Source organism: Pontibacter cellulosilyticus (assembly GCF_014306105.1).
Lineage (GTDB): Bacteria > Bacteroidota > Bacteroidia > Cytophagales > Hymenobacteraceae > Pontibacter > Pontibacter cellulosilyticus.
Genome location: NZ_JACRVF010000001.1, coordinates 1678825 through 1736495 on the forward strand (window position 1 = coordinate 1678825; position 57671 = coordinate 1736495).

Sequence of the window (57671 nt, forward strand, 5' to 3'; positions counted from 1 at the left end):
AAGTATAGCCAGGCCTGCTGGTATCTCATACGACACAATCTGCGCCACCGAACGCATAGCACCCAGCATGGCATACTTGTTATTCGAGCCCCATCCTGCCATCAGCAAGCCAATCACATCCAGCGAAATGATAGCTAACAGGTAAAACACACCAATGCCAATACCTGCTGGCACCGTAGCGGGAGTGAAAGGAATAACTGCAAAACCTGCGAAAACAGCAGCGAAGATAAGTATAGGCGCCAGCTTAAAAAGGGCTTTATCAGCAGCAGCAGGCACAATGTCTTCCTTCTGCAGGAGCTTTAACACATCGAGGGCTGGTTGCAAACTACCATAGGGCCCGGCTTCTGTTGGGCCCAGACGGTCCTGCATAAAGGCTGCCACCTTACGCTCTGCATACGCCAGCACAATTACTACCAGCAGTAACAGCACAAGTGTGAGCACAAAAGCAAGCATAGGCGGTTAAGGTTTGTTAACAGGCAAAGGTAGGGTTTAATGCGCTAAAATGTTACTCAGAGCCTGCTTAAAATAATAGCATACGTATATTTTATTATATAAAATTTGATTAATATTATTACTCTAACCCATACGAAAGCCCAATGTACAACAAACTTCTCCCGGCCTCTGCTCTGCTATTGCTCTGTTGTGTGCCAGCTGTGAAAGCGCAACAAACTATTTCGAAGTTAGTGATCAAGGAGAAGGAAGTATATCAAGTTGGACCTGACAACGTTTTGCTGGCAGACACGCTGGTCATGCACCGCAAAGCCTCTATCCAGTTTAATCCTGAGCTTCCAGCTTTTATCGGCGTAAATACAGCCTTTATTGGCAAAGACTGTAGGATAGTAGCAAAGGGTTTAGATGGCTCTCTCAGAAGAACCGGAGTCAGTGGATCTGATGGCCAGAATGGAAGTAACATAGAAGCAAACATGCATTTTGAGACCTTAGGCAGCCTCACAATTGATGCCAGAGGAGGCAATGGAGATACAGGAGAAGATGGTGTAACGGAACTAGTCTCAACTACGAAAACAGACGGCGACGGCACTTACAAAAGTGCGGCCCCAGTGCGTGCCGCAAAGATAGGCAGAGCCGGCGGACGTGGCGGTAACGGCGGCAATGTTAAATTTACATACAGCACGTCAGGTCTTATTCTGAGGTTTAACCAGTACCGTAAGCAAAACGCAATTATTATTTTGCAAAAAGGCGGCACCGGCGGGAAACCCGGCAGGTATGGCAAAATTACCGGACAAGACGGAAAGGACGGTGAGGTTAAGTTGGTAAACATGAATTTACCAGGCAACAAAACAGAATAGGTTTTACAAACTTATACTTTATCAAACAGCTTCCTCCAGACGTTTTGCTGAAGGAGGCTGTTTTTTTCAGACTACTCTACCAAGTGAGGCACGAACTGTGAAAGGTTTGTGATAATTCCCTTTTCCCTCCTGAAACCGATGGCACATCCCTCTCCTGCCCAAAATACACCGGCCTGATATTGGTAGCCATTGCTGTCTTCGGGTAGGTCACACCAGCGTTGGTATACCTGCTGCTGCTTATCGTACTCGCCTTCTACTTTTGTTATACGCACTTTGTCTACTACTTCCACACTCTGGCCTTCGCGCCCAAAGTATGGCTTGCGGATATACTTGCAGTTGAGCGGCTCTAAGTCGGTTTCTAAGAGCAGGGGGTGGTATGGGTAAGCTTTCCAGAGCCAGGCTAGCATGCCTTTGCTTTGGAAAAGCAATGTATAAGCCGGATTGGCTATAATTACGTTGCGCATACTGGCCAGGTAAGTCAGGCTTTTTAGTAGTTCCGGTTCCTCCCACGCAATCTGCTCCCAGGGCAGCAGCTTAAACAAAAACGGGAACTGCCGCCACTGCTCTGCTCCTACCTGGGCCCAAACTCCTTTTTCTGCTCCTTCAGTAGAAATGCTTACATCTTCTATAGGACACAAGTGCGCATCAAAACCAGCCTCTGAGGCAGCCTGGGCAATAACGGCACAGTTTGCCTGATCTTCGGCACTTGCACCAAGGTATGTTACCAGCAGCGCCGGAGCCAGATCATCATTTAGCATACGCCATGATTTTAGTTGCTCCACCAATGCCTCATACAAACCGGAGTATTGGTTAGCGTCGTTTTTACCTGCAGCTGCCAGGCTAGCCCACTGCACCACAGCTGTTTCGGGTATAGAGGTGGCTGTATCTGCATTAAACTCGAGTAGTTTGGGTCCATCTGGTGTCTGAGCAAGGTCGAAGCGACCGTACAGGTGCCAGTGCCTGTCGTCGTTCCACGACTGGCGAAGCAACTCCCACAGGTTTTCAGGTATACCTAAAATTTTCAGAAACTCATCGGGCAGGTTTTCCGGTACAGCCTGTACCATCATGCCGTACAATGTGTCTGCGGCCTCTAATAAAGCTTCAGCCTCTTTTTCTGTTAGCACCACAGCCTCACCGGGCACGTAGTTGGCACAGCCATCTTCCACGCACCACTCCCAGCCAAGACCGCGCACCGCTGTTTCCACGTCACCGGTGTGGCTGGTTAAGCGTACTTGAGATTTCCCTTTATCAAGCATGAATTTCACCTTAGGATAAGTATAATTTGGCAGCGCTGCAGCTGAACAAAAATCTTGGAGTATAGTAGCACACACTGTGCTGTCATACGCACAAACTAATAGCTAAGAAAAGATACCTTATGCACCGGCTCCGCTGCTACGTCCACGGAAGAATCCGCTTCTGCCTGAGCGAGGAGCAGTTGCCTGCTGGCGATACGTTTGCACATTCTGGCGCCAGGCGGTGGTATTGTTTACCAGTCCGGGGTTAGCATAATAAGCCGGATTGGGCGCAGACATGCGTCCGGCCATAAACCCCATTCCACTCCACCACAGCACACTGCCCAATCCAAAGCCGCCATGTCTGTACGTTTCCTGGTTGTTCGCCAACTCCTGCATTCTGTTCTCCAGCGCAAGGCCTTGTAAAGTATCTATTCTGCCGTCATTGTACTTTAAAATAGCCATACTATTACCAGGAGTTGTAGTGCGCTCATCGGTAATCTTCCATTGGTCAGGAGCCTCTTCGGTTAGCTCAGTAACGATTCCGTCTGGCACGGCCACCTCATCGCCTGTCCTCCACTCGTCCTGCTGGTTTCTGTTATCGCAACTGGTAAGTCCCATACAGGCGGCTGCCGCAACTATAAAAGCGTTGCGCTTAAAGTCGCCAATGGTCAGGTATCGCTTTTTCATCAGAATTTATGCTTGGATGGTTTACAGATAAATATTTTACGCAGAATTACCTGCATACGGACAGATTTATACTTCAGTGAGCCAATCCTCGGAAACAAAGAGTGATACTGCGTCTGTATTTATAAATCAGATACTACACTAATCAATTAATAACTGCCGTCGCGCGCAATTTACTCCCACAGCGGGTAATGCTCCAGGTGCACCTGCCGCTTAAAGAAGATGCGGGTACTTTCCTCAAAGGACCGGGTAAAATCAGACACATAAAAATGGTGCTCGCCAACCAGTTTATCGGATGCCAGGTTGTTAGCCTCCAGATAGTCTTTTACTTGTTGTGCAACAATCTGGCTTGCATCTAGCACATCCACTTTCCCTTTGTAGTAGTTCTCTATCTGCTTTTTAATAAGCGGATAATGTGTACAGCCAAGTATAAGTGCCTCAATATTATCCAGGTCAGGATCTGAGAGGTAAGCATGTATAACGCTCTCAGAGATGGAGTCGTTAAAGAAGCCTTCCTCTATCATGGCAGCCAACAAAGGAGTGGCATGCGATTTCAGCTCAATGTTATGTCCTAATTCGTCTACTTTTTTGCGGTATATATTGGAATTTACCGTCTGCTTAGTACCAATCAACCCAATCGTCTTATCCGGGTAAGTCCGACCAATGTAGGATACGATGGGATCTATTACATTTAGTACTTTGGCTTTGCTACCAACATATTCCTTCACTAGATCGTATGCTGCCGCTGAGGCCGAGTTACAGGCTATAAGTATAACTTTACAGTTTTGCTTTATCAGCAGATCGCAGATTTTAACAGCATAGGCTTGTATAGCTGCTGTAGATTTATCGCCGTAAGGCAGGTGGGCTGTATCGCCGAAGTAAACTATCCGTTCGTTGGGCAACACATTGGTAATAGCCTGCGCAACAGTAAGTCCGCCAATACCGCTATCGAATATGCCAATGGGCCTGTATTTCTTTTCTAACGTCATCTGAAGCGAAGTTATGGTAAAAAGAAACCAAAACGAACGTTCACATTTAAATTATATACTTTTACATAATAATGATGTTAAAGTGAATGTTTTTGGTGTTACTTAAGTTCTACATGCGAAGGATATAATACTATAGCATTTTTCTATATATAATTTTTGTCAAATAATTTGTTGGTTTAAAACAAATTCATAATTTCACAATCACAACGCCACACCTGGCCGATAAAGCCAGCCTGCCACAGGTGATCACATGCTTCCAGAATACTCCAAACTTACATTTTAACCATCAGGAGCCCTTATGCAATCTGCACTTACCATACCTAACCCTACCGTAAAACGGACATCATTGTATGGCAGCTTATCCAACAGATTGGTTTCATTTTTAGTCGATACTTCGCTCCTGGTATTTTGGTATACGATTATCCTGTATTCCACTGCCGGTGAAACACAGCAGCTCTATACCTGGAAAGACCTGCTGAACGATGGCGGATTTAGCCTTGGCGAAGTATGGGCAGTGTTTAAAATGCTGTTCTTCAACATTTACCTGCCAGTGCTCCATTGGCTATACTATACGCTGCTCGAATCATCGCCTAAGCAGGCAACTATCGGTAAATTTACTTTAGGATTAAAAGTGACAGACTTGCGAGGCAAGCGCATCAGTTTTGCGCAGGCAAACCTTCGTTACTTCTCCAAAATTGTATCAGCTGTGCCTCTTTTGCTGGGCTTTTTACTTATACTTACTACCAGGCGCCGCCAAATGCTGCACGATTACCTGGCGCGCACCGTTGTGGTAACAGACTAAGCCTTTACTAAAAAATTGTACTTTTAACGCACCCCTTTCTTATATGCTCGTATAACATAAGTGTATAACAAGTAAGAAAGGAGGATTGTGATGAGATTTATTCCAACCCGCTTTCATGGCATTTTGGACTATGTGGTGGGATTATTATTTATAGTTGCACCTTGGCTATTTGATTTTTCAGACGTTACGTATGCTACCTGGATTATGGTAGCCGCAGGTGTACTTGTACTGCTTCAGACTGTTTTTACAGATTTTGAAGTTGGTTTAGTGCGAAAGATACCGATGCAGTCACATTTAATGGTTGATTTTGGCCTTGGTGTAATCTTGGCCCTGTCGCCCTGGATGCTTAATTTTGACGAGCAGGTATTTATGCCGCACTTAATTGGTGGTTTATTTGCCATACTTGCCTCGCTTACTACACACCGTGTACCAAGCAGGGCTTACAACACCCAACATGCGCACGAAGATACCATGCGCTAGTTAATTTAGAAGTTTACATGTAAAACAACAGGCTGGCCTTTGGTCGGCCTGTTTTATTTTGCCTTCGCCTCTGGATATTAATCCCTAAATTTGCCTTATGAATTTCTTATCAGCAGAAAATATTGCGAAAAGCTTTGGCGAACGCTGGCTTTTCAAGAATCTGAACTTTGGCATTAGCCAGGGCCAGCGCGTAGCCCTTGTAGGGGTAAACGGTTCTGGCAAAACCACATTGCTTAACGTACTGGCAGGCAAACTACCACCCGATGAGGGCAGCGTGAGCGTGCGCAAAGAAGTTAGCATAGGTTATTTGGGCCAAAATCCGGAGTTTGAGGAGGAGCTAACTGTGCAGCAGAACATTTTCTCGATGCAGAACGAAACGCTGGAGCTGATAAGCCAATATGAGGCCGCCATTGCCAATCCAAATACAAGCGCAGAGAAAATGCAGCAACTGATGGAGCGCATGGACGAACTGCAGGCCTGGGATTTTGAGGTAAAAGTAAAGCAGATCCTCTCTAAGCTGGGCATTAACAACCTGAATGCGAAAATAAAGCACCTTTCGGGAGGGCAGCGCAAACGAGTGGCTATGGCGCGCGTGCTGATAGAAGAGCCGGATATGCTTATCCTGGATGAGCCTACCAACCACCTTGATTTGGACACTATCGAGTGGCTGGAGGGTATACTGAGCACCCAAAACTCTACCTTGCTAATGGTAACGCACGACCGTTACTTTTTAGATAAAGTTGCCAACGAAGTAGCTGAACTCGACAACGGCCAGATTTATACTTACAAAGGCAACTACAGCTATTTTGTTGAGAAAAAAGCGGAACGGGAAGAAAGCGCAGCCGCCGAAACCGAAAAGGCCCGCAACCTGATGCGCAAAGAGCTGGACTGGATTCGCCGCCAGCCAAAAGCCCGGGGCACTAAAGCCAAGTATAGAGTAGATGCTTTTGAAGAGTTAAAGGAAAAAGCAGCCAAGAAAACTACCGGCCCTCAACTGGAGCTATCGGTAAAGACAACGCGACAGGGTGGCAAGATCATCGAAGTGGAGCATATCTCTAAGTCTTTTGGCGAAAAGAAGATTGTGGACGACTTCAGCTATGTGTTTAAGAAAAAGGATCGCATAGGCATTGTGGGACCAAACGGTGCAGGCAAGTCTACGTTCCTGAACATGCTGGTAGGTAACTTAACCCCTGATGCTGGTGTGATAGATGCAGGCCAGACCACGGTATTCGGATATTATACCCAGGATGAGTTGGAGTATAAAGACGACCAGCGCGTAATTGACATTGTAAAGGATATTGCCGAAGTAGTGGAGATGGCCAACGGCGAGGTGATCACAGCCAGCCAGTTTTTGCAGCACTTCCAGTTTGCGCCACCGCAGCAGTATACATTTGTGAGCAAGCTGAGTGGTGGTGAAAAACGCCGCCTGCAATTGCTTCGTGTGCTCATTAAAAACCCGAACTTCCTGATTCTCGATGAGCCAACCAACGACCTTGACATCATTACGCTCAACATCTTAGAGGATTTCCTGCTCAACTTCGGAGGGTGTTTGCTTATCGTAAGCCACGACCGCTATTTTATGGACAGGCTGGTGGAGCATCTGTTTGTTTTTGAGGGTGAAGGAAAAATCCGCAACTTCCCGGGCAACTACACCGATTACCGTGAGTGGCAGAAGGAGCAAGAGAAGCTGGAGCAGGAAACAAAACCTGCAGCCGCACCGGCACCCGAGAAAAAGCAGGAGCAGCCAAATAACAAGCGCAAGGCCACTTATAACGAGAAAAAGGAGTATGAGCGCTTAGAGCAGGAAATAGAGCAAATGGAATCTCGTAAAAACGAGATCATCGAAACGATGAACAGTGGCAGTGTTACAGACCATGAAACTATAAAATCGTTGGCCACTGAGCTTAAAAGTATAGACGAGCAGCTGGAAGAGAAAGAATTCAGGTGGCTTGAGTTGGCAGAGCTGATGTAATTATTAAACTCATTATCAAGTATAAAAAGAAGGCTGGCAATTCATATTGTCAGTCTTCTCTTTTTGGTGCTAATCCAGCCCTTTTACCACCACGTTCATACGCTCATTTTGCTGTCCTGCCTTTACAATGTGCCGCTCAAAGTCTTTGGGCTTGTTTATTATTTCATAGAAGTCGTCCAGGTACTTCAGCGTCTGCTTTTTATACTTCTCGTCGAGTAGCGACGTAGCATATACCTGGTAAAAGGCCTCTTTGCGGTTATTAAAAAACGGTACGAGCTCCTCCAGCACCTCCTCCGGAAAACTGTAGCCCCTGAAGATCCGCTGCCTTACACTGGTAATGCCAATTTCGGGTGGAGGCTTGGCGTAGGGTGGCATCACGATGCCCGTATAGTCAAAGTCGTAGGGCACAGGAACAGGTTTGCCATAGGCTGTAACGTATAGCAGCAAGATGTTATGGCGATACGGCACAGACCAGTCGGTGTTGCCTATCATAAACTGGAAAAGAGCCAGCTTTGCCATGGTACGGTCATCGGTGGCATCCATCCTGATCAGCAGCTCTTTTGCCATAATAGTACCTTTGCTTCTGTCTGCCAGCGACTCCGTTTCTTCTATTAGAAAAGCATAGCTGCTGGTAGTTTTTTTGCTGCCCTGCACATCCTCATAATCTATCAGGCAAAGGCGTACTTTATAGCTGTGGTGGGTAACAATATTGTATAGTTTGTACACAAGATACTCTCGCATCACATATTTCTCACCGATGCAATGCGTAACCAGCTTTAATTTATCAACACCTGCAAAAGCCGTTAGCTCCACCTTTTTTTTAGGAAAATTCAGCAGCAAGGGTGGGAATTTACACACACTTGGGTCGCGGCGGTGGTTACCTCTCACACGCACTTTCAGGTTTACCGAGGTAATTTTACCGTTTTGCTCCTGGTACTGGATCGTAGCCGGATGATAGCTTCTCTCATCGCCACGGTCTTTTAAAAGTGCTTTGTAATCAATTAGCAGCTTAAAGCGAAGCACATCCTCGCTGGCAAAAAGATCAGTTTGAGAAATAGGAGCAATGTGTGCTGCCTGCAGTGGAGTCGATAAAGTATAAAGTGGGTCTGGCTGGGCAAAAGCGGTAGAGGCTAATAAAAACAACTTTAAATAGGCAAGGCAGCAAACCTTTAAATAACCCGCTTTACGCATCCACCTCATACTTTCATGCTCTACTTTCCAACACCATGCATCGTCCCTTCTTTTAGTTAAGCAGTTACCTAAGTTATTCGTAAACTACTGCACTACTGGCACTGCAGCATTCAGCCGCTTTTGTGCTTTTCTAGTGAACATATCCCTTATCACCTCCCCTTCTGCTTTTACCATCTTTACCCCAATTAGGGGCGCAATAGTGGCGGGTATATCTTCCAAAGTATACTTTTCGCTAATGGTATACCCCTTTTTGAAATCTGGCCCCACTGCAAGCAAGCTAATACGTTGGCAGCCAGCGCAGTTGTCGCCGTGCTCCATCCAGCCTCCGTCGATTCCATCCAGGTGCCGGCCGTGGTCGTTTGTAATAATGAGGGCTGTGTTCTTTTTGTAGTTTCGGTCTTTCCTCAGGTAATCCCAGAGCTGCTTTACATACCTGTCTGAGCGGGCTATGCCTCTTAAATAAAATGCCGAATTGCCTGCATGGGCATAGCCATCCGGCTCCATCAGGTTTATCAGCATCAGGTTAGGCTTGTGCTGAGAAAGTATGCGTTTGGCCTCTACTATGGTCAGTGAGTCCATCCTATAGCCTGTACCGGGGCCGTTTTTCCCTGCATTTACAGATGGCATATATCGCCCCTGCCACACCGAATCCTTGGTATTGGCAAGTATGTGGAGTTTGTCTTTGCTCATTACAAGCCAGGCTGCAGTAGCCGGCTTACCAGTGGCTTTTAACCAATACTGGAAGTAAGATGGGTTGGCTGGCAATTCGTCGCCATAGTTGTCAATTTCCTGATTTACGCCTGTAGTGATAGCTACATGCCCGGAGTTGGTGTAAGTATAGCCTTCATTCTGGAAATCCTCGAAAAACGTACCTCTGCTCTTGAGCGAACCCGACATAAATGGTATTAGCCCCGGCGTGTTACCCCAGTTCTCGGAGTGCCTGGGACCGTCTATTACCACCACTATCACATTTTGCGTTTTAAACGGCTTTGCAGATTTAGTAACCGATGTACTCGTTCCAGCACATGACCAGAAAAGTAATAAGGCAAGAATCAACAGCAGGACGTAAAGAACGCGTTTTAAAGCTATTCCTTTTCTTACACCACCAGATGACACAACTTCTGCCATATCTTGCCCACAAACAATTAACACACTAATAACTAGTATGTTATACATCTTATCATGATGTAACGTTGTATATAAAGGAGTATAATTAAGACAAAATATCTGTATCGATTGAATTATAAGCTTGACTTTGGAGTTAATAGCTTGAACTAAATAGTTAGAGCTTTTAGGAGCAGAAATAAAAAACTTCTTGTAAACTATTGCGTTTATGCCTTTAATCTCTATTATTGCAGTACCAAATACAAACATGCATCAACCGACAGCCATAGCAACTACACTTACACTGCCAAATTCCCTTGGTCAGTTGCTGCTGTCTGCTGCCTATTCTTATTGCCTGAGCGTGTATAGCTATTGGAGCTATTATTATCGCTATTACCGCAACTGCTAAGGCAATCACCACCAACAACTAATTTAGTTACCAGGAAGCGACAAAAAGCTATCCGCCCACAGGTGAACCTGCCGAAGCAGTGGCTCAAGCCTCTGCTTTTTTCATTTTAAATCATCTATAAAATCATAAACAAAACGAATATGAGCCTGACACAAGACTACAACAGCTACACAGAAGAGAACCACAACGTATGGGCTATACTTTTCCAGCGCCAGATAGAAAACTTACCAGACAAAGCTATACCAGAGTTCTTTGAAGGACTGAAGCTGGTTAATTTTAAACCTGATCGCATACCGAATTTTGATGAGGTAAACCAGCGGCTGAAGCCCCTTACCGGTTTTGAAGTGGTTCCTGCCCCAGGTATTGTAGACGATGCCGTGTTCTTTGGCCTTATCGCTAACAAGCAATTTCCGGCTACGGTTTGGATCAGAAGGATGGAGCAGCTCGATTACCTGGAGGAGCCGGATATGTTCCATGATGTGTTTGGACATGTACCTTTGCTTACCATTCCGGTTTACTGTGATTTCCTGGCGCAGCTTTCGGCTATGGCTCTAGAGCATGTAGATAGGCCTGATATCATAGATAAACTGACACGCATCTACTGGTACACCATCGAGTTTGGCTTGTTCCGTAAAAATGGCGAAAAGGCAAGAATCTATGGCGCGGGTATACTTTCTTCTGTTGGTGAGAGCAAGTTGTCCGTGTCTGACGAAAGTATAAAGCATGGCTTTGACGTAGACCACATTCTGAACACTGCCTATATAAAAGAGACTTTCCAGAGCCAGTACTTTTGCATCGAGAGCTTTGAGGAACTGCTGGAAAGCTTACCTAAAATAAGCGAAGCAATTGCAGCCATGCGCAAGCAACTTGAAGAAGTATAAAAGCAAAAAAGGCAGCTCCCGATGAGCTGCCTTTTTTGTTTAATGGGTTAATTCGGGACTGATTTGAAAACCGAGTTTTCGAGGCTTAGTTAGGTGTGTGTTTTCTAGTTTTTGCTTTAGGGTAATACGTTCAATGTCGCTGATGTCCTGTCCCATCAGGTCGTTGTTCACGGCGGCCACCATTGCACTTTCTACCACTACCCGCAGAATCCTGTCACTGAGCTTGTTCTTGGCAATGTTGGTGATCTCGTCGTAAGGCAGATCGAGCTGCTTTACACCTTCAATGCAGAAGTGGTTCTCTATGTTAACCAGCATTCGCCCTACCAGGTAACCCGGATCGTCCAGTCGGTTATACTTTATCGTATCGGCCATAAAGTTGTAGGCCATGATATGCCCAAAGAACCTGCGTCTGAAATCTTCTTCGATATAATCGTTGCGCATGATTTCGTAGTCGTCCGGGAAAGTGATGATGTTGGAGTGCATAACGAACACCAACAGGTCGCCTGAAAACTTGATATGAAACTCGTGCTCGTTTACGTTGCGATACTCGATTATCACATTAGCGTCCTGTTTTGTTATCCTGTCTGTCAGGTCATCCACTAAATCCTGTGATATTTCCTTCAGTTTATTAAAGGTGCCCAGGGTGTTTCGGTAAATTGCCTGTTTTGTAACCGATTTCTGGTGCAGGCCATTTATAATGTCGTTTAATCTATCTTCCATAGTTGGTGTTGATATCAGAAATATGCCAGATGTAGTTTGTACCGAAGTTTAACCCAGTTTGTTTAAAATATGAGCTTATAAATCCCTATAAGGCATGGTTTGGTCTTCATTACTGTGAGTCATACCTTATCTGAACTGGAGTAAGCCGGCGGAGGCTGCAACGGCAACAACTCCTGCCCCTGCAGTTGGAATGCAACCTGCCTTATACCCGGCTTTGCATTTTGACACTGCAGCAGCATTGCCTGTGCTTGTGGCATCTCGAAAACTTCAGGTATTGTGTTTACCGCACCGGCAGGCACATACTGACGATGCAGCTCTTGCAGCAGTTCGTCGCGCTGATGTAAAGCAACTAGCCCGCTAAGTATAACATGGAGTTCTTCGCGGTGCTGCACACGACTGTAATTGTTTTTATACTTTGCATCAGTAGCCAAATCAGGGTTGCTAAGTATAGCGCACAACTTTGTAAACTGCCTGTCGTCGCCGATAGCCAGAACCAGTTGCTTCTGGTCTTTGGTAGTGTACACGCTGCCGTAGGGCACAATAGTAGGATGTTCAGAGCCCATGCGCACCGGCTCCTGCCCTGCCACCAGGTAAGCTGTTCCCTGGTTGGCCAAAGCCGAGATAGCAGCATCCAGCAGCGAAACCTGCACCAGTTGTCCTTCATTTGTTCTTTCACGCTGTAATAAGGCTACCAGTAGGCCTTCTTTTAGCTGATGCGCGGTCAGGATATCCATAAGGGCAACAGGCATTTTAGTAGGTGCACCGTCTGCCTCACCGTTCAGGTACATAAAGCCGCTTTCAGCCTGTACCACGGCATCGTACCCTGCCCTGCTGTTGTGGGGGCCGTAACCGGTAATATGGCCGTAAACCAGGCGCGGGTTTATACATTGCAGGGTTTCGTAATCTACTTTCAGTTTCTTTGCATCGCCGGGTTTATAGCTGGCAATTACCATATCTGCCTTCTTTACCAGTTGGTAAAGCTGTTGCAGGTCATGCTCCTCAGTCAGGTTTAAGGCCAGCGAAGTTTTACCCCAGTTGGCAGCGCAAAAGTATGCTGGAGTGTCCGTATCGGCTGCCTCGGATTTAAGTTTCCAGGTGCGGGTAACGTCGCCTTTGGTAGCGGCATTCTCAACCTTAATGACGTTTGCTCCTAGCTCGGCAAAAAACTGCCCCACGCTTGGCCCTGCCAGCACACTTGCCAGTTCCAGCACCAGCATGTCTTTAAATATCGAATCTGCTTTTATCATGTGTATTATTCCAGTTCAGCCATCACCTGCTCCGTCAGTTCCAGATTATGGTATACTTTCTGAATATCATCATCGTCTTCCAAGGCATCGATCAGCTTCAGAATTTTTCGCACCGCATCCGGATCATCAATAGCCACAGTGGTTTTGGGCAGGCGCTGCAACTCCGCCGTCTCTGCTTCCAGTTGCAGCTCCTCCACTTTCTTCTGCATGGCACCAAAATCCTCCATCGCGCAGTAAATGGTTATATACTCCTCATCCAGTTCTACATCCTCTGCCCCGCCATCGGCCAGTTCCAGCAACAACTCATCATCAGTTAGCTGTAGCTCAAGGTTTCTTTTCACCACAAAAACGCCTTTCCTGTCAAACAGAAACTCAACTGATCCATTTGTACCCAGGCTGCCGTTGCCCTTGTTAAACATGGTGCGCAGGTTCTGCACCGTACGGTTGATGTTATCGGTAAGGCATTTGATAAACACAGCCACTCCGTTGGAAGCATAGCCTTCGTAGGTTACTTCGGTGTAGTTACCTTCGGTACCTTCGCTTTTCTTTATGGCACGCTCTATGTTTTCTTTTGGCATGTTTACCGCTTTGCTGGTTTGTATAGCCAGCCGCAGGCGCGGGTTAGCATCAGGATCGGGGCCACCCTCTTTTGCCGCTACGGTAATCTCTTTGATAAGCTTTGTGAATATTTTTGATCTCTTGGCATCCAGAGCGCCTTTCTTACGCTTGATCTGTGACCATTTGTTATGTCCTGCCATAGGTTACTATAAACTGTTCTTTTCTTTTCAGTCCTGAATCCTCAGTTTGAACAAAAGAACTAAAAATATGGAAGTATCCCTAAAAAAAGAGCAGCCTGACACCAAGCCAGGCTGCTCTAAATAAGTTGTTCTCTTATGTATATATACTGCAGCGATTATAGCAGCATAAAGATGGCGTTGATAATGTTAAGACCTAACAAAAGAAAAAAGTTAGGTGAGTCTTGTATAGCTCTTTTCATGGCAATATAGTTAATTTATTATATTTTACTTAGAAAGCGCCGTAACTAACGCTTACTCAATTTTACGCCACGATAAAGCAAATGTTACAAGCAAATATAATTTTTTATATAATAATATATTTATTTTTATATACCAAAATCACAATATAACACACCAAACAATTCAAAAACCTCTATATACACATAAAAATGTACTATATTAGTCCATTCATATATTTTGCACTATATATAAAATAATTCAATTAAATACCACCAATAGTCAAATTATGTAAAATATAACCTTAGCTGCACCTGCACCAGCCAAACTTGTCACTTCACACATAAATCCTTTATTTATCGTATCTTTACCTAGCTAAATAGTGCCCGCTTTAAAAGCAGGCCCGATATCTTTAATTTAACGAACTACTATACATTGGATTTCCATTCGTTCAACCTACACGATAACGTACTCACCGGCATCGACTCGATGGGCTACACAAAGCCTACGCCTGTACAGGAACAAGCCATACCACTGATTCTGGAGCACAAAGACATGATTGCCTGTGCACAGACCGGTACTGGTAAAACAGCAGCCTACCTGCTACCCCTGATAGACCGTATTTCGCATGAAGGCTATGAACACACCAGCACACTTATACTTGTGCCAACCCGCGAACTTGCCAAGCAGATAGACGAGCAGGTAGAAGGCTTTGGCTATTTCGCCTCCGTTAGCTCTATTGCCATTTATGGCGGCAGCAAAGGTGGCGACTGGGACCAGCAGAAACGTGCTTTAACTACTGGCGCCGACATTATAATTGCCACACCAGGCCGACTGATGGCACACATGGCGATGGGCTATGTAAAGCTGGATAAACTAAACCACCTGGTGCTGGATGAGGCTGATAAAATGCTGGACATGGGCTTTATGGACGACCTGCTGAAGATCATCCAGCAGTTGCCTAAAGAGCGCCAGACATTGCTCTTCTCGGCTACTATGCCTAAAAAGATACGCGACCTTGCACAGCAGATCCTGCAAGCACCTGCCGAAGTAAACCTGGCTATCTCTAAACCTGCAGCCGGTATAGACCAGCGCCTGTACCTGGCCTATGATAATCAGAAGTTACCTTTGCTGGAGCATTTGCTACAAGAGCAGGATGTACAGAACATGATCGTGTTCACATCACGTAAATCTAATGTGAACCAGATCGTGCGCTCGCTTCGCAAAATGGGCTTTGGGGCAGAAGGCATTCAGTCTGACATGACCCAGGAGGAACGTGAGCGTGCACTGCAGGGATTTAAGAATAAGCAGTACCAGATTCTGGTTGCCACAGACATTCTTTCCAGAGGTATTGACATCGACAGCCTGAGCCATGTGGTAAACTTTGATATGCCAATGGATGCAGAGGATTACGTGCACCGCGTAGGACGTACTGCACGAGCTGCCTCTACGGGTGTAGCCATAACCTTTGTGAATGAAAAGGACATGTTCAGGGTACAGAAAGTGGAGCGCCTGATAGAGCGTGAACTGCCTAAGTTGTCTTTACCTGAAGACTTTGGACCAGGCCCAGCTTACGACCCAACCAAGCGCCACGATAGCAGAGGCGGCGGCAAGCACAAGTCTGGCAACAGACCAGGGGCAGGCGCCAAGAAACACGACCACCGCAGCAAGCACCACAGAAAGCCCGACAACAAACCTGCTGAGGCCGGAGCAGCTCCACAGGCACAAGGAGAGGCAGTTGCTACAGAGGGCGGCGCTAAAAAACCGAACCGGAATCGCAACAGGAATAGAAACCGAAACAGGAACAAGCCGGCAGGAGGCGACACGCCGCAGGCCTAGGCTAATGCAGTTATAAGTCGTTCTATAGAACCAGAATAATTTGATTTACTTATTACATAAAACAGAAAAGGAGGCTTTGAAGCCTCCTTTTCTGTTTTTGCAGATATGTGATTAATATCTGTCTTTATCTTTGCCTAGTTGTTTTACCAGTTTGTTGTAAACACCAAGCAACAAGAATGATGGAGCCCATTGTCCTACAAAAAGAGCTTCTTCATCTTTTCTCATCACTTTAAGGGTAGCCGAAATTGCCATAGAACCAAGGGCAGCCCATAGGTACATATCTGACGGGATTCGGGCAGTATACTCTTCAATAGCCGCAGCAACAGGTCCTTCTTTCTTTTCAGGGTTATAGCTGTCAGCTTTTCTTTTTAACTCATTTGCATCCATAGTTATTTATTTAGAGGTTTAAAAACGTTTAATTAGAAACGGAGCAAACACGCTGATTGTTTGCATTTTCTCTAAAATTCAGTGATTGTTAACACAGAGTCGGCTTTTTTGAGCAACTGTATACACGTTACTACCGGCGCAACAGACCTGCTTCCTGCAGCTTCAAAACGGCAAACACAGTATAAACCACGTACCTATAACAGCAGCAACAGCTACCAGCATGAACCGGCAACAAATGATCCAGCAACTTGAGAGCACCGCCATGTGGGACGTGCTGGTAATTGGTGGCGGGGCAACAGGTTTAGGCATTGCTGTGGATGCGGCCACACGCGGATACAAGACACTGTTGCTGGAGCAGGCAGATTTTGCCAAAGGCACCTCCAGCAGGAGCACCAAACTAATACACGGTGGTGTGCGCTACCTGGCATTGGGGCAAATTAAATTAGTACTGGAGGCCCTTAAAGAGCGTGCCCTGCTGCTTCAAAATGCTGCACACCTGGTAAAAAAGCAGGTCTTTGTGGTTCCTGTTTATACCTGGAAAGATGCCTTTGTTTACTTCTGCGGACTTAAGCTTTACGACCTATTAGCAGGCACACGTGGCTTGGGAGCATCTACTTTCCTCAGCAAAAAGGAAACAGCACTGGCACTGCCCACCATAAAAAAAGAAGGCTTAAAAGGAGGCATACGTTACCTTGATTGCCAGTTCGACGATAGCCGGCTTGCTGTAAACCTGGCCCAGACTGCAGCCGAAAACGACGCTTGTATACTTAACTATGCACAAGTAACGGCGCTGCAGCAGAACAGCGAAGGCAAAATATACGGCGTTGTAGCCCAGGACCTGGAAACAGGCAAAACATACGCGCCAAAGGCAAAGGCAGTGATTAACGCAACTGGAGTTTTCGTTGATACCATACTTAGAATGGAGCAGCCGGAAGCAAAGCCACTTGTCAGGCCAAGCCAGGGAGTGCACCTGGTGCTGGACCATACTTTTCTGCCTGGCACCGATGCGCTCATGATTCCGAATACCTCTGATGGGCGCGTGCTTTTTGCAGTTCCCTGGCAGGGCAAACTATTGGTAGGCACAACAGATACACTCCGCAACAACCCCGAGCTTGAACCAAGGGCACTGGACAAAGAAGTAGCGTTTATACTTGAGACAGCCGGAAGTTATCTAGTTAAAAAGCCAACACACAAAGATGTTCTAGCTGTTTTTGCCGGCCTCAGGCCTTTGGCTGCGCATAAAGGCAACCCAAAGGAGAGCAAAGACATTTCGCGTAATTACAAGGTTATACTTTCGGAGAGCAGCCTCACTACAGTAACCGGTGGTAAATGGACTATTTACAGGGAGATGGCAGAGGCCACACTTGATACTTTAATAAGAGCAAGGCATTTAACTCCAAAGCCCTGCGTTACCTCTCATTTTTCTATCCATGGCCATACCACTGCAGCAGGTATAGACAAGCACATGGCAGGTTACGGCTCCGATGCTCACGCCATCCAGCAAATGGCCGCACAACATCCAGAACTTAATACACTGCTGCACCCCAATTACTGCTATACTTTAGCAGAAGTTGTGTGGGCTATACGTCACGAAATGGCCCGGACGGTAGAAGACGTTTTGGCGCGTAGACTACGATTGCTTTTCCTGGATGCGGCAGCGGCTGCACAGGCAGCTCCGGCAGTAGCAGCCATACTTGCCGCTGAAATGCAACGTCCACAAATCTGGGCCGATGAGCAGGTACAGCAGTTCAGAATTCTGGCGGCTGGCTATAGGCTAAAACCAGAAAAGGTAACGCAGCAAATTTAACAAATCCAATACCACACATGAATCAATGTATAATTTGATGTTTAAACACAGTATTTTTTGATTTACTAAATTTATTTGTTTATACTTAGTAAGCTGTGGGTAAACCATCCGATACAGAAATTACGTATGCATTGCATTATAATTAATGTTTAAACATGTGCATGGCACCCACTACTTTAAATATTTTCTAACCCAATCCTAAAAAAGAAACCGAACATGGTACTACTAAAGAAAGGGACTATCGCAGCCGCATTTGTAGTGGCCTCTATGTTTGCCGGACAGGCTGCATTTGCGCAAGATACAGAAGCCCCTATTACAAAGGAACAACTCGAAGCAGTAGAGTTTTCTGATGATGAGCTAAGTAAGTTTATTAAGGCCAATACCGCGGCCGTAGAGCTTGAGAAGCAAGGACGCGAAGCCGTTGTGACAACCATAGAGGGAACCGGCCTTACCGTGGACCGTTTTAACGAACTGGCTCAGGCCAACCGTGACAAAAAACTGGACGAAGTAGCCAAAGACGACGAGAAGAAAGCATTCGGTGACGCAGTTCGCGGTGTATTAAAGCTCCGCCCAGAGAACAAGCAAAAAGTGGAAAAGGCTATTACCGACCAGGGCCTGACGCTTGAACAGTACAACAAAATACATGCTGCTTTCCAAAAGGATAAAGCAGTACAGGCCAAAGTACAGTTGCTGCTGCAAGAGAAATAGTCTCTAAAGACAGTATACATAAAAAAGCGCTGATGTAGATCCATCAGCGCTTTTTTTATTTATGGTATTTCCATACTCAAGCAATAGGTTACTTTTATCAGATAAATATTTTACTTTACTTATATTGCTTTAGCAATTTAAGGGTGTAATTACTTGAAGGCTTTATACTTTGATTTAGATCTGACCGCCTGCAAAAGTAGCTATGACTATAGTGCGGATAAGCGTATGTTTACGCATAGCCGCTAGTTGTAGGTAAGCAATGAAATTAAAATGACTGCTAAAGAAAAACAAAAAGAGATTATTAAAAGCTATCTCAAACCAAAGCTTAAGGAAGAAGGGTTTAATACTTCAGGAATGAATTGGTGGAAGAGCAAAGGTGACTTCTTTTTGTTCATCAACTTGCAGAGTTCCTCTTGGAACAGTAGTGATAATGTGAGCTTCTGTTTTAACATAGGTGTTGCATTGACTGCTCGCCTTTCAGATCCAGCTAAAAGAAAGGCAACATATGACGACATTAGTGCAGAAGTGCGTGAAGAAGACTTGCTGCCTGAAGACAGAAAAAAGCATAGGTACAGAAAGGATAATTGGCTCGGTTACTTAATCACGAATGATACTGACATTATTGATTTTACGAAAGAATTAAGAACCGATTTAGAAGAAATAATCCTGCCGAAACTGCAAAGTTTGAATTCTCTATCAGACTGCATAAACTTTTTCGAGCCCTTTGGCTACTGGGGGTACAATCTTAAAATGAAAGTTGAAGAGTTAAAGCTAGATAATAAACAGAATGCCTAACCTACAACAAAGTTTAGCAGTACGGCTTGCTGACGCTTTGCCATTCTGCTACACGAGTAACGTTGGCTCCTCCTAACACGTCTCCTGCCCTAGTCGGTGAATATTTAATATCTTGCATCATTACCACCAATCAACCATACCTATTAAACTATGAACCACATCTTGCAAACCGAAAGGCTAAACCTAAGGCCCTTCACACACACGGACACGAAATTTATTATTGAACTAGTAAATAGCCCTGGATGGCTGCAATTTATTGGCGACAGAAACATAAAAACAGAGCAGCAGGCAAAGACATACCTCGAGAATGGCCCATTGAAGAGCTATAAAGACAACGGCTACGGTTTATGGCTGGTGGAGCGGAAACAGGACAATACACCTATAGGTATGTGCGGCATCATTAACCGCGATTACTTGCATGCGCCCGACATTGGATTTGCTTTCCTGCCTGATTGTTGTGGCCAGGGTTATGCGCATGAGATTGCAAGTGCAACTATTACTTTTGCCCATCATAATTTAAACCTGCCTAAGCTATTGGCTATTACCCTCCCAAACAACACAAAGTCTATTCGATTGCTAGAGAAGCTAGGTATGCAGTACACAGAAACTATTAGTCTGCCCAACAGTCTCGAAAAGCTCCAATTATTCAGTAATTAACCCCCTGCAGCAAATTTTTAACACCTTACATTTTACAGCATACTTTCTTGCAGCACAAGCAATACAGATTGTTGCGAATTTTCTGCAGCTGCCTTACTATCTTTAGGCTTTAATTAATATACTATGCCTTTAGAAGTAATTTGCAAAGCGTTCGAGGAGCTAACGCCCCAGCAAATGTATGAGATGCTACGCCTGCGCAGTGAGGTGTTTGTAGTAGAGCAAAACTGCGTTTTCCTGGACCTAGACAACAAAGACCAGGACTGTTTCCACCTGCTGCTTTACAAAGACGGTAACTTAGAGGCCTGCGCCAGGTTAGTACCACCAGGCGTTGCCTATCCGCAAGTGTCGATTGGCAGAATTGTAACCAGTCCTACCACTCGTGGCACCGGGCTAGGTAAAAAACTGGTAGAGATCGCTATTGCCGAGTGCTACCGTTTGTTTGGCGATGGCCCCATCCAAATTGGAGCACAGCTTTATGCTAAAGGCTTTTACGAGTACTTTGGGTTTGAGCAGATAGGTGAAGTATACGACGAGGACGGAATAGATCACATTCACATGATCAAGCCTTAGCCAGCAACAGGCCATACTTTGAAATATTAATCAATGACTACTGAACAACCTAACTCAGATATGCTGCTGTCGCTGGTGCGCATGAAAATGCCCTTTGGCAGGTACAAAGACACCCTACTGTGTAATCTGCCGGTATCGTACCTGGAGTGGTTCTCAAGGGAAGGTTTTCCGGATGGTAAGTTGGGGATGCAGCTCGCTACTATCTACGAGATAAAAGTCAATGGACTGGAATACCTGCTCGAGCCTTTGAAGCGGCAGGCTCGAAGCAAGTAAGACTAACTTACCTAATTCAGCGGCATTTTTCCAACCACCTTTGGCCCCACTGCCGTCAACTTAGGAAGAAGCTGTCATTTCGAACCGGCAGGGGTAGGGCCCCTCTTTAAGGGAGAAATCTATCTGGAATTAGTACAGATAGAATTTTATAAAGATCTCTCCTGTCGTTGAGATGACAAAAAGAGCCAGAGATGGTTGGCCTTGACTCCGTTGATATGTCCCTTACCTGCACCTTACATTATGGATCTTCTCTAATCTTACCTCCTATTTTGCCGTATGTTATACTTCTGACAACACAAATACAGCAGCTATGGCAACGAATATTGAGCACGAAAAAGAAGACCAGCAGTTTACAATAAAGCTTGGCGAGGATGATGCAGAATTGGCTTATACTTTGCCATCGGAGGGTGTAATCTGCTTTACCCATACCTACGTACCCGAAGATAACCGGGGTAACGGACTGGCAGTTAAAATGATCGAAAAAGGGTTGAACTATGCCCGAGAGCATAACTACAAAGTTAAAGCCACCTGCCCGGCAGTAAACAAGTACCTGAAGATGCACCCCGAGTACAACGACATCACCATCTAGCAAAGTATGATGCAGGAGCAAGTATGGTTATACTTGTAGTTTACTAAACTTCAGAGGCTACTCCCCTGCTTTCTCCACTTTATGTCCTCCGAACTCATTACGAAGGGCTGCTACCACTTTGCCTGAAAAAGTATCTGATTCGTAGGAGCGGTAACGCATGAGCAACGACATGGCAATAATCGGAGTGGCCACCTGCATGTCCAGGGCAGTTTCTACGGTCCATTTACCTTCTCCGGACGAGTGCATGATTCCTTTGATGCCAGAGAGTTCGGGGTCTTTGCTAAAGGCGTTTTCTACCAGTTCCATCAGCCAGCTGCGCACCACCGAGCCATGGTTCCACACCCGGGCCACTTCCTTATAGTCCATATCAAAGTCGCTTTTGTGCAGCACCTCAAAGCCTTCGGCAATGGCCTGCATCATGCCGTACTCCACGCCGTTATGGATCATTTTAACAAAATGCCCGCTACCTGGCTTACCCACGTGCAGGTACCCCTTATCCACCGATACATCCCGGAAAATCTGCTCGCAGTAGGTAAAAGCGTCCTGCTCCCCTCCTATCATGGTACAGGCGCCGTTGCGTGCGCCGGTAAGGCCGCCGCTTGTGCCGCAGTCCAGCAAGAAGATACCAGAAGCTTTCAGCATTTCGGCACGCCTGATGGAGTCTTTGTAGTTGGAATTACCGCCGTCTATAATGATATCATTTGGTTGCAGATGTGGCACGAGCTGCTCAATAACGGCATCTACAGGGTCACCGGCAGGCACCATAATCCAGACTGCTTTTCTGCCTATTAACTTTTGGGCTACCTCAGGTATGGTATAAGCCGGCGTTATACCTTCTTTGGCGATGACATCTATTGTTTCCCTGGCAATATCGTAAGCCACCACGTCGTGTTGGTGGTCTCTTAGATTTAGCGCCAGATTATACCCCATTTTTCCGAGTCCGATCAGTCCTATTTGCATGGTTTGTTTTCTTTAAGCTACAACATCAGCAGCGTTGCTGCATTTATACTTGTGATTGTTTATGATTTAAGTGCACTGCCTGGCTAAAGCTGCTCTCGAGTTTAGGGTAAAGGTCCTCGAACAGCGCGTAGTTACGCATGTATATCCTATTTGCCTCTACATTGGGTGTGAATGTTTTCTGCACTTTCAGCAGTTTCCCGGCATCTTCCAGATTTTTGATCATACCCAGTGTATGCATGCCCAGTAAGGCCGCTCCTAAAGCCGAACCTTCGGCTGTATCTGTTAGGCGCACCTCCACGTTAAAAACATCTGCCAGCATTTGCACCCACAGGTCGGAATGGGTAAAGCCTCCGTTAGCATAGATCCGTTTTACCGGCCCCATTGTCTGCTCCAGGGCCATGCCCACACTGTATAACCCAAAGATGATTCCTTCCATCAATGCCCTTAAAAAATGAGCACGACCGTGGGTATAGTGTACTCCAAAGAAGCATGCCCTGGCAGCGGCATTCCAATGTGGGGAACGTTCGCCGAGCAGGTAAGGCAGAAACAATAGCCCATCAGATCCGGGTGCAACAGACGCTGCTTCTGCATTAAGCATGGTAAAGATATCTTCCTCGTTTACCTTAGCAACTTCGGCTTCCGCACCATAAAAGTTATCCCGAAACCACTGCAGCACGATGCCTCCGTTATTTACAGCGCCACCCAAAATATACTTTTCCGGGGTTAGCACATAACTGAAAATGCGCTCTTTTAGGTCGGTGGCAGGTTTGTCGGCTGTAACCCGAATTGCCCCGCTGGTACCAATCGTAACTACAGCATCACCCTCACAAACGGCATCGGCTCCTAAGTTTGCAAGGCATCCGTCGCTTGCTCCGATCACAAAAGGCAGATCAGCGTTAATACCGAGCTTGTCAGCGTAAGCCCTTTTCATGCCACTGAAAGTATAGCTGGCAGGCACTGGTTCCGACAATTGGGATGTACTGATCCCTGCCATCTCCAGGGCATCGGAGTGCCAGTTCAGATCAAAAATATTGAACAGGCCTGTGGCAGAGGCAATGGAATAATCTATTTTATACTCTCCATAAAGCTTGTAGAACACATACTCTTTAATGCCGATGAATTTTGCTGCTTCACGGAACAGGCTAGGATTTGACTCACGCAGCCAGCATATCTTTGGCAACGGCGACATAGGGTGCAGCGGAGTACCTGTGTGCAAGTAAATGCTATGCCCGATAACGCTGTTTTTGAGATTGGCTGCCTGCGCCATACTTCGGGCATCGGCCCAAATAATACAATTGGTTAAAAGATTTCCCTTCTTATCCAAAGCAATAAGGCTGTGCATAGCACTGCTGAAACATACTCCTTTCAGTTCGTAATTGCAGTCGCACAGCAACTGCACAACCGCTTTCAGGCAGCTTAGCACGGCATCAAAAACAAGCTCCGGATCCTGCTCCGCAAAATTGGGTTTGGTGTTGATGATGGGATACGCTACAGCATAATGAAACACAGGCTTTGCCTCTGCATCGAACGCCACTGCCTTGGTGCTGGTTGTTCCTATGTCTATACCTATTACTGCTTGTTTTGTCATACCGCTTCAGCTAAGCTTTACCTACGAGAATCAACCTATACTGAGTTGTATAGTTAAGCAGGTCGGCTTTACGCTGCACCCTTCGGGCACCTGCAAAATATGCCGGCTTATGGCTCCGGCCATTTCATTTACTATGCTTATATTTGATGCTTAAATCAGACTAAACCACCCATGAAACCTTACCGCTTTATACTTGGGCTCTGCTTGCTGGCTGTCATGCACCAAGCACCTGCTCAGGACCTTAAACTAGACAAGAAAGTAACGAAGTCGCTGAAGAAAGTTGAGCCGGAGGATATTAAGAAGCATATCTGGTATCTTGCCGATGATAAACTACTAGGTCGCAAGCCCGGCACACCTGGCTATGAGACTGCCGTAGCTTACGTGATTGACCAGTATAAAAAAATGGGTGTACAGCCCGGTGGCGAAAATGGCACTTATCTACAGACAGTGAAACTGCGCACTGCCAAAACCGGCGATGCCAGCATGCTACTTACTGATCTGAAAAACACCTCAACGCAACTAACAGCAGGTAAAGACTTCGCAGTTTATCCTAATCCTAAAGATCCATCTACCACGGTTCAGGCACCGCTTGTATTTGCCGGCTATGGGATTACCGCACCTGATCTGGGTTATGACGATTATGCTGGTCTGGATGCAAAAGGAAAGATTGTAGTGGTGATGCGCGGAGCTCCAGAGAGCTTTCCAAATACTGTATCGTCTTACAGCATGGACCTGCAAACTATACTTAAAAACGCCGCTGAGCATGGCGCAGTGGGCGTGATAGTAGGCAGCGCGAACCCAAAAGCACCAGTAACAAACCTGCGTAATGGTGTAAACAATGTAATGCATGCCAACGGCGAAGTAGCCTTCTCCAGAACCTACCACGAAGACATTAAATTACTAGCTGCCGTTAACCAGGAGGTTACAGACAAACTGCTTACCAGCGCAGGCATTAATTTAACTGAGGCCTTTGTCAGCATGAAGAGCGGCAAACCTGCCTCTACAGAGTTAGGCTATTCTGCAACAGCTGCCTATACTTCGAACTACAAAGACATCGAAAGCCACAACGTAATCGGCAAAATAGAAGGCTCTGACCCTCAATTGAAGAATGAATATGTAATGCACAGTGCGCACCTCGATCACGTTGGCATTGGAGCACCTGTAGACGGCGACTCGATCTACAACGGCGCCCACGACAATGCCTCCGGCGTAGCCAGCCTGCTGGAGATTGCCAATGTTTATTCCCGCCTGAAGAAAAACCCGAAACGCTCTGTGTTGCTGGTGATGGTTACTGCAGAGGAGATGGGCCTGTTAGGGTCAGCTTATTTTGCTAAATATCCTACTGTGCCAGCCAACAGCATTGTAGCCGACATCAACACCGATATGCCTACCATTATTGCGCCGTTGCTTTCGGTGGTACCATTGGGTGCACCACACTCCAGCCTGATGCAGCAGGTAACAAAGGCCGCCGATTACCTTGACCTGGATATTGAAGCAGACCCTGAACCAGACCAGAACCGCTTTGTGCGCAGCGACCAATATAGCTTTGTAACCCAAGGAATACCTGCTCTGCACATCAAGTATGGCAACAAAACTGCAGATGGCAAAAACAACCTGGATGAGACAGTGAAAGTATGGCGCGCTAAATATTACCACAAACCACAGGATGGTATTGATGGCGTGTTTGATTTTGAGGCTGGTAAAAAATATGTGCAGCTTAACTTCCTGATCGGTTACCTGGTGGCTCAAAGCGAGCAGCGCCCAACCTGGAACCAAGGCGACTTCTTCGGCACCCGCTTCGGCAGATAGGCACATCGAAATACAACTTAAAGCCCCGGTTATACTTTGTATGGCCGGGGCTTTTTTGTGGCAGCAAGTATAGTAAACAGGCTAAAACACGATGTGGAAAACGTGCATCAGGTGTTAATAATTCACATTCTCCAAACTCATACTTCACTGGCTCTCAATAATATCACAAATATTACGCAACACCGATTGTTGCACCTGTGTAAAATTTGTCCACATGCACATTTCCTGCATGTTTATTACATATTTTTGTAGAGATCCAACAGAGAAAACAGGTCATGGAAACGATGCAGCGCACAGTAACGAAGAACAATACACACAGAGGTGAAATCATTAGAGAGGCCATCAAGGCGAGTGGTGTAGCTGTTGGCGTAGTAGCCGATAAACTCGGTATCAGCAGAAAAACGCTTTACAATAAGTTTAAGGAGAGCAGCATTCCTTTTAGTTTTATACTTAAGCTTGGCGAGGTTATTCACCACGACTTTTCACAGGAATTCCCGCATTTGAGTAAAAGTGTAAAAAAAGAGCCTGCGCTGCCGCAAATGCCTGCCAGCACAAACCTGCTTTTACCCTTCGACGGAGAGCCGGCCGGTACGCCAAAGCCAAACAACATGAAAGAATGTGAGGCAGAGTTGGTGGCGCTGCAGCGTAAGTACATTGCCCTGCTAGAGAAGTTTAACGAACTGCTGCTAAAGACATCTGCAAACTAAATTCCGAACTCAACTAGCTATTTTAGTATAAGATCAACACTCTTGCCCACTTTTTTTATGTGAGTAAGGACAAACGAAACATACACCTTATCTCACGTCCACGCCTACTTCGTTCGGGTTGCCAGACCTGAAAGTAGCTACGGCCTTATCACCGGCATACAGCGTAAGTACTCTGCCTGATTTCTTATAGGAAGTAGTACTCCGGAGCGCTTCCATCAACTTGTTTTCTGTGTCCATGTTGGTGCAACTCATGCGTGTGGTAGATAACTCAGAGAGCTGTAGCGCATCTTCAGTCAGTTTATACTTTCCGGTAAATTTGTTACAACCGGCAAAACCAAAGATATCGTCCTCATTCTCCTGCAGCCTTATGTAGGCCATCCGACTATCCTTTGGTGCCGGCACATTCTGCCCTTCCAGTGAAATTAACATCCAGTAAGCATCAAGTATAGTTTCCTGATCAGCTACCTCGGTGGCAGGTTGCGCGGTGCAGAACTGCATTAATATGGTTACTGAAAGTATGAAAGTGAATCGAAGTATATTTTTCATAGTAAAGGTGTTCTTAAGTTTCGTGTGTTTATGGCTTACGTGGATCACGTGCTTGGAGTATAGCTACAAAGAAAAAGCCTGCAGTTTATGCTGCAGGCTTTTTCTTTTGTCATAGGCTTTTATACGCCAAAATCGTCATAGCCATAGCTACTGATGTTAGAGTTTGCACTATAATCAGGACCTGAGCGGCCGTAGTGTCTTTCACGGCTGCTTACACGCTCACCGTCGTTTGATCCTGCCCTATTACGGTGGTCACTCACATAGGCACGGTTAGAGGCATACAAGCCGGTAGCATAATTATCGTCGTCGCTTCGGTTTCTGGAGCTTCTGATCTCGCCGCTGTACCTGAAGTCACTATCGTCGTAGGTGCCTTCGTAATATGGGCTTTCGCCGTACTGCATGTTTTTCCGGCCATAGTCATTATCTGAGCGGCTTTCACGGATAGGGCCACGGTCTATATAATGATCTGCTGTACCGGCATTGTAGCTTCTATAGCGGTCGTCGGTTCTGTTTTCGTCGCGGGCAAACTCGTTGTAGTGTCTGCCTTCGCCGCTGTAGCGGTAGCTGTTGTCCTGGCGGCTATAGCGATCCTGGTTACCGAAGTTGTTTCCTCTGCTGTGCCTTGTATCACGCTCGCTGCGCCATCCAAATTCACTGCCTGTGCCGTAGTCTCTGTTGCGGCTGTTGCCCATGTATGGGTTAGGGTCTCCGTAATGATAGCTGTCGCTGTGTCCGGATCTGTAATCGTCGTGTCTTCCGGATTGCATTGGTCCGCTGCTTGAGCTGCCCGTACTGCCAGTGCTTCTTACGTTCCTGTACTCACGGTCTGCATCCCGCATACCATAGTAGTTACCACGGTTGCTATAGCGGTCACGGTAGTTCTCGAATTGTTCGCTGCGGTTGTCTCTGTTGTAGCCACGGTTTCTGTCGCCGTAATGTTTATCGTTTCTTTCCATAGGTGAAGTTCTTTTAAATTAGCATTATAACTTTACCTATAAACGAACCTCAGCCGGCAACGTTGGTTCAGTGCTGTATTTCATTCTGTTTAACTGGCTGCAACCGCTCTTTCTGTGGTGGGTGTTAACGCGTAGCCATACTTGTTTATACTTGCGGCTATTGGAGTCTCTACGTATACCTTAACCGGCAAAACTGCGGCAGGCAAGTCCGTCGGGAACCAGTTACGGTTTTCTGCTGCAAGTATAAAAAGTCCTTGTGCATCGCCTACTGCCTCAAACTTATCGTTAGCTGTTTTCCAGCACTCAATCCCAAACTTCTGCTTCAGTTCAGCGGCAAACGCAGGCACATGCGGCACGGCCAAACCTATTTCACAGATACTCACCACACCATTTTCCTGTGAGCTTTGCTCCTCCTCCTGTATACTTTGATGTGCTATAAACTCCACAATGTTACCGTCAGGATCCAGAAAGTAAACAGCCTTTGCCTCCCACTCCTCATGCACCACTACAGGCTTACCCGATGTCGGATCAGGCAGCACATCAACACGCTGCTGCAGCCAGTTGCTTATACTTTCAAATTGATGGTACGGCACCCGAAAAGCAAAATGATAAATTTCATCAGCCCTTTCAGAATTTAAGTTTACACACAGCAAAGAATTACCTGCTTTGATTGTAAAAGTATTCTCCTCTTCAACGGCCAGTGCAAAGCCTAAGGTGTTGGTGTAAAACGCTTTTAGCTTTTCAGGTTGCCTTGTCTGCAGTTCGATTTTGGTTATTCTCATAGTTTATGATGCTTTGGTTCTTAGCTTAAAGTTAAGCATATCATTTTACAAGCATAAGCTAACCACCAAGTGTTTATACAGACAGCCTCAAAGCCATGTGTTTGTCGAGATGTTACTTAGGTTGATCTATTTTCTAAAATATTCCAGATCCTGTTTCATACTTTCATTCTGATGAAGACCTATCCAAGCTATATGAAAAAAATAACCGCCGCCCTTGGCCTTGCGGCTTTACTTGCTTTTGCTCCAGAAGCAGAAGCTGGCAAAGGACCAGAACTAACCTATACTGTAAACCTGAACGACAGGGCAGATGACCGGTTTAAAGTGACTTTGGACGTTAAGGGGCTAAACGCTGCAAATGACATATTTCAGTTTGCTGCCACGGCACCCGGCACTTACCAAACCATGGATATTGGCCGGTTTGTGCGGGAGTTTAAGGCCTTTGATAAAAAGGGACGGGAGCTGGAGGTAAAGCAGATCAGCACGAACCAGTGGCAGCTTAGCACCCCAGACAAGGTGCGCAAAATAACCTACCAGGTATCCGAAACCTGGGACACACCTGTAAAAGAAAACAAAGTATACTGGATGTGCGGCACCTCGCTGGAGCAGGACCATGCTTTGATAAATGGCCAGGGCGTATTTGGTTACCTAAAAGGTTTACAGGCTGCCCCCATGCGCATTAAGCTGGACTACCCACAAGAGTGGCTCGTTGGCACCGCCCTTAAACCCGACAGCAAAGGCTACTACACGGCCAGCAGCTACGATCATATTGTAGACTCTCCTATACTTTTGGGAACATTAACGAAGGCTGAGACAAACTACAACGGCACCACCATCGATATTTATACTTACTCCAAAACAGGCAAGATAAAATCGGAAGACCTACTGCAAAACATGACCTCTATGCTGGGTGCAGCACACAAATTTGTGGTGGATTTCCCGGTTGATCGCTATACATTCCTGTACCACTTCGAAGACCAGGAATGGGGTGCATGGGAGCACTCTTACAGCTCCGAATACATCATGAAGGAAAAGGACCTGACACCGGAATACGCCAAGCACATTTCGGACATTGCCTCACACGAGTTCTTTCATATCATTACACCGCTTAACATACATAGCGATGTAGTTGAGCAGTTCAACTTTGTGGAGCCAACGCCATCACAGCACCTGTGGCTTTACGAGGGCACCACCGAATGGGCCTCTGACATGATGCAGCTGCGCGGAGGGCTGCTGGACCTGCCGGCATACCTGCAGGATCTGACGCAGAAGCTGAGCTACGATGATAACATGGACAGGAACTACAGCATCCTGAAACTGGCACTTACGTCTTACACTCCGGAAGGAAATAAACAATATGGCAACATCTACAACAGAGGCGCTGTTGTAGCGGCTTTGCTGGATGTGCGCTTACTTGAATTATCTGGTGGCAAGCGCGGCCTGCGTGAGGTGATCAATGAATTATCAAAGGAGTATGGCCAGAAAAAGGCGTTTCCTGAAAATGATTTCTTCAACATCTTTGCAGCTAAAACTTACCCTGAAATAGGCGACTTCTTTACCCGCTACATCAAAAATGCAGAACCTTTGCCTTTGGCCGAATACTACAGTAAACTGGGGATAAACTACACTCCTGCTGTAAACACAGGCACTATGATCAAATCGCTTGGCTATAACTTAGGAGCACCAGACGGTAAGATAAGGGTGGCCAGCATACACGAAAGTATAAAGGCATTAGGGCTGCAGGAGTTTGATGAAATTGTAGCTGTAAACGGTACAGCGTTGTCGCTACAGAACGCTAACCAGTTAGTTGGTGGACTTCATGCGCTGCAGCCAGGAGATACTTACAAGTTTACCGTTAGCCGCAAAGGTGAGCAACAGGAGTTGCAACTGAAAATGATTGAGAAAGAGAAGGTACTGAAGCATCAGTTTAAACTAAATGAGCAGGCTACCCCACAACAGGTTGCACTGCGTAATAATTGGATGCGGAATTTATAGTAGCGTTTGTTGTTTGTTTAATATACCTGATAAAACCCCTGCCTCTCTAAAGGCTGGGGTTTTTCTTTGATCAGGATTATTGACCGGAGATTAAGGGGATTAAATTGATTTGCGGGATTACATTCAGCACCGGTTGTATCAGCTTTCTGGCGCCAGTATCAAACTGGTGCCGCCAAGTGTGTGCGAGTCTACAGACTCGCTTTTGCAATACCGGGTTAAACCACCCCTTTATCCCCTCCTTAGTCAAGGCGGGGAACTCTGCCGTTGCTTTAGCTGAAGTACAAGTTTCATAACCGCTGCCATTCCTCGGACAGATCGTGACCTGTCCCTACAAATCAGAATTCATTCGTCCTCTCCCTTAGCAAAGGCTTCGGCCAAGAAGTATCCATCCCAGCCTTTGGGTTGAGCGCTTTGTGAGATCCGGTGCCTGTTAGGGCAGCGCGTAAGCGCAGGAGGGAACACAGCGCGATGCCCAAAGGCGAGGCCTCGCGGCCTTGAGCGCACCAAAGCCAGAGGTGAAAGTATGGGCAAGTAAGACTAAGGAAAGGAGCTCGCTAGTTAGGTAGGCAGAAAGTATAGAAAACCCTGCTGCATAACCCTATAATCAAAAAGGGAGCTACCAAACCGGCAGCTCCCTTTCAAAATCAAAGTATAAAATCTACTTAGTTACCAGCAGAAGTGGTAGCAGAGGCCGGAGCTTTTTTCTCCTGCTTATACTTGTTATCAAACTTCTCATACAGGTACTTCTGCTTGTTGTTCAGGTCGATTTTACGTCCCTGAATAAAAGCATGCGTTACATTGTTAGTGCGCATGTCCAGCAAGTCACCAGATGATACAACGATCGTAGCGTCTTTACCTACTTCAACAGAACCTGCCTGCTTATCGATACCTAAGATCTTAGCTGTGTTTAGCGAAACAGAAGCTAATGCCTGCTCTTTGTCAAGGCCATAGGCAGCGGCAGTACCAGCAATAAAAGGCAGGTTACGAATACCATGGATGCTCAAGTCATAGTCCAGGGCAAATTGTACACCGGCTTTGTGCAGCAGGTAAGGTGTCTTGTATGGCATGTCTACATCTTCCTCGGCACGAGATGGCAACGCATGCACACCAGAATAGATTACAGCTACATTGTTTGCCTTTAGGAAATCAGCAACAGATACGGCATCGCGTGCGCCCACTACTACAATTTCCTTCACCCCATGCTTCTTCGCAAAGTTAACCGACTCGATGATCTCTTTACCGAAGTTAGTGTGGATGTACAGCTTTTTAGAACCATCAAACAAACCGGCAGTAGCAGCCAGCTTCAGGTTCTCGTTGTCATGCTTGCCAGCTTTGTAAACTGCAGCATCTCTGAATAGCGTAGCCAACTCTGTTAAGGCTGTTTCACGCTGCTCTCTCATGCGGCCAAGGCGTGCATCGTAAGCGCTGTTACCAGTTGCTATAAGCATGTTTGGCCAGTTCAGGTGTATACCTTCGTCAGCTTTTACAATAGCGTCTTCCCAGTTCCAGGCATCCAGCTGCACCACAGAAGATGAACCGGCAATGGTACCACCTACCGGCGTTACCTGCGTCATCAGTACACCGTTTGTACGGATAGTTGGGATGATATCAGAATCGGTATTGTAAGCGATCACAGAACGCACATGTGGGTTAAGATCGCCTACTTCGCGCCAGTCGATGGTAGCACGCACGCTTTCAATCTCGTTCAGGCCTAGGTTAGAGTTCGGGTGGATAAGACCTGGATAGATGTGCTGCCCGGTTACATCCACTACCTCATAGCCACTTAAGTTGGCACCGCTCTGCGGACCAGCATACGTGATCTTGCCTTTATCAAAACCAACAGCGGCATTCTCAACTACCTGACCGTTGCCAATGTGCAGAGTAGCACCTTTCAGTAGCACCGGCTTGCTTTGCTTTGGTGCGGCAGCCGGTACCTGAGCAAATACAGGCACGCTCAGCATTAGCGCTACAAAAGCAGAAATATATCTTTTATGAATTTTCATCTTCAAAACAGTTTAAGAATTAATGCGCAAAGTATGACTCTTCCTCGTTGTGCTCCACGTCTTCGCAATGCACCACGCTAGCTCTTCTCATAGCAGGAGCCTGCGTTCTGGCACCACCCGTTTTAGCATTCAGCATCGCCTGGATCAGGCGCATACGCTCTTTCTCCAGTTCCTCACGCATCTGCTCATCACGCTCCAGGTCATAGTAAGCAATACCATCTACAAAAGTTTTTAGCGGCTTCGCATAGATCGATAGCGGGTTATCGTTCCAAAGCACTACGTCAGCGTCTTTACCAGCTTTTATACTTCCCATTCTGTCGTCCAGGTGAAGCAGTTTGGCAGGGTTAAGCGTTACCATTTTAAGGGCGTCTTCTTCGCTTACACCAGCATACTTCACACTCTTGGCAGCTTCCTGGTTCAGGCGGCGTGCCATCTCAGCATCGTCAGAGTTGATAGCCGTTACCACACCCAACTGGTTCATAAGTCCAGCGTTCTGCGGGATAGCGTCTTTCACCTCCATTTTGTAAGCCCACCAGTCAGAAAAAGTAGAGCCACCAATACCGCGCTCTTTCATCTTGTCGGCTACTTTGTAACCTTCCAGAATGTGCGTGAACGTGTTCACCTTAAAGCCCATCTCATCGGCCACCTGCATCAGCATGTTAATCTCAGACTGTACATAAGAGTGGCAAGTGATAAAGCGCTTATCGTTCAGGATTTCTACCAGGGCGTCAAGCTCCAGGTCACGACGCGGTGCAGGAGTCTTTGATTTCTCTCTTTTAGAAAGGCTGTTGTAAGTTTTCCAGCTTTGCTCATACTCTTTAGCTCTCTGGAAAGCATCTACAAACACCTGCTCTACACCCATTCTAGACTGCGGGAAGCGGATGTTGGCGTTGTTGCGGTTGGACTGCTTTACGTTCTCACCCAATGCAAACTTGATAAAGCCATCGGCATTCTCTACCATCAGCTCCTCAGGGCTCTTACCCCAACGCAGTTTGATAATCGCCGACTGACCACCTATCGGGTTCGCAGAACCATGCAGCAACTGCGAAGTAGTAACACCACCTGCCAACTGACGGTAAATGTTGATGTCGTCGGAGTTCACCACATCGGCCATACGCACCTCGGCAGTTACAGACTGTGTGCCTTCGTTTACACCGTTCAGGGCAATGTGTGAGTGCTCGTCGATGATACCCGGCGTTACGTGCTTGCCTGTACCGTCTACAATCTTAGCACCGTTCTCCGTCAGGTTTTTGCCTACTTTGGCAATCTTACCATTCTTGATCAGAACGTCAGCATTTTCAAGCTTACCTTCTTTCTCGTTTGTCCAGACAGTGGCGTTTTTGATAAGTATAGTTTCCTGCTTAGGAAGCTCATTCTGGCCATAGGCACGGAACGGATAGATTATGTTGCCTAGCTGTGGAGCTTTAGCAACTTTCGTGCTGTCGCTTTTCGCTTTCTGGCTCATGGCCTCTGAGAAAGTGGCCGTCCATTTAACAGTAGAAGCATCAGGCAACTGGCCTTCACCTTGTAGATTTTTATCCTGTAACCAGCCACTTAAACGGATGCTTTCTTTGCTCTTCTTGTCTTTGTTAAAAGAAAGTGTAACCAGGTTACCGTTGAAAGTGATCTTACCAGACACGGTGTCTTTACCGATTACTTTCAGCTCCGGTCTTTCGGCAGTGCCGGAGATCATCAGTTTGCGATCCGGCTGCTGGGGCATTTTCAAAGTATAAACTCCTCTGTAATCAGAAGGCACTTCAGAGATCTTGTACTGGCTGCCCTGTACCCAGTTCTCCAGGATGATGTTATCTGCTGCAAATAGGTTACCGCTTGTTACGATAAAGTTTGCCAACATACCTTTGTTCAGGCTACCTACCTTGCTATCCGCGTTCAACAGTTTAGCAGGCGTAGCTGTAAGTGCTTTTAGTGCCTCCTCTTCGCTCAGGCCATACTGTATGGCTTTGCGCAGGTTAGGTAAAAAGTCTTTCTTATCTTTCAGATCAGAAGCTGTGAAAGCGATGGTAACGCCTGCTTTGTTTAGTAAAGCAGCGTTGGCAGGAGCCATTTCCCAGTGCTTCATGGCCTCTAGTGGCACACGGCGTGCATCAAATGGATCTTCCACGTTATAGGCATCCGGGAAGTTTAGCGAAAGTATGATCGGAGCGTTTGATGCTTTGATCTCTTTGATCATCTGGTACTCATCACCTCCACCTTTAATGATGTACTGCTTTCCAAACTCGTCGCCTACTTTATCAGCACGAAGTATGTCCAGTTTGCTGTCTACCTCAAAAATCTGTGGGTATTTGTTTGCAGCAGTAAAGGCTGTAAGGGAAATGTTCTGCTCTCTGGATGGGTTCTGAGTATTCCACTGCGCATCCAGGTAGGTCTGGCGAAGCAGGGCGATAGATCCCATCAAAGAATTTGGATAGTCCTGTGTAGAAGAACCCTTATCAAACGATAATGCACCGGCTGCTTTGTCAAGTACCACTACTTCGTTTTCACGCTTGTTATCGGCCAGCGTTACAAGGGTGGCAGTACCACGGGCAATACCATCACGGTGAACAGCCAACACAGTACCGAAGCCCAGCTTACGCATTTCCTCAGCCTGCTTCTTGTCTACTTTGAAAAGCTCTACGGCATTGGTCTCTGGTTTTATGGCCTGGTTCCAGCTATAGGCACCCTGCTTTTTAGATTCCATCTGGGGCGGAGAACCCCATCCACCACGCTCACTTTTCACCTCAGGCATACCGTAGCCGGTAAACATATCCACCAAACCCGGGTAGATGTGCTTGCCTTTGGCATCGATGGTAACAGCACCTGCAGGCACTTTTACACCTGTGCCAACAGCTTCTACCTTACCATTGCGGATAAGCAATGTCGCGTTGCTGATAGTGGTTTTGTAATCTGTGTGGATGGTGGCGTTAGTGAGGGCTACCAGTCCGGAGCGCTCATCATACACCCCATTGCGCGGAAAAGTCTCCTGCGCCATCACGTGGCCTGCGCCCAAGGCAAGGCAAGCCGCAATGGTTAAGATTTTTTTCATCCGATTGAGTTAAGGTGGTTTAGTTTAGTATGATTAGTTGTAGATACTCAAATATAAAATCTATCACTGAAATTACTATACTTTGAGGCCATAATTTATTGTGCTTCAACAATTAACGGCATTATCCAACTATAAATAGTGTTTGTACAGTGATTTTAGTTCCATGCTATAGACTATAAATTTTGTAAAAGGCTTAATCACACCTATAGATTAAGTATAAAAAACTTCGTATATTTCCTAAGCTTCAGCCACTTAACTTGTAGCCCACAAGACTAACAGCTAAAAGCACGTCACTTCTTTTAACCCCTGGTTATGAAAAAGATATTTGTGTTAGTTGTGCTGCAAGTGGTTGCGGCATTAACAATGGTGCAGGCTCAAACCGACAGCACTATGGTAACGGCTGAAAACAGCGAAATCAAAAAAGGGTTTATACCTATACCAGTACTCTACTACACCCCCGACACCCGGCTGGGCTTCGGGGCTGCCGTGATCGGGTACATGCAGCTTAAAAGCAAAACCGATGACACCTATACCCGCCTCTCCACAGCACGCCTCCTAGTTGATTATACTTTGAACAAGCAGACAGACCAGCAACTGGAGTGGAACATTTTTACCAGAGAGGAAAAGTACTTTTTGCGCGGCGAGTTGCGCCACCGCAAGTATGTAGACCGCTTTTATGGCATCGGCAACGAGTCGCTTGTGGCAAACGACGAGAAGTATGAATATGAGCTGGTAAATGCCCGCCTTGGCGCACTTAAGAAAACCGGTAAGCACACCTTTGCCGGCCTCGACGTGCAGCTTACCAATTACTATAACATAGAACTGCACGATGGCGAGGAGTCTGGTACAAGTATACTTTTAACTGAACAGGTTCCGGGCTACAAAGGCGGGTACAACGGCGGTGTGGGTGCCGTGTTCCTCTACGACTCCCGCGATAATGTCGCATTTGCCAGCAGCGGCATTTTTCTGGAGGCAGCAGCTTATAGCTACGGAAGCATACTTGGCGGCGACTTCGATTACAGCAACTACAGCCTGAACTTCAGCAAGTACCATGCACTTAAACCCAACCACGTGCTGGGCAGTAACACCTTCATCAACATCAACAACGGCGAAACGCCTTTGTACAGAATGGCAACTGCAGGCGGAGACAGAATTCTGAGAGGCTATGCGCGCAACCGATTTATAGACCAGAACTTTGCTGGCACACAGGTGGAATACCGCTTTCCAGTGTATAAACGCTTTGGCATGACCACGTTTGCAGGCTTAGGCGATGTCTTTGACAAACCTTCCGATGTGAGTTTCTCAACTCTAAAATATTCCGTAGGCGGTGGTATTCGCTATGCCCTGAACCAGGAGCAGAAGCTTAACATAAGGGCAGACATTGGCTACGGACGCGAAGGCACTAATTTTTATATCGTAATTGGGGAAGCGTTTTAAGAGGCATGTTTGTGCTCAAGGTATAAAAGCTTAAGTTTGCATACTTAGTAATGCAACCACAAGCCTCATGCCCGCTACAGATTATAAGTTCTCACCTTTCATACAAAAGCTGGTATTTATACTTCTGATTCTATTACTGCTATTTACGCCTTTGTTTACGTCGCCACTTGCACTGCTGGCTGGCTTGGCAGTGGGTCTTATGGTGGGCAATCCTTTTCCAGTGGCCTCGGCTAAAGGTTCTAAGTATATTTTACAAGCTGCAGTGGTTGGCCTGGGCTTTGGCATAAACCTGTACCAGGTAACAGAAACCGGGCTTAGTGGACTGATTTATACCTTTGTCTCGCTTACCATAACCATGGTGCTAGGCATTGCTTTAGGACGGACTTTTGGTATTGCACCCAAGCTTACGCACCTCATCTCGGCAGGAACGGCTATTTGCGGAGGCAGTGCCATTGCTGCGGTGGCTCCGGCTATAAAAGCATCAGCCAAAGAGATTTCGGTGGCACTGGGCATTGTGTTTATACTTAATGCGCTGGCGCTGTTCATCTTCCCCGAGATCGGCTACTCTTTGCAATTATCTCAGCAGCAGTTCGGTTTGTGGGCAGCCATTGCCATACACGATACAAGCTCAGTAGTTGGGGCCGCCAGCCGCTACGGCGACGAAGCCCTGCAACTGGCCACCACGCTTAAGCTTACCCGCGCCCTCTGGATCGTGCCACTAGTGTTGGTTTCAGGGCTTATCTTTAAATCAGAAAGCAAGAAAGTCTCCATCCCTGTTTTTATACTTCTGTTTATACTTGCTTCAGTGCTGATAACCTTTGTACCAGCCATCAAAACGGTATCCCCATTTATACTTTTTGCAGCTAAAAAAGCCCTGCTTCTCTCCCTCTTCCTTATAGGCGCAAACCTGAACATGGCAACCATCCGCAGCATCAGCGCCAGGCCTTTTTACCAGGGGTTTATACTTTGGGTTCTGATAGCGTTCTCATCCTTATTTGTGATCTACTTCTGGGGCTAACACCTTCAGTTTGATAGGCTTGCAGTATCAGTAGTGTGATATACACCTGCTGGAACAGCATTTCCTTTACCACCTGAAAACCTGCCACTTCCGGAACTATAAGCGGTTAAACATTGTAACTATTCAAATACATGAATTCATGTTCATGTATTACTTAATTACATTTACCAAAGTATGAGTACCTTAAAAGTGCGGGTGGACAAGAAAAAGCTTGAAAGAGCAGCTTATATTCTTAAATGTGTTGCCCATCCTGTTCGTATAAGTATAATAGATTTGCTGGAGCAGCGTGAACGGTTAACTGTATCTGAGATACAGCAGGTGCTGGAGATTGAGCAGTCTCTGCTGTCGCATCACCTTACCAACATGCGCGACAAAGGCATTGTAGATACACAGCGTGAAGGCAAGCGGGTTTACTATTTTTTAACCGATACCACTATTACCAGCATCATCAGTTGCATAAACGGCTGCCGGGTGTTTTAAGAAGAAGCACGTGCGTAAGTTGCGGCAGTTTATTTTAAAGTATAAATTGCTTTACAGCGTTACCTTTGTAAATAATAAACGTTAATTAACATCTAGCGTAATTCCCATCTAAAGCCATGAAAATGATTATCCTAAGTATAATTACTGCCCTTATTTTCAGTTGCTCGCAACCGCAGCAGGACGTTGCAAAAGTAAAGCAGCTTACACCAAATGAGTTTAAAAAGCAGAAATTAAGCAGCAAGTCTGTACTGCTTGATGTACGCACCCCCGAGGAGTTTTCAGCGGGCCATTTAGACGGAGCCGAGAACGTAGATTACCGTGGCGGCGACTTTGCAAAACAGATGAGTAATTGGGATAAAGACAAAGTATATTACCTGTACTGCGCTTCCGGCAACCGAAGCGGCAAGGCAGCAGAACTGTTGCGAGAGGCTGGCTTTAAACACATTTACAATATTGGTGGCTACAATACGCTAAAGGAAGCAGGGGTGCCCACAGAGGTAAAAGTGAAAGAGTAGCCTGTTACAATTGTAAAACTGGCTGGGGTATAAATTGCACTGTTTTCAACCTGTTTCTTTGATAAAAATACAACCTGTTACCTTTACGCCTAATTAAATTGTACATTTGTATTTCACGCTAAGCTCTTTTTAGACCTATGCCTTTTAAAACCATATACCAATCCGATTTCTATACCATTGAGGTAGATGTAGAAGGCAACCTCCTTCAGTCAAAGTGGCACAGGCCTGTAAACGCACAGGAAATAGAGTTGGGTGGCACCAAGTTGTACGAGGTATTGCGCGATACAAAAGTTGAGCGTGCCGTTGCAAATGCACAGGATCTAGGTAGTTTACCCGCAGCCTCTAAAGACTGGCTTTCGACTACTTTCTACCAACTGCTTTCGCAAACACAACTAAAAAGGCTAGCCAGGGTAATGCCCTCCAGTGTTTTCCATCAGGTAGCCCTCGAATCTGTGGTTACGCGCGCCGAAGCGCTTGGCGTTACAAAATTCGAGGTAAAGAACTTTGTTAGCCAACAAGAGGCCCTCAACTGGACGTTGGATATTTAAAGCTGCACCAACCACCCGTCTTCCATCTTCAGAAATTTCTTCGCTCAAATTGCTTAACGGCATTTGCAATATCCCTATATTCTGATGTATCTTTAATCGGAATTGGAGCAGAAGAAATATGCGCGTATTACATACCTCAGACTGGCACCTGGGCCAGCGCTTAGTCAACCTAGAACGTACCGAAGAACACCAGCACTTCCTTAACTGGCTGCTGCAGACCATTGAGCAGGAGCAGGTAGAGGTGTTGCTCATGTCGGGTGATGTTTTCGATAACGGATCTCCCTCTAATACCGCACTAAAATTATACTACGACTTTTTGCGACGCGCCTGCGCCACCTGCTGCCGGCATATAATTATTACTGGCGGTAACCACGACTCCATCTCTACGCTTAATGCACCCAAAGAGCTTCTGGAGTATTTTAACATTCGTGTAATTGGAGGAGCATCAGCAGACCCATTAGACGAACTAATACAGCTGCACAATGAGCAGGGCGAACTGCAGTTGGTTGTGTGCGCCGTACCTTTCCTCCGTGACCGCGACGTGCGCCTCTCTGTACCCGGCGAAACCGCTGAAGAGCGTGAGCAGCGCATCAAGCAAGGTATCGCCGATCATTATCACGCCTTTGTGCCGCACATCCAGAAGTATAAAACCCAAAGCATACCGGTGCTGGCCATGGGGCATTTGTTTGCTGCAGGCGGCTCAGCCTCTGAAAGCGAGAAGGAGATACACGTAGGCAACTTGGGGCAGATTGGGGCAGATCAGTTCCCGAAGGAATTTGATTATGTAGCGCTTGGTCACCTGCACCGGCCCCAGATGGTAAACAAAGCGCACCACATCCGCTACTCCGGTTCTCCTATTCCGCTTAGCTTTAGCGAGGTTACCGATACCAAAGTAATTTTTATACTTGATTTTGAAGAAGGCAAACTGGCTGACCTCCGTGATGTAGAAATTCCGTGTTGCCGGAAACTGGTGCGCTTTAAAGGAACGCTGGATAAGGTGAAGCACCAGATCGCCCTCTACGACAATAGCGCTTATACTTTGCCAGCCTGGGCCGAACTGCAGGTAGAACTGGAGGCTCCCCTACCCGACCTTAACCAGCAACTGGAAGAGGTACTGAAGTTGAAAGAAAGTGAACTGCAACTGCTCATCCACAGGCCTCCGCTTATCCAGAAATCACGGCAAACGCTGGAGCAACAGGTACAGGAAGAAGCAGACCTACACGTGCTCACTGAGAAAGAGGTGTTCGTTAAACGCTGCCAAAGCTCCTTTCCCGACTCAGATCATGCAGAGCTGATAGCTACTTTCTCAGAACTGCTTGAGCTGATGAACCAGGAGCAGGAGAGTTAATCAAAAGACCTCGCGCAGTTCCTGAGAGTGTTTCAATTTTATTCGAAAGTAATATCCATTATAAGGTATGAGCAGCACATTCAAATCTAAGTTTAACTATAAATTATACTTTCTAGTATTACTTTTTCTCCCATTTCTACTGGTATTATTTGCCGGGCTTTCTACGCTAGTAGAGAATATTAAAAGTGGAAGTTATTTTAATGAGTTTGGTCTTACAGTCATTATGCCTGCTGTGATCATTGCACTTACTTATTACTCATTTCGCTTTTATATTACCAAGTCACCGAAAGTTGAAATCGATGAAAGAGAAATCCGAATTGGCGATAACAGTATAAGTTTCAGTGAAATTGATAAGATAAGAGTACGAAGTAAACATAACACTTACTTCTTAATAATGCCTTATCATTATTCCGAAGCAAGCTCTATTATTTTGAAGAATGGTAAAGAGTATGTTTTATATGTAGAGCATTATCTGAATGGAAATCTAATCAGAGTTAACCTGAATAATTTAAATAAATATTTAGGAGGACAGACCTCTTACTTCAAAGTGTCTACCTCTGCTGTTTCTCAAAAGCAACCTCAGCAATTTTACAAAGAAGACTTTCACGAATATAGACAGCCACCTTACAAGTTCGCTAACTACTATATTTTCTTTCCTTTTATAATGTTCCTCATTTATTTCGTTTTCAGCTTTGATGCTCCAGTTATTTTGAGAAGTATTTTCTTAGGAATTGCCCTATTGTTCTACTCCATCCTTGTTCGACAAAGCCACTATTTTTTAGTATCAGAAGATGTTCTAATTGTCAAAAACTACCTTTTCCCATGGTGGAAAAGGTCTTTCCCAACAAATAGTATTTATCAAGCCACTACAGAACATCAGCCTAAGCAAGAGCTAGCATTAAAAATCATAACTACAGATTTCAGAATATACCGTTACCAATCTGGCTTAATGAATGATAGCATGTTCAGAGATTTGATTAGTGGTTTAAAAGTTAGACGTAGGGTTTTACATCAAACAATATAGAAATGTTTAACAAGATCATTTAACTCTGAAGATTCATAGACAATCTCACTGTTGGCTAAGTTATACCAGTAAACCCATGAAAATCCTAGCTGTACGTTTCCAGAACCTGAACTCGCTAAAAGGAAAACACGAGATTCGCTTTGATCAAAGCCCTTTGGCAGAGGCAGGTTTATTTGCGATAACCGGGCCTACTGGCGCCGGTAAAACCACTATTCTGGATGCGATCACAGTTGGGCTTTACGGCAGAGTGCACCGCCACAACGAGGAAAAGCCACTCGAACTAATGACGCGCCACACAGCAGAAAGCACTTCGGAAGTGGAGTTTGAAGCCAACGGCAGGCGCTACCGTTCTAAGTGGAACATCCGTCGCAGCCGCGGCAAACTGGATGGAAAAATTCTGGCCGTGCACATGGAACTGTGCGACCTGGAAGATGACAAGCCATTCGACCTGAGGCCAAGTCAGGTGCCGGAGAAAGTTGCAGAACTGTGTGGCCTGGACTACAGCCAGTTTTTGCGGTCTGTTATGCTATCGCAGGGTGATTTTGCGCGTTTCCTGAAAGCCAGTTCCAGCGAGCGAAGCAATTTACTCGAGAAGATCACGGACACCGGCATCTATTCAGAAATATCGAAGTATGCATTTGAGAAGGCGAAAATTGAACGCCAGAAGCGTGAAGACCTAGAGCGCAAACTAAAAGATGTACAGCTACTACCGGAGGAGCAGTTACAAGCTTATCAGCAAAGTATAACTGAGCTTACAGCGCAGGAGGCTATACTTCGGGCAGAGCAAAATACGCTGCAGGAAAAAGTGCAGTGGCTACAGCAGGTAGCGCAACTGCAGGCAAAGCAACAGCAACACAAATCAACTCTTCAGGCACAGGAGCAGAAACTGGAAAGCCTGCAACCGGATTTCCTAAAACTGCAGCACCACGAACAGGCGCACCAGTTTGTAGGAGAGCTGGCTGAGATCAAAAGTATAAACGGAAAGGTAGCCGAAGTACAGGAGCAGTTGCAGTTACTGGAGAAACGCATTCCCGTACTCGAAACAGAATTGGAAGCCGCCGGTAAACTAGCGCTGGAGGCCTCTAAAGCACAGGTGCAACAGGAACAGGCGCTGCAGGCACTTGAGCCTGTGCTGGTCGAGGTAAATAAACTGGACCACCAACTCAATAGCATCCGCGAATCTTACAGTAAGAACAAAACTGCTTATGTTACTTTCGAAGAGCAGCTGAAGCAGGAAAAAACGCTACACCAAAGCAAACAGCAGGAGCTGGAGAAGCTAACGCAGGAGGCAACAAGTATAAAAAACTGGCTGGAGCAAAATGCAAAGCTACAGGACCTTAAAGAATATCTGCCGGAGTTTAAGACCACACTACGCGACATTCAGGACGTGGAGCAGCGGATAAAGCGCAACAAGCACGAACAACAGGAACTGGAGCAGCTACGGCAACAGGAAGCACAGCAACGCAACAGCCTACAAGAGGCGCTTGTGCAACAGCAGGAGCAGCAAGTTAAGCATCAGCAACAGAAAGAGGAGAAACTGGCAGAGCTCCAGGTTATACTTGCTGTCAAAAGTATGGAAGAGCTGGAGCAGGCGGCTCAGTCGCAGCCGGCACTGGTTGCAAAGTATGAGCGTTTGCTCGAGCTGGCACAGCACCACACCGGGCATCAGCAGAAGCTGCAAAGTATAATTGAGCAAAAACAGCAGCACGAACAGCAGCTAACAAAAACAAACCAGCAGCTAAAGGAAACGCAGGCAAAGTATAAGCAGGCGCTGGAGCACCTGGAGGCTCTGCAAAAACTGGTACAGCTGCAACAGCAGATTCAGCAATATGAGGAAGCACGCCATACTTTACACAAAGATGAGCCTTGCCCGCTGTGTGGGTCAAAAGAGCACCCTTTTGCCGATGGTGGCTATATATTTGACCTGCCGGAGGAGGTGCAGAAGCGCGACAGTCAACAACTGCTGGTAAAAGAACTTGAACAAAGTATAAATCAGCTACATTTAGCAGCGGGTACACTGGAGCAGAAGAAACAACTAACTACTACCGCTATAGCCGATTCGGAAGCAGAAATAAATCGCTTATTGCTGGCCTTTGAGCAGCTGGCAGAGGGGCTTGCGCAACGAATAGAAATTTCGGAATCAGGTAAACTGGCCTCGCTCCTGAGCAGCCAGCAGGAATCGGCGCAGGTGTTACAGCAACAACTAGCGCAGGCACGTGCCTTAAGCCGTACCCTGGAAAGTATAAATCAGCAATTGCAACAGCTCCGCGAGGAACAGCTGCAAACCCAGGCAAAGTATGAGCAACTGCAGCAAACTGATAAGCTACACCTTTCGCAACTGCAAAAACTGCAAACTACCCTTACCGACGATCAGGAGCAGCTACAGGTGCACACGCAGACTGCCGGGTCTTTTGCATCAACTTACGGGTTAAAGTATGTATCTGAAGAAAGGCTTTTGCTGCAGCAGGAACTGGACAAATTGGCAAGTACCTACACACAGAAGCAGCAGCAACTGGAGGGAATGCGGGAGCAGTATGCTTCTACCAGGGAGCAGGTAAAGCACCTGAAAGAGCGCGTGCAGGAAAAAGAAACCGAACTGCAGCAGCGCCAGCAAGCCTTAAAGGAAGAGCATGAACAACTGGCAATCCTGAAAGCTAACCGCAATACATTGTTTGGAGATAAAGATCCGGAGCAGGAGCGCAAAAAGGCTCAGCAAGAGCGGAAAACGATAGCCGAACGAGCCGAAGAAGCCCGTAGCCTACAGCAGCAGAAACAGCAGGAGCTGCAGGAAACGAAAAGCCGCCAAGCCGACTGCCATTCAAAGCACCAGCAGAACAAGTCTGTGCTCGATGAGCTAAGTGCAGGGCTGTTGCGCGTGCTGCAGCAAAAAGGCATTGAAACGATTGAGGCACTCAGCCAGATGCTGCTCGAGCGTGACGAAGCAGACAGATTAGCCAACCTGAAAGCCCAGACTGAAAAGCACCTGACCGAACTACGCAAAAGTATAAGCGATGTGGAGCAGGAACTGGCACAGCTGCAGGCAGAAGAACTCACAACCGAAAGTATAGACCTACTGCAGCAACAGCACCAGCAAAGCACTGAAAAAAACCGTGACCTTATTGCCCAGCGTGCCCGTCACCAACAACTCCTGGAGTTGGATGCACTGCAGCGCAACAAGAATAAAGCATTGGCCGAGGAGTTAAGTGTACAACAGCAGGTATACCAGCGCTGGGCACAGCTTGCAGACCTGATCGGCTCCTCTGACGGCACCAAGTTCAGCAAGTTTGCCCAAGGCTTAACGCTGGCAAGACTTGTAGAACTGGCAAACCGCCACCTGCACAAGCTCAACGATCGCTACCGCATTCTTAAAAGCGCTGCCGACGATCTGGAACTACTCATCGTAGATACCTACCAAGCAGAGGCTGTCCGTCCTATGAACACACTGTCCGGTGGCGAAAGCTTTTTGGTAAGTCTGGCACTGGCCCTAGGGCTATCCGATTTGGCCGGCCGACGTACCCAGATCAATTCACTTTTCATTGATGAGGGCTTCGGCACACTGGATGCGGAGACACTGGACGCTGCCATTACGACACTGGAAAACCTGCAGGAAAGCGGCAAAATGATCGGAATAATTTCACACGTAGAAGCTCTGAAAGAACGCATCAGCACACAGGTAAAAGTGCAAAGGCAGCCAGGCGGCGTGAGTAAAGTAGAGGTAGTTAGCTGGTAACATCCTGCCACAAAATAACACAAGCTATACTACCACTTTACTCATAAAGTACTATATTGCGCCGCATTTATATTTCAACCCGATTTTCAGTATGAAAACAACTTTTACAAAACTAACAGGCCTTTTCGCAGGCCTGGGCCTTCTGCTTTCCAGTTGCGCATCCAGCTACCACTCCATCCGTCCGGAGCGCATAAACTACCACGCTAAAGTAGAAAGCAACAACGTAGAGCTGCAGTACAAGTATGATGTATTGGCTGAGGCAGGAAACAAGAAGTATGCGAAAAAGGAAAAGAAAAGCCTTGTACAGGTAGTGGCAGTTAAGTATACCAACAACACAGACCGCGTGATTGACCTTTCGCAGGATGTTAAATTACTATCAGGCGCCAACCAGTTCACACCCATGACTCCTGAACTGGCACACAGACAGCTGAAGCAGGGTGTACCCATTTATTTACTATACTTACTGCTTACTCCTGCAAAACTTATCACTGAAGAGGAGTATGTAAATGGCCGTATGGTGAGCCAGAATTCTTTCCCGATTGGTGTAGTGCTTGGCCCGGGGCTTACTATTTTTAACATCGTACGATCTGCTTCAGCAAACAAAGAAATGCTGGAGGAGCTGCAACGGTACAGCATTATAAACCGCAAAGTGATGCCAGGCGAAACAGTGTATGGTCTGATCCCAATTGCGAATAGCGGGTACAACCCGATTACCATCAAAGCAGATGATTTTTCTGTATCAAAATAACACTTTCTGCACTTAAGGAACTTTATTTATAAATCTGGCCTTTTTTAGCTGACCCAACAGGTTACTAAAAAAGGCCAGATTATTTATATTCTGGTTAATCTAGAAAAATGACCATACTACCTACACATTTAAGGCATTCATCTATTAGGTAGTGCTTTATTCCTATTATATAGTATATTAGCTTTAACAAAACTAAACTAAACACCTGCTTATGAACTCACCGTTATTTGGTACTACCACGCGATGGAAAAAGTCGCTGCTGGTACTTTGTTCGTTAGGTTTGATGCTGGAGCCAGCCATGGCCCAGGATGCAGCTAAAACTGAAAAGGACAAAGATAAAAAAGAGAAAAAGGACCTGCCGCTGGAAGGTGCCCGCAAAGTAAAAATTAACACCACCGAGGGCTCCTGGCTATCGCTGGACGTGAGCCCGGACGGCAGCAAACTGTTGTTCGACATGCTGGGCGATTTATACTTGCTTCCGGTTGGTGGCGGTAAGGCAGAGCAGCTTACTACTGGCATGTCTTTCGACACGCAGGGCCGCTTTAGCCCGGATGGCAAATCCATTGTTTTCATCTCCGACAGAGACGGTTCTGACAACGTGTGGACAATGGACCTGGCTACGAAGAAGACGAAGCAGATCAGCAAGAGCAAGAATGAAAACTTCCAGTCTGCTGAGTGGACTCCAGACGGTGAGTACCTAATCGCTTCAAAAGGTCGTCGTAACCTGAAGCTGCACATGTACCATAAAGAAGGTGGCTCTGGCGCTGAACTTATTAGCAAGCCGGACAACCTGAAAACCGTGGAACCTGCCTTTGGCAAAGACGGCCGTTACATCTGGTTCTCGCAGCGCAACGGCGCCTGGAACTATAACGCGCAGCTGCCGCAGTACCAGCTGGCGACTTACGACCGCGAAACCGGCGACATCGACACTAGAACATCACGCTATGGCTCTGCCTTCACGCCTACCCTGTCACCGGACGGAACATGGTTGGTGTACGGTACACGCTATAACAACCAGACAGGTCTGGTAGCACAGAACATCAGAACAGGTGAAGAGAAGTGGCTGGCCTACCCGGTACAGCGCGACGAGCAGGAATCTATTGCTCCGATGGGCGTACTTCCGGCTATGTCTTTCACGCCTGACAGCAAAAACCTGATCGCTTCTTATGGCGGTAAAATCTACAGCTTGCCGGTTGACGGCGGTGCTGCCAAAGAAATACCTTTCCAGGTAGACGCTGAGATTGAAGTTGGCCCTAAGCTGGACTTTAAATTCCCGATAAAAGACGACAAGATGATGACCGTAACCCAGATCAGGGATGCGGTGATGTCGCCAAACGGGAAGCAGCTGGCCTTTACTGCCTTGGACAGACTTTATGTAATGGACTACCCAAGCGGTACACCAAAGCGTTTGACAGATGCTAATTATACTGAGGCGCAGCCTGCCTGGTCTCCTGATGGCAAGCAGCTGGCTTATGTAACTTGGGAAGAAAAAACCGGTGGTGCTATCTACAAGATCAACGCTAACGGAAAAGGCAAACCATCAAAAGTTACTGTTGAGAAAGCCGTGTTCCAGGACCCTGTGTGGTCACCTGACGGAAGCAAGATCGTTTTCATTAAAGGTTCTGCACAGGCTTACCGTGAAGCAGAAGGTCCGGGTGCATTTGCATCAAGACTGAATATTAACTGGGTACCTGCCAAAGGTGGCGAGACAAACTACATTGCCAAAGCTAACGTGGGTTCTAAGCCACACTTCGTAAAAGGCGATGACCGCATTTACCTGTACAATGGCAGCGATGGCCTTATCTCTATTCGTTGGGATGGCACTGACAAGAAGTCGTTCCTACAGGTGAAAGGCATTACAACGTTCGGCTCTGTGGAGGACATGATTGAGGAAGAAATGAACCACAACATGCACCTGGAAGAGCGTGAGCCACAGCAGAAGCCATCTACGGCCTCTACTCTTATTAAGGCACCTGTTGGCGACAAAGCCTTGGCCCTGATCAACAACGAGATCTATGTAGTAACCATACCTGAGAAAGGTGGCGAGACGCCAAACATTTCGGTGGCCGATGTAAACAATTCGCAGTTCCCAAGCTGGAAGCTGACAGAGATCGGTGGCCAATTCCCAAGCTGGTCTGCTGACGGTAAAACAGTTTACTGGTCTATCGGTAATGGCTTCTTCTCTTACAACTTAGATGAGGCAAAGGCTAAAAAAGAAGAGCTAGAGCTGAAGAAAGAGGCTGAGAAAGCAAAAGCCGAGGCGAACAAAGACGAAGCTAAAAAGGACGAGGCTAAGAAAGAAGAAGCCAAGAAAGACGAAGGCTATAAACCAACAGAGACCAAAATTGCTATTCAGGTAGAGCGTGATATACCACAGGGTACTATCCTGTTGCAGGGCGGCCGCATCATCACTATGAACGGCGACCAAGTGATCGAGAATGGTGACATCCTGATCGAGAATAACCGCATTAAAGCTGTTGGCCCTACCGGTACGCTTACAGTACCAAAAAGCGCTAACGTGGTGGATGTGAAAGGCAAAACCATCACTCCTGGCTTTATCGATACACATGCACACATGTGGCCTCGTTGGGGAGTACACACAAACCAGGTATGGATTTATGCAGCTAACCTGGCTTACGGTGTAACGACAACCCGCGACCCGCAAACAGGCACAACCGACGTGCTAACCTATGCCGATATGGTGGACGCTGGTAAAATGATAGGCCCAAGAGTTTACTCTACAGGACCTGGCGTTGGCTACTGGTCTTATAACCTGAAAAGCCTTGACCATGCCAAGCAAGTGCTGAAGCAGTACTCTGAATACTACAACACGAAGACCATAAAGATGTACCTGGTAGGTAACCGCCAGCATCGCCAGTGGATCATTATGGCAGCGAAAGAGCAGGGCTTGTTACCGACAACAGAAGGTGGCCTTGACTTTAAACTGAACATGACGCAGACAATTGATGGTTATCCGGGCCATGAACACTCGTTCCCGATTTACCCGCTGTACAAAGACGTGGTGGACCTGGTAGCGAAGTCAGAAATGACCTATACTCCAACGTTACTTGTATCGTACGGTGGTCCTTGGGCTGAGAACTACTACTATGCTACTGAAAATGTGATCGGTGACAAAAAGCTGAACTACTTCACACCTAAATCTGAACTGGATTCGAAGGCAAGACGCAGACCAGGTTGGTTCGCAAAAGAAGAGCACATCTTCGACCGCCACGCTGAGTTTGTTGATAAGCTGGTGAAAGCCGGTGGTTTAGCTGGCGTTGGTTCGCATGGCCAGTTGCAAGGCTTAGGTTACCACTGGGAGCTGTGGTCTATGCAGGCCGGTGGCATGAGCAACCTCGATGCGCTTAAAACAGCTACTATACTTGGTGCAAAAGGCTTAGGCCTTGATGGTGACATGGGTTCTATTGAAACCGGAAAACTAGCCGACCTAGTGATCATGGATCAGAACCCGCTGGAGAATATCCGCAACACCAACACCATTAAGCTTGTAATGCGCAACGGACGCTTGTACGATGCCAACACGCTGGATGAGCTGGCACCAACCAAACGCAAAGCCCCTAGCTTTGACTGGCACAGTGCTACACCAGTAGGTGTGCCTGGTATTCAGGAGTAACATATAAATTTCCCATAGTTAAAAAGTCCCTTTGCCTGTATGGCGAAGGGACTTTTTCTTTTACATGCACGTTGAAGTATAGTATCTTTGTTACAAGTATAGCAGCGCCTGTACTTTATACTTTCGGACACACTCATACTTATGAAAAAGCTTTTATACTTCCCTTTACTACTTTCCCTCACCTTTAGCGGCACCGCCTGCCAGCAAGATCATCGGGATGCACAGGAACAGTTCAGGGAGCGGCAAGAAGCTATACTTGAACGCGACGCTGAGCAGGAAGAAGAACTTGATACAGCTGCATATGAGGTAGAAGAATCTACAGCGGAACCTACTGCCCCTGATAAACCAACCACAACAGCCAGCGACAAGGTAGTGGGCGTGAAAGACGGGGATACAGTTGTGCTGTTAAAAAATGGAGAGGAAGTAACGGTAAGACTATTTGGCGTGGATACCCCGGAAAAGAACCAGGCGTTTGGGCAAAGGGCAAAGCAGTTTACCTCAGATTTAGCGTTTGGCAAGCAGGTGCGCCTTATCACGCATAACAAAGACCGCTATGGCCGCACTGTTGGCACTATTATACTTCCTGATGGCCGCAACCTGAACGAAGAACTAATCCGGAACGGCTATGCCTGGCATTATAAAGCCTACTCTAAAGACGTGAACCTGGCTAATGCAGAAGCTGATGCACGTCGCTTTAAGCGTGGCTTATGGGCAGACGCAAACCCAACCGCTCCCTGGGACTTTAGGAAGAACAGAAGCAGCAACACTTCTACGTCTGCTTCAACCACCTCTGCTTCGAGTCCTGTACCAGCAGGCGCCACCAAACGTACGGTATACCTGTGCAACAGCAGCGGTTCAGCAGTATATCACCTCGACAAGTCCTGCTCCGTTTTAAAGCGCTGCAAAGCAGAAGTGTTAACTGTTACAGAGGCCGTTGCCATACGGGAGTATGACAGGCGCGCTGATAAAACCTGCAGCAAATAAATTCTCTTTTCGTACCTTTAGGACCTATAACATCACACACATGAACATCACCCTACTAAAACAGCTTAACGGTAAGTTAAAAGCGTTTGCTATCGTGCTTCTACTTGGCGCAACTACGTTGGCGTGCCAGGAAAACAAAGAGTTGAAAGAAGAAACAAATACAGTTGAGGCATCCGCCACCGAAGCCACTGCAGTAGTGGACAAAAGACCTGCGCCTGAGTTTTTTGTAGTGCCTGCAGAGATGGCCCAAAAACGCGTGTGGATTTGTGAAAACAATACAGCGGATATTTTTCATGTGAAACATGATTGCCCAGTGCTTATTGAGTGTAAGGGCAAAGGCACTTTTCGTAACATGACCTTAGCAAGAGCCATTGAGGACTATGACCGCTACAACTGCCAGACTTGTGCTAAAGATCTGGACTTTATCTATGATGAAGACGCAGTACGCATGGAGACAGGCTTAGGACAGCAATAAACAGCTCAAATCAATAAAGTTTTTGCATCAATATTATCACATATACGAACAAAAAAGGCTCTTCTGTAGAAGAGCCTTTTTTGTTACCTGTGCCCTTGCAGCACCAACAGCGGCACTTCGGCTTGGTATGTCATTTTTTCGGCAAGGCTTTGCGAGAACAAGTTCTTCAGGAAGCCTTTTTCCTTGCGCAGCACAGCCAGTATACTTCCATTCTCGTTTCTGAAATATTTCTTTAGCCCTTCGTCAGCACGGCTGCTTATAACCTCCTGAAAATGCAGCGGCACGCCCTGATAAGCTTGCTTCACTTCATCCCAAAAAGCTTGTGCTTTACCAGACTCATCTGTGCTTCTTTCTTTAACTACGTGCACTACATCTATTGCCGCCCCGAAAATACTGCCTAGTTCAACCACTTTCGCTAGTGCCTCTTTATCACCGGGAGCATAGTCTGTAGCATAAATGATCTTATGAATATCTTGCCATTCTGCGGTGCCTGGTACTGATAGTACCGGGCATTTCACCTCCTCGATAACAGCCTCTGTATTACTTCCAATCAGAAGTTCTTCCATGGTGCTGTCGCAGCCAGTAGTACCCATTACTATCAGGTCGTATCCTTCGTGTTTTGTAAGGTGTTCGGTTACATCAGTTAGCAACGCCTCCTTTAACACAAAGTCACAGGTAAAGTTGCCATCGCGGTTAGCGCCGTGCATGCCCTCGATCTGCCTCACCAACGCATTAAGCTTTTCGCTGGCATCATGCATTTGCTCGCCTAACAGCTCGCTGGCAACCAGGGCGGTTTCGGAGGTATCTACAATAGGCAAGTGCACCACATGTATCAGTGTTAGGTGCGCACCGGCACGCTGGGCAATGTGCGTGGCGTATTCTACGGCTTTACTGGCTGTTTTAGAGAAGTCGGTTGGGCAAAGTATCTTTTTCATGTTTGCAGGCTGTAGCAACTATATTTTAGTTTTCCGATGTATACGTGATACACAAAGGTATAGTATAGATAAAGGGATAAAACTGATAAACCTCAGCCAACTTTACAGCTTTTATCACCTCAAGATGGCTACCTATTAGTGTTCAGTGCCTTTACTTCTTGCCACGTCCAGTTGTATTTCGGCTTTATATGTTGATAGGACTGGGCAAAGTATAAAATCACCTCTTGCTTTAGCTGCTCTACGGGTATAGACGAAGTATAAATCTCCCGCTCTGTTGGATTAGCGTACGTATCTGCTCGGTTCAAATCCTCTCCTCCCAACCTAAGTATAGGCCCGGTCTCTGTAATCGAATCATAGGTCCAGCGGTAACCGGACTGCTCTAGTTGGTTTAACCTTTCAGCGAGGGGTGCCATCGTAATGCGTGGCAGCGTAGGCCTTGAGGCAATGTCTACCCAGGTAGTATACTTATACTCCAGTTCATAGCGGTTCTGCTCGTAGCAGCTCAGCACCATATCAAAGCCTTGTGTGCGGCTGAAAAGAGCATAGTAATGTATGGGGTGCGGCGTCTGGATAATTACCAGCCCGATCTCCGGCTTCCGGATAAGCTTGGTTTCAGGTTTATACATATCGCGGTACCCTAAAAGTACGCTTGCTACCTCATCTTCCCAAGAGCCTTTTTCCCAGTCAGGGTCTTGCAACACACGGCCAAACTCGCGCAGAAAATACTGGAACTTCTTCGTACACTGCTGCACCTCTTTCTCTTCCATCTCGTCGGCTTCAAAAGGCCTGTAAAACAGCTCCTTTTCCTTCGCGTTTATCCAGCACACCAGTTTCAGAGCCTCCCCTGCCAACGGGTGGTTCAGGTCCAGTTCTCTAAAGTCGCCTATCAGAGCCATCTGCCGCAAAAGCTCCTCGTTTTCCAGTGCCCTTTTCGGGTTAAGTAAAGCCCACACCCCCACAAAACCATCGATATCAAAATGATTGGCAGTTACATGAGGCAGGTCTAGCTCGGGTAACTGTTGCCGCATGGCATTCAGTACAATGGCTGCACTGGTATCGTCTTTTATACTTGGCGGTGTTGGTGCTCCTTTCCAGTGCGAAAGCATAAAGCCATTTGCGTGTGTGCTGTCTACAACAATGGCTTTGTACTTTTTAAGGTCGGTAAAAGGGATGTAGGTTCGCTTTTGCATGGATTAAAGGTACACAGAAATATGCGTGCTTTAAAGTATAGCAAGGGGTAAAAAGGCACCTGTAGCTTTTACTATTTCCTGCGTTTGTTTTTGCCCCTACGGTTAGAGATGCGCTCCACCTTCCTATGCTTTACCCACTTTAAGTACTTTTGTAAAGGCTCTGCCTGCTGTAGCAATTCTATGGAGTTGTATTGTTTTGCCAGTTCCTGATTGCTTATACTTAAGTGGATAGTGCTATGACAGGGTTGGCAAAGCTCGGCAGTAGCACCGTAACGTCCCCCTTCTTCGCGGGGTACCAGGTGATGGCGCGAAAGGCTTTGAACTTCACGCCTGCATAGTTCACATACCAGATCTGCCTGTTTTTTTGCCATTGCTACTTACCTCTTTATGGTAAATACAAATTTGGCGCGCTTCGGGTTTAAGCAAAAAGCGGATACCACTACTGTAGCACCCGCTTTGTATATGTAATAAGTAATTCAGATCAATATGAAACGTTGTTCCTGATTTCGTGGGAGTAATAGTTCTTACCAAGCTTCAGGATTTGGAGAGCGTTACGAAGTTCATCTGGTTCAGCGCTTTTTAGCAGATACCCGTGTACCCCCTCTTCCAGTAGTTTCTCAACTAAAGATTCTTCACCGTACATCGAAACAATCAGAATCTTTACTTCCGGAAACTTGCTGATAAGATAACGGGCCGTAGCTATGCCGTCCATCTCGGGCATCTCCAGGTCTAGCATCACTAAATCAGGCAAATTGCTTTCGATCTTCTCAATAAGCTCTGCTCCGTTGCCGGCATCTGCCACAACGTTAATCTCAGGGTATGCCTTCAGTATCTCCATTACACCTTTTCTAAAAAGGGTATGGTCGTCGGCGATGGCAAGTTTAATTGGCTGATATCCCATAATATAGCCTTTAAGTTTGTTTTAAATTTAAGAAATAGGAACAGAAATTTCTGCTTTTGTACCAGAATTTCGGGCAGAATAATAGGCAAAGCTACCATTTAATAAGTTAACTCTGGCATTCAGGTTCATTAATCCGAGGCCCTGGCTACTTTTTTCCTCTGATTTTGCAAGTTTCTCATAATCAAAGCCTACCCCATTATCTGTGTAGGTTAAATATAGCTCTTTTTCGCTGAACTGCAACTCTATCGTAATTTTGCTGGCTTTCGCGTGTTTCAGGGTATTGTTCAATAACTCCTGTACTACACGATAGAGCGATAGCTCCACTTTCGGAGTTATACGCCTGTTGTTATCATTGCAGGTAAATTCCAACTCTGTGCCGGACTCTGCCGGTACAGAGCGTTTCATGGCTTCCAGGGCACGGGGTAATCCCATCTTTTCCAACATCACAGGCATTAAACTATGCGAGATGCGGCGCACATTGCCTATTACATCATCCAGCATACCTTTTATACTTTGCCCTTTTGTCTTATCCTCGAGTGGGGCCACCAACTGGTGCACATTAAGTTTTACCAGTGCCAGCGATGCACCAACATCGTCGTGCAGATCGCGGGCCACGCGGCGGCGTTCCTCTTCCTGTGCCTGTAGGGTGGCATCGAGCACCTGGCGCTGCTTCTGCTCCTGCAACTCGCGCAATTGCACCTGGTGCTGTAACATTCGCCGCTGATACAGGAATACAAATAGAATGATGCCGAACGCCAACGCGAGCAATACGGGAGTGATTATAAGAACAGGCTCTAATGTTTTCATCTGTTTACTGCCCGCTTAAGCACAAATACCAAGCTGACATTGAAAAGTATGTTCAATACAAAAATAATTGCCAGGCACATCCGCGCCGCATCATAAGACTCGGCAAGGGCATCGTTAAAAATACCCCATGACATAGATGTGCCGGCTTTATGGATCAGCAGTCCGCAGCTTAGCAGGAAAATCGGGTCACGATCGAGGTAAGTTATACTTAAATCGTTGCTCACCTTATAGAAGTAGGTAAGCACAATGCCGATAACCAAGGAACTCTCTACCATGCGGGGCATCGAGTTTACTTTAGCAATACCAACACCCAGCGTCGCATCATAAATGCTTACCAGCAATATGATACCGACAGCCACAAGTATACTTCGCTTAATAGCCACTCTTCTGAAACTGTGATAGTATATAGCAGCCAGCGCACTGAACTCTAATGGAATATAAAGGTGCTGTATCCAAAGGTTATTCTTTGTGTGCATTCGCACTGTAATCTGTCCGGCTACCTCCGACATCACTGTTACCAGCAAAAAAAGAAATATAAGCTTGAAAAGTTTGCTCCTGTTACTCGGAAATAAAACAAGACCGGCAATAAAAGGTAAAAGAGGGCTGAAAGAAGAAACTTCTATCAGCCAGGGGTATACTTGCCGTAAAAAGAATTCCATTAACCGTTTAGATCACCTCCTGTGCTACAATCCGGTGGACAAACTTTTGAACTGTCTACAACCAGATCTTCCATATCGTTTCCTTCTGCGTCTGCGCCAACCAGAACAAGTTGCTTCTGCCCTTTCCCGTCGCGGGCGTAGTACATGCGGATGCCCATGCAACCAGGCTGGTCCAACAATTTCTGTAGGATTTCGCGGCCATAAAAGTGTGCTTTAACACTAGCCCCATTTGTTTCTGTATTTGCCCTGCTGCGGTAATTGGCTGTCCATTTTGCCGCCTCAGCGCGGTCTATCGATGCGCCTTCGCTTCCGTTAAAAGTTGCCATTTGTACAATGATGATTAAGGTTGGGATGTAATATAGTAATTTTACTATTGAGTAAAAATATTTCCACTAAATCGCGTTAGTACCTCAGAAACTACTTAATTTAAACAGATGGAAAACGATACGTTATACTTTGAAGCAAACCGCAGCCTCTGGAACCAGAAAACACCGGTGCACCTCCGCTCAGAGTTCTACAACATGCCTGCTTTTATGGCCGGTAAAACATCGCTTAACCAGATCGAGCTGGCAGAGGTGGGGCCTGTAAATGGTAAAAGCATGCTGCACCTGCAGTGCCACTTTGGGCAGGACTCACTTTCATGGGCACGCATGGGAGCCAAAGTTACAGGTATCGATATTTCGGATGAGGCGATAAAACAGGCAAGGGAACTGAACAGTCAGCTGAGCCTGGACGCAACATTTGTACGCTCAAACCTCTACGACCTGAAAGAGAACCTGGAGGGGCAGTTTGACATTGTGTTCACTTCTTACGGCACTATTGGCTGGCTACCGGACCTGGATAAATGGGCTGATATCATAGATCATTTCCTAAAGCCCGGCGGCACCTTTTATATCGCTGAGTTTCATCCGGTGCTGTGGATGTTTGATGACAACTTCAGTGAGATCGTTTACCCATACCACAATACACACGAGCCTATTATCACTGAAACCGAGGGTACTTACGCAGACCGAGAAGCTCCGATAAAACAGAAGGAGTATGGCTGGAACCATGGTTTAGGTGAGGTAATAACGGCACTTATTAGCCGTGGTATTTACCCAGAGTTCCTGCATGAATTCTCCTACTCGCCTTATAACTGCTTTTCGGGCATGGTGCAGGGAGAAGATGGGTATTGGCGCATTAAAGGGCTTGAAAATAAATTGCCAATGGTATACTCTATAAAGGCAATTAAA

Annotated in this window: 54 protein-coding genes (2 of these 54 only partly in view); 30 read left to right on the forward strand and 24 right to left on the reverse strand. The window is 46.5% G+C overall.

The features are described 5' to 3' along the window. A protein-coding gene (locus H8S84_RS07205) for a complex I subunit 1/NuoH family protein (protein WP_187066550.1) crosses the window boundary here: on the reverse strand, positions 1 to 453 show its start. 651 nt of this gene lie to the left of the window's left edge; 453 of the gene's 1104 nt are visible here — the first part of the coding sequence; the start codon lies at positions 451 to 453; its stop codon lies off the left edge, out of view. Positions 454 to 653: 200 nt separating this feature from the next. Between H8S84_RS07205 and H8S84_RS07210 the strand changes: the two genes are divergently transcribed. Then, on the forward strand, positions 654 to 1307 hold the full coding sequence (locus H8S84_RS07210; protein ID WP_187066551.1) for a hypothetical protein: 654 nt from the start codon (positions 654 to 656) through the stop codon (positions 1305 to 1307). Between the two features lie 71 nt (positions 1308 to 1378). Here H8S84_RS07210 and H8S84_RS07215 read toward each other — a convergent pair whose 3' ends face one another. The 3 genes from H8S84_RS07215 to murI form a co-directional block, all read right to left on the reverse strand. After that, entirely contained in the window at positions 1379 to 2563 is a 1185-nt protein-coding gene (locus tag H8S84_RS07215; RefSeq protein WP_187066720.1) for a glutathionylspermidine synthase family protein, read from the reverse strand. A 117-nt stretch (positions 2564 to 2680) separates the two neighbouring features. Next, positions 2681 to 3229 (reverse strand): hypothetical protein, encoded by a 549-nt coding sequence (locus H8S84_RS07220; protein WP_187066552.1) that lies wholly within the window; start codon positions 3227 to 3229, stop codon positions 2681 to 2683. A 170-nt stretch (positions 3230 to 3399) separates the two neighbouring features. Then, positions 3400 to 4215: a glutamate racemase gene (murI, locus tag H8S84_RS07225; RefSeq protein WP_187066553.1), complete on the reverse strand. Its 816-nt coding sequence runs from the start codon at positions 4213 to 4215 to the stop codon at positions 3400 to 3402. Positions 4216 to 4513: 298 nt separating this feature from the next. Between murI and H8S84_RS07230 the strand changes: the two genes are divergently transcribed. From H8S84_RS07230 to H8S84_RS07240, 3 genes are all read left to right on the forward strand, one after another. Next, positions 4514 to 5017, forward strand: coding sequence for an RDD family protein (locus H8S84_RS07230; RefSeq protein WP_222621584.1), 504 nt, complete (start codon positions 4514 to 4516; stop codon positions 5015 to 5017). A 90-nt stretch (positions 5018 to 5107) separates the two neighbouring features. Continuing rightward, positions 5108 to 5497, forward strand: a complete 390-nt coding sequence (locus tag H8S84_RS07235; protein WP_187066554.1) for an SPW repeat domain-containing protein — start codon at positions 5108 to 5110, stop codon at positions 5495 to 5497. Between the two features lie 97 nt (positions 5498 to 5594). Then, on the forward strand, positions 5595 to 7469 hold the full coding sequence (locus H8S84_RS07240; protein WP_187066555.1) for an ABC-F family ATP-binding cassette domain-containing protein: 1875 nt from the start codon (positions 5595 to 5597) through the stop codon (positions 7467 to 7469). Between the two features lie 69 nt (positions 7470 to 7538). On the opposite strand, the gene H8S84_RS07245 is transcribed toward H8S84_RS07240, so the two are convergent. Then, a complete protein-coding gene (locus H8S84_RS07245; protein ID WP_187066556.1) occupies positions 7539 to 8669 on the reverse strand; it encodes a hypothetical protein in 1131 nt (376 codons plus the stop codon). A gap of 75 nt (positions 8670 to 8744) precedes the next feature. Further along, complete coding sequence (locus tag H8S84_RS07250; RefSeq protein ID WP_187066557.1) at positions 8745 to 9788, reverse strand: sulfatase-like hydrolase/transferase; 1044 nt, start codon at positions 9786 to 9788, stop codon at positions 8745 to 8747. Positions 9789 to 9993: 205 nt separating this feature from the next. Between H8S84_RS07250 and H8S84_RS07255 the strand changes: the two genes are divergently transcribed. After that, positions 9994 to 10173 carry a hypothetical protein gene (locus H8S84_RS07255; RefSeq protein WP_187066558.1) on the forward strand — a complete coding sequence of 60 codons (180 nt, stop codon included), beginning with the start codon at positions 9994 to 9996 and terminating at the stop codon, positions 10171 to 10173. 140 nt (positions 10174 to 10313) lie between these two features. Continuing rightward, positions 10314 to 11054: a phenylalanine 4-monooxygenase gene (locus H8S84_RS07260; RefSeq protein ID WP_187066559.1), complete on the forward strand. Its 741-nt coding sequence runs from the start codon at positions 10314 to 10316 to the stop codon at positions 11052 to 11054. 39 nt (positions 11055 to 11093) lie between these two features. Here the strand turns inward: H8S84_RS07260 and H8S84_RS07265 are convergent, their stop codons facing one another. The 3 genes from H8S84_RS07265 to H8S84_RS07275 form a co-directional block, all read right to left on the reverse strand. Further along, positions 11094 to 11774 carry a hypothetical protein gene (locus tag H8S84_RS07265; RefSeq protein WP_187066560.1) on the reverse strand — a complete coding sequence of 227 codons (681 nt, stop codon included), beginning with the start codon at positions 11772 to 11774 and terminating at the stop codon, positions 11094 to 11096. Between the two features lie 119 nt (positions 11775 to 11893). Next, positions 11894 to 13021, reverse strand: a complete 1128-nt coding sequence (locus H8S84_RS07270; protein WP_187066561.1) for a CaiB/BaiF CoA transferase family protein — start codon at positions 13019 to 13021, stop codon at positions 11894 to 11896. 5 nt (positions 13022 to 13026) lie between these two features. Then, entirely contained in the window at positions 13027 to 13779 is a 753-nt protein-coding gene (locus tag H8S84_RS07275; protein WP_187066562.1) for a YebC/PmpR family DNA-binding transcriptional regulator, read from the reverse strand. A gap of 705 nt (positions 13780 to 14484) precedes the next feature. On the opposite strand from H8S84_RS07275, the gene H8S84_RS07280 reads away from it, so the two are divergent. After that, positions 14485 to 15834, forward strand: a complete 1350-nt coding sequence (locus tag H8S84_RS07280; RefSeq protein ID WP_187066723.1) for a DEAD/DEAH box helicase — start codon at positions 14485 to 14487, stop codon at positions 15832 to 15834. A 111-nt stretch (positions 15835 to 15945) separates the two neighbouring features. On the opposite strand, the gene H8S84_RS07285 is transcribed toward H8S84_RS07280, so the two are convergent. Then, positions 15946 to 16221 carry a hypothetical protein gene (locus H8S84_RS07285; protein WP_187066563.1) on the reverse strand — a complete coding sequence of 92 codons (276 nt, stop codon included), beginning with the start codon at positions 16219 to 16221 and terminating at the stop codon, positions 15946 to 15948. Positions 16222 to 16456: 235 nt separating this feature from the next. Here H8S84_RS07285 and H8S84_RS07290 point away from each other — a divergent pair, with 235 nt between their 5' ends. The 7 genes from H8S84_RS07290 to H8S84_RS07320 all read left to right on the forward strand — a co-directional run bounded on the left by H8S84_RS07290 (position 16457) and on the right by H8S84_RS07320 (position 21620). Then, a complete protein-coding gene (locus H8S84_RS07290) occupies positions 16457 to 18028 on the forward strand; it encodes a glycerol-3-phosphate dehydrogenase/oxidase (protein ID WP_230407064.1) in 1572 nt (523 codons plus the stop codon). A gap of 216 nt (positions 18029 to 18244) precedes the next feature. Next, positions 18245 to 18736, forward strand: a complete 492-nt coding sequence (locus H8S84_RS07295) for a DUF4168 domain-containing protein (RefSeq protein ID WP_187066565.1) — start codon at positions 18245 to 18247, stop codon at positions 18734 to 18736. Positions 18737 to 19006: 270 nt separating this feature from the next. Beyond that, positions 19007 to 19531, forward strand: coding sequence for a DUF4304 domain-containing protein (locus tag H8S84_RS07300; RefSeq protein WP_187066566.1), 525 nt, complete (start codon positions 19007 to 19009; stop codon positions 19529 to 19531). A gap of 150 nt (positions 19532 to 19681) precedes the next feature. Continuing rightward, positions 19682 to 20188, forward strand: a complete 507-nt coding sequence (locus tag H8S84_RS07305) for a GNAT family N-acetyltransferase (protein WP_187066567.1) — start codon at positions 19682 to 19684, stop codon at positions 20186 to 20188. A gap of 123 nt (positions 20189 to 20311) precedes the next feature. Continuing rightward, on the forward strand, positions 20312 to 20758 hold the full coding sequence (locus H8S84_RS07310; protein WP_187066568.1) for a GNAT family N-acetyltransferase: 447 nt from the start codon (positions 20312 to 20314) through the stop codon (positions 20756 to 20758). 33 nt (positions 20759 to 20791) lie between these two features. Beyond that, the gene (locus H8S84_RS07315) at positions 20792 to 21031 is read left to right on the forward strand and encodes a DUF3820 family protein (protein WP_187066569.1); all 240 of its coding nucleotides are present in this window, start codon (positions 20792 to 20794) and stop codon (positions 21029 to 21031) included. A 310-nt stretch (positions 21032 to 21341) separates the two neighbouring features. Beyond that, the gene (locus H8S84_RS07320) at positions 21342 to 21620 is read left to right on the forward strand and encodes a GNAT family N-acetyltransferase (protein ID WP_187066570.1); all 279 of its coding nucleotides are present in this window, start codon (positions 21342 to 21344) and stop codon (positions 21618 to 21620) included. 57 nt (positions 21621 to 21677) lie between these two features. On the opposite strand, the gene gnd is transcribed toward H8S84_RS07320, so the two are convergent. Beyond that, a complete protein-coding gene (gene gnd, locus H8S84_RS07325; RefSeq protein WP_187066571.1) occupies positions 21678 to 22580 on the reverse strand; it encodes a phosphogluconate dehydrogenase (NAD(+)-dependent, decarboxylating) in 903 nt (300 codons plus the stop codon). 43 nt (positions 22581 to 22623) lie between these two features. After that, on the reverse strand, positions 22624 to 24168 hold the full coding sequence (locus H8S84_RS07330) for a gluconokinase (RefSeq protein WP_187066572.1): 1545 nt from the start codon (positions 24166 to 24168) through the stop codon (positions 22624 to 22626). A gap of 171 nt (positions 24169 to 24339) precedes the next feature. Here H8S84_RS07330 and H8S84_RS07335 point away from each other — a divergent pair, with 171 nt between their 5' ends. Both H8S84_RS07335 and H8S84_RS07340 read left to right on the forward strand, forming a co-directional pair. Then, positions 24340 to 25977: a M28 family peptidase gene (locus H8S84_RS07335; RefSeq protein WP_187066573.1), complete on the forward strand. Its 1638-nt coding sequence runs from the start codon at positions 24340 to 24342 to the stop codon at positions 25975 to 25977. A 275-nt stretch (positions 25978 to 26252) separates the two neighbouring features. Beyond that, a complete protein-coding gene (locus tag H8S84_RS07340; protein WP_187066574.1) occupies positions 26253 to 26684 on the forward strand; it encodes a helix-turn-helix domain-containing protein in 432 nt (143 codons plus the stop codon). A gap of 87 nt (positions 26685 to 26771) precedes the next feature. Here H8S84_RS07340 and H8S84_RS07345 read toward each other — a convergent pair whose 3' ends face one another. The 3 genes from H8S84_RS07345 to H8S84_RS07355 form a co-directional block, all read right to left on the reverse strand. Further along, entirely contained in the window at positions 26772 to 27230 is a 459-nt protein-coding gene (locus H8S84_RS07345) for an META domain-containing protein (protein WP_187066575.1), read from the reverse strand. A 119-nt stretch (positions 27231 to 27349) separates the two neighbouring features. Then, positions 27350 to 28186, reverse strand: a complete 837-nt coding sequence (locus H8S84_RS07350; protein ID WP_187066576.1) for a hypothetical protein — start codon at positions 28184 to 28186, stop codon at positions 27350 to 27352. 89 nt (positions 28187 to 28275) lie between these two features. Next, positions 28276 to 28968, reverse strand: a complete 693-nt coding sequence (locus H8S84_RS07355) for a VOC family protein (protein WP_187066577.1) — start codon at positions 28966 to 28968, stop codon at positions 28276 to 28278. A gap of 192 nt (positions 28969 to 29160) precedes the next feature. On the opposite strand from H8S84_RS07355, the gene H8S84_RS07360 reads away from it, so the two are divergent. Continuing rightward, positions 29161 to 30960, forward strand: coding sequence for a M61 family metallopeptidase (locus H8S84_RS07360; RefSeq protein ID WP_187066578.1), 1800 nt, complete (start codon positions 29161 to 29163; stop codon positions 30958 to 30960). A gap of 662 nt (positions 30961 to 31622) precedes the next feature. Here H8S84_RS07360 and H8S84_RS07365 read toward each other — a convergent pair. Together H8S84_RS07365 and H8S84_RS07370 are read right to left on the reverse strand one after the other, a co-directional pair. Next, complete coding sequence (locus tag H8S84_RS07365) at positions 31623 to 32963, reverse strand: amidohydrolase family protein (protein WP_187066579.1); 1341 nt, start codon at positions 32961 to 32963, stop codon at positions 31623 to 31625. 19 nt (positions 32964 to 32982) lie between these two features. Further along, positions 32983 to 36006: an amidohydrolase family protein gene (locus H8S84_RS07370; protein ID WP_187066580.1), complete on the reverse strand. Its 3024-nt coding sequence runs from the start codon at positions 36004 to 36006 to the stop codon at positions 32983 to 32985. Between the two features lie 312 nt (positions 36007 to 36318). Between H8S84_RS07370 and H8S84_RS07375 the strand changes: the two genes are divergently transcribed. The 12 genes from H8S84_RS07375 to H8S84_RS07430 all read left to right on the forward strand — a co-directional run bounded on the left by H8S84_RS07375 (position 36319) and on the right by H8S84_RS07430 (position 51947). Further along, on the forward strand, positions 36319 to 37443 hold the full coding sequence (locus H8S84_RS07375; protein ID WP_187066581.1) for a BamA/TamA family outer membrane protein: 1125 nt from the start codon (positions 36319 to 36321) through the stop codon (positions 37441 to 37443). 67 nt (positions 37444 to 37510) lie between these two features. Then, positions 37511 to 38461, forward strand: coding sequence for a YeiH family protein (locus H8S84_RS07380; RefSeq protein ID WP_187066582.1), 951 nt, complete (start codon positions 37511 to 37513; stop codon positions 38459 to 38461). A gap of 174 nt (positions 38462 to 38635) precedes the next feature. Continuing rightward, complete coding sequence (locus H8S84_RS07385; RefSeq protein ID WP_187066583.1) at positions 38636 to 38941, forward strand: ArsR/SmtB family transcription factor; 306 nt, start codon at positions 38636 to 38638, stop codon at positions 38939 to 38941. Positions 38942 to 39057: 116 nt separating this feature from the next. Further along, positions 39058 to 39456: a rhodanese-like domain-containing protein gene (locus H8S84_RS07390; RefSeq protein ID WP_187066584.1), complete on the forward strand. Its 399-nt coding sequence runs from the start codon at positions 39058 to 39060 to the stop codon at positions 39454 to 39456. A 137-nt stretch (positions 39457 to 39593) separates the two neighbouring features. Further along, entirely contained in the window at positions 39594 to 40004 is a 411-nt protein-coding gene (locus H8S84_RS07395; RefSeq protein ID WP_187066585.1) for a hypothetical protein, read from the forward strand. Between the two features lie 118 nt (positions 40005 to 40122). Beyond that, positions 40123 to 41352 carry an exonuclease SbcCD subunit D C-terminal domain-containing protein gene (locus H8S84_RS07400; protein ID WP_187066586.1) on the forward strand — a complete coding sequence of 410 codons (1230 nt, stop codon included), beginning with the start codon at positions 40123 to 40125 and terminating at the stop codon, positions 41350 to 41352. A gap of 67 nt (positions 41353 to 41419) precedes the next feature. After that, positions 41420 to 42376 (forward strand): hypothetical protein, encoded by a 957-nt coding sequence (locus H8S84_RS07405; RefSeq protein ID WP_187066587.1) that lies wholly within the window; start codon positions 41420 to 41422, stop codon positions 42374 to 42376. 76 nt (positions 42377 to 42452) lie between these two features. Then, a complete protein-coding gene (locus H8S84_RS07410; protein ID WP_187066588.1) occupies positions 42453 to 46106 on the forward strand; it encodes an AAA family ATPase in 3654 nt (1217 codons plus the stop codon). 91 nt (positions 46107 to 46197) lie between these two features. Then, on the forward strand, positions 46198 to 46854 hold the full coding sequence (locus H8S84_RS07415; protein ID WP_187066589.1) for a hypothetical protein: 657 nt from the start codon (positions 46198 to 46200) through the stop codon (positions 46852 to 46854). Between the two features lie 211 nt (positions 46855 to 47065). Next, the gene (locus tag H8S84_RS07420) at positions 47066 to 50488 is read left to right on the forward strand and encodes an amidohydrolase family protein (RefSeq protein WP_230407065.1); all 3423 of its coding nucleotides are present in this window, start codon (positions 47066 to 47068) and stop codon (positions 50486 to 50488) included. 141 nt (positions 50489 to 50629) lie between these two features. After that, positions 50630 to 51472: a thermonuclease family protein gene (locus H8S84_RS07425; RefSeq protein WP_187066590.1), complete on the forward strand. Its 843-nt coding sequence runs from the start codon at positions 50630 to 50632 to the stop codon at positions 51470 to 51472. Positions 51473 to 51512: 40 nt separating this feature from the next. Continuing rightward, complete coding sequence (locus H8S84_RS07430; protein WP_187066591.1) at positions 51513 to 51947, forward strand: hypothetical protein; 435 nt, start codon at positions 51513 to 51515, stop codon at positions 51945 to 51947. An 83-nt stretch (positions 51948 to 52030) separates the two neighbouring features. Here H8S84_RS07430 and H8S84_RS07435 read toward each other — a convergent pair whose 3' ends face one another. From H8S84_RS07435 to H8S84_RS07465, 7 genes are all read right to left on the reverse strand, one after another. Next, positions 52031 to 52882 carry a universal stress protein gene (locus H8S84_RS07435; RefSeq protein ID WP_187066592.1) on the reverse strand — a complete coding sequence of 284 codons (852 nt, stop codon included), beginning with the start codon at positions 52880 to 52882 and terminating at the stop codon, positions 52031 to 52033. Between the two features lie 128 nt (positions 52883 to 53010). Next, positions 53011 to 54072: a DUF6687 family protein gene (locus H8S84_RS07440; RefSeq protein ID WP_187066593.1), complete on the reverse strand. Its 1062-nt coding sequence runs from the start codon at positions 54070 to 54072 to the stop codon at positions 53011 to 53013. A gap of 71 nt (positions 54073 to 54143) precedes the next feature. Next, complete coding sequence (locus H8S84_RS07445) at positions 54144 to 54443, reverse strand: HNH endonuclease (RefSeq protein ID WP_187066594.1); 300 nt, start codon at positions 54441 to 54443, stop codon at positions 54144 to 54146. Between the two features lie 110 nt (positions 54444 to 54553). Then, positions 54554 to 54973 (reverse strand): response regulator, encoded by a 420-nt coding sequence (locus tag H8S84_RS07450; RefSeq protein ID WP_187066595.1) that lies wholly within the window; start codon positions 54971 to 54973, stop codon positions 54554 to 54556. A gap of 27 nt (positions 54974 to 55000) precedes the next feature. Further along, the gene (locus H8S84_RS07455; protein ID WP_187066596.1) at positions 55001 to 55780 is read right to left on the reverse strand and encodes a sensor histidine kinase; all 780 of its coding nucleotides are present in this window, start codon (positions 55778 to 55780) and stop codon (positions 55001 to 55003) included. Beyond that, complete coding sequence (locus H8S84_RS07460; protein ID WP_187066597.1) at positions 55777 to 56439, reverse strand: hypothetical protein; 663 nt, start codon at positions 56437 to 56439, stop codon at positions 55777 to 55779. The genes H8S84_RS07455 and H8S84_RS07460 overlap by 4 nt, the downstream gene beginning before the upstream one ends. Beyond that, complete coding sequence (locus H8S84_RS07465; RefSeq protein ID WP_187066598.1) at positions 56439 to 56765, reverse strand: hypothetical protein; 327 nt, start codon at positions 56763 to 56765, stop codon at positions 56439 to 56441. The genes H8S84_RS07460 and H8S84_RS07465 overlap by 1 nt, the downstream gene beginning before the upstream one ends. A gap of 108 nt (positions 56766 to 56873) precedes the next feature. Here H8S84_RS07465 and H8S84_RS07470 point away from each other — a divergent pair, with 108 nt between their 5' ends. Continuing rightward, on the forward strand, positions 56874 to 57671 hold the 5' portion of the coding sequence (locus H8S84_RS07470; RefSeq protein ID WP_187066599.1) for a class I SAM-dependent methyltransferase. The gene runs 12 nt beyond the window's last position; 798 of the gene's 810 nt are visible here — the first part of the coding sequence; its start codon is at positions 56874 to 56876; its stop codon lies beyond the right edge, outside the window.

Excerpts from the sequence above, each read along its gene's own strand:
- H8S84_RS07315 (WP_187066569.1), top strand. The coding sequence starts at position 20,792 with ATGACTACTGAACAACCTAACTCAGATATGCTGCTGTCGCTGGTGCGC.
- H8S84_RS07365 (WP_187066579.1), bottom strand. The coding sequence starts at position 32,963 with ATGAAAATTCATAAAAGATATATTTCTGCTTTTGTAGCGCTAATGCTG.
- H8S84_RS07260 (WP_187066559.1), top strand. The coding sequence starts at position 10,314 with ATGAGCCTGACACAAGACTACAACAGCTACACAGAAGAGAACCACAAC.
- H8S84_RS07245 (WP_187066556.1), bottom strand. The coding sequence starts at position 8,669 with ATGAGGTGGATGCGTAAAGCGGGTTATTTAAAGGTTTGCTGCCTTGCC.
- H8S84_RS07280 (WP_187066723.1), top strand. The coding sequence starts at position 14,485 with ATGGGCTACACAAAGCCTACGCCTGTACAGGAACAAGCCATACCACTG.
- H8S84_RS07445 (WP_187066594.1), bottom strand. The coding sequence starts at position 54,443 with ATGGCAAAAAAACAGGCAGATCTGGTATGTGAACTATGCAGGCGTGAA.
- H8S84_RS07330 (WP_187066572.1), bottom strand. The coding sequence starts at position 24,168 with ATGACAAAACAAGCAGTAATAGGTATAGACATAGGAACAACCAGCACC.
- H8S84_RS07305 (WP_187066567.1), top strand. The coding sequence starts at position 19,682 with ATGAACCACATCTTGCAAACCGAAAGGCTAAACCTAAGGCCCTTCACA.
- H8S84_RS07230 (WP_222621584.1), top strand. The coding sequence starts at position 4,514 with ATGCAATCTGCACTTACCATACCTAACCCTACCGTAAAACGGACATCA.
- H8S84_RS07415 (WP_187066589.1), top strand. The coding sequence starts at position 46,198 with ATGAAAACAACTTTTACAAAACTAACAGGCCTTTTCGCAGGCCTGGGC.
- H8S84_RS07335 (WP_187066573.1), top strand. The coding sequence starts at position 24,340 with ATGAAACCTTACCGCTTTATACTTGGGCTCTGCTTGCTGGCTGTCATG.
- H8S84_RS07420 (WP_230407065.1), top strand. The coding sequence starts at position 47,066 with ATGAACTCACCGTTATTTGGTACTACCACGCGATGGAAAAAGTCGCTG.
- H8S84_RS07425 (WP_187066590.1), top strand. The coding sequence starts at position 50,630 with ATGAAAAAGCTTTTATACTTCCCTTTACTACTTTCCCTCACCTTTAGC.
- H8S84_RS07345 (WP_187066575.1), bottom strand. The coding sequence starts at position 27,230 with ATGAAAAATATACTTCGATTCACTTTCATACTTTCAGTAACCATATTA.
- H8S84_RS07320 (WP_187066570.1), top strand. The coding sequence starts at position 21,342 with ATGGCAACGAATATTGAGCACGAAAAAGAAGACCAGCAGTTTACAATA.
- H8S84_RS07290 (WP_230407064.1), top strand. The coding sequence starts at position 16,457 with ATGATCCAGCAACTTGAGAGCACCGCCATGTGGGACGTGCTGGTAATT.
- H8S84_RS07460 (WP_187066597.1), bottom strand. The coding sequence starts at position 56,439 with ATGGAATTCTTTTTACGGCAAGTATACCCCTGGCTGATAGAAGTTTCT.
- H8S84_RS07215 (WP_187066720.1), bottom strand. The coding sequence starts at position 2,563 with ATGCTTGATAAAGGGAAATCTCAAGTACGCTTAACCAGCCACACCGGT.
- H8S84_RS07390 (WP_187066584.1), top strand. The coding sequence starts at position 39,058 with ATGAAAATGATTATCCTAAGTATAATTACTGCCCTTATTTTCAGTTGC.
- H8S84_RS07340 (WP_187066574.1), top strand. The coding sequence starts at position 26,253 with ATGGAAACGATGCAGCGCACAGTAACGAAGAACAATACACACAGAGGT.
- H8S84_RS07270 (WP_187066561.1), bottom strand. The coding sequence starts at position 13,021 with ATGATAAAAGCAGATTCGATATTTAAAGACATGCTGGTGCTGGAACTG.
- H8S84_RS07450 (WP_187066595.1), bottom strand. The coding sequence starts at position 54,973 with ATGGGATATCAGCCAATTAAACTTGCCATCGCCGACGACCATACCCTT.
- H8S84_RS07385 (WP_187066583.1), top strand. The coding sequence starts at position 38,636 with ATGAGTACCTTAAAAGTGCGGGTGGACAAGAAAAAGCTTGAAAGAGCA.
- H8S84_RS07240 (WP_187066555.1), top strand. The coding sequence starts at position 5,595 with ATGAATTTCTTATCAGCAGAAAATATTGCGAAAAGCTTTGGCGAACGC.
- H8S84_RS07300 (WP_187066566.1), top strand. The coding sequence starts at position 19,007 with ATGACTGCTAAAGAAAAACAAAAAGAGATTATTAAAAGCTATCTCAAA.
- H8S84_RS07380 (WP_187066582.1), top strand. The coding sequence starts at position 37,511 with ATGCCCGCTACAGATTATAAGTTCTCACCTTTCATACAAAAGCTGGTA.
- H8S84_RS07375 (WP_187066581.1), top strand. The coding sequence starts at position 36,319 with ATGAAAAAGATATTTGTGTTAGTTGTGCTGCAAGTGGTTGCGGCATTA.
- H8S84_RS07360 (WP_187066578.1), top strand. The coding sequence starts at position 29,161 with ATGAAAAAAATAACCGCCGCCCTTGGCCTTGCGGCTTTACTTGCTTTT.
- H8S84_RS07405 (WP_187066587.1), top strand. The coding sequence starts at position 41,420 with ATGAGCAGCACATTCAAATCTAAGTTTAACTATAAATTATACTTTCTA.
- H8S84_RS07430 (WP_187066591.1), top strand. The coding sequence starts at position 51,513 with ATGAACATCACCCTACTAAAACAGCTTAACGGTAAGTTAAAAGCGTTT.
- H8S84_RS07255 (WP_187066558.1), top strand. The coding sequence starts at position 9,994 with ATGCCTTTAATCTCTATTATTGCAGTACCAAATACAAACATGCATCAA.
- H8S84_RS07370 (WP_187066580.1), bottom strand. The coding sequence starts at position 36,006 with ATGAAAAAAATCTTAACCATTGCGGCTTGCCTTGCCTTGGGCGCAGGC.
- H8S84_RS07275 (WP_187066562.1), bottom strand. The coding sequence starts at position 13,779 with ATGGCAGGACATAACAAATGGTCACAGATCAAGCGTAAGAAAGGCGCT.
- H8S84_RS07250 (WP_187066557.1), bottom strand. The coding sequence starts at position 9,788 with ATGGCAGAAGTTGTGTCATCTGGTGGTGTAAGAAAAGGAATAGCTTTA.
- H8S84_RS07465 (WP_187066598.1), bottom strand. The coding sequence starts at position 56,765 with ATGGCAACTTTTAACGGAAGCGAAGGCGCATCGATAGACCGCGCTGAG.
- H8S84_RS07220 (WP_187066552.1), bottom strand. The coding sequence starts at position 3,229 with ATGAAAAAGCGATACCTGACCATTGGCGACTTTAAGCGCAACGCTTTT.
- H8S84_RS07235 (WP_187066554.1), top strand. The coding sequence starts at position 5,108 with ATGAGATTTATTCCAACCCGCTTTCATGGCATTTTGGACTATGTGGTG.
- H8S84_RS07350 (WP_187066576.1), bottom strand. The coding sequence starts at position 28,186 with ATGGAAAGAAACGATAAACATTACGGCGACAGAAACCGTGGCTACAAC.
- H8S84_RS07285 (WP_187066563.1), bottom strand. The coding sequence starts at position 16,221 with ATGGATGCAAATGAGTTAAAAAGAAAAGCTGACAGCTATAACCCTGAA.
- H8S84_RS07265 (WP_187066560.1), bottom strand. The coding sequence starts at position 11,774 with ATGGAAGATAGATTAAACGACATTATAAATGGCCTGCACCAGAAATCG.
- H8S84_RS07435 (WP_187066592.1), bottom strand. The coding sequence starts at position 52,882 with ATGAAAAAGATACTTTGCCCAACCGACTTCTCTAAAACAGCCAGTAAA.
- H8S84_RS07400 (WP_187066586.1), top strand. The coding sequence starts at position 40,123 with ATGCGCGTATTACATACCTCAGACTGGCACCTGGGCCAGCGCTTAGTC.
- H8S84_RS07395 (WP_187066585.1), top strand. The coding sequence starts at position 39,594 with ATGCCTTTTAAAACCATATACCAATCCGATTTCTATACCATTGAGGTA.
- H8S84_RS07440 (WP_187066593.1), bottom strand. The coding sequence starts at position 54,072 with ATGCAAAAGCGAACCTACATCCCTTTTACCGACCTTAAAAAGTACAAA.
- murI (WP_187066553.1), bottom strand. The coding sequence starts at position 4,215 with ATGACGTTAGAAAAGAAATACAGGCCCATTGGCATATTCGATAGCGGT.
- H8S84_RS07455 (WP_187066596.1), bottom strand. The coding sequence starts at position 55,780 with ATGAAAACATTAGAGCCTGTTCTTATAATCACTCCCGTATTGCTCGCG.
- H8S84_RS07410 (WP_187066588.1), top strand. The coding sequence starts at position 42,453 with ATGAAAATCCTAGCTGTACGTTTCCAGAACCTGAACTCGCTAAAAGGA.
- gnd (WP_187066571.1), bottom strand. The coding sequence starts at position 22,580 with ATGCAAATAGGACTGATCGGACTCGGAAAAATGGGGTATAATCTGGCG.
- H8S84_RS07310 (WP_187066568.1), top strand. The coding sequence starts at position 20,312 with ATGCCTTTAGAAGTAATTTGCAAAGCGTTCGAGGAGCTAACGCCCCAG.
- H8S84_RS07355 (WP_187066577.1), bottom strand. The coding sequence starts at position 28,968 with ATGAGAATAACCAAAATCGAACTGCAGACAAGGCAACCTGAAAAGCTA.
- H8S84_RS07295 (WP_187066565.1), top strand. The coding sequence starts at position 18,245 with ATGGTACTACTAAAGAAAGGGACTATCGCAGCCGCATTTGTAGTGGCC.